Source organism: Cupriavidus taiwanensis (assembly GCF_900249755.1).
Classification (GTDB): domain Bacteria; phylum Pseudomonadota; class Gammaproteobacteria; order Burkholderiales; family Burkholderiaceae; genus Cupriavidus; species Cupriavidus taiwanensis_D.
Genome location: NZ_LT976854.1, coordinates 1,915,431 through 1,971,079, shown reverse-complemented (window position 1 = coordinate 1,971,079; position 55,649 = coordinate 1,915,431). Strand labels below are relative to the sequence as shown.

Annotated in this window: 53 protein-coding genes (2 of these 53 cut by a window edge); 18 read left to right on the top strand and 35 right to left on the bottom strand. The window is 69.9% G+C overall.

Features of this window, described 5'->3' with window-relative positions:
• The 5 genes in view from fliJ to fliF are tightly spaced (each overlapping or abutting the next) and all read right to left on the bottom strand, a layout consistent with a single transcriptional unit that may run on beyond the window.
• Window positions 1–286: the 5' portion of a flagellar export protein FliJ gene (fliJ, locus tag CBM2594_RS24445; protein WP_116359353.1), read on the bottom strand. Its footprint begins 173 nt before the window's first position; 286 of the gene's 459 nt are visible here — the first part of the coding sequence; the start codon lies at window positions 284–286; the stop codon falls past the left edge of the window.
• Window positions 252–1,748, bottom strand: a complete 1,497-nt coding sequence (fliI, locus tag CBM2594_RS24440; protein ID WP_116359352.1) for a flagellar protein export ATPase FliI — start codon at window positions 1,746–1,748, stop codon at window positions 252–254. The genes fliJ and fliI overlap by 35 nt, the downstream gene beginning before the upstream one ends.
• Window positions 1,741–2,565, bottom strand: coding sequence for a flagellar assembly protein FliH (gene fliH, locus CBM2594_RS24435; RefSeq protein ID WP_116359351.1), 825 nt, complete (start codon window positions 2,563–2,565; stop codon window positions 1,741–1,743). The genes fliI and fliH overlap by 8 nt, the downstream gene beginning before the upstream one ends.
• Entirely contained in the window at window positions 2,552–3,562 is a 1,011-nt protein-coding gene (gene fliG, locus CBM2594_RS24430) for a flagellar motor switch protein FliG (protein ID WP_116359350.1), read from the bottom strand. The genes fliH and fliG overlap by 14 nt, the downstream gene beginning before the upstream one ends.
• Window positions 3,549–5,270 carry a flagellar basal-body MS-ring/collar protein FliF gene (fliF, locus tag CBM2594_RS24425; RefSeq protein WP_116359349.1) on the bottom strand — a complete coding sequence of 574 codons (1,722 nt, stop codon included), beginning with the start codon at window positions 5,268–5,270 and terminating at the stop codon, window positions 3,549–3,551. The genes fliG and fliF overlap by 14 nt, the downstream gene beginning before the upstream one ends.
• A gap of 418 nt (window positions 5,271–5,688) precedes the next feature.
• Between fliF and fliE the strand changes: the two genes are divergently transcribed.
• A complete protein-coding gene (gene fliE / locus CBM2594_RS24420) occupies window positions 5,689–6,012 on the top strand; it encodes a flagellar hook-basal body complex protein FliE (protein ID WP_116359348.1) in 324 nt (107 codons plus the stop codon).
• An 84-nt stretch (window positions 6,013–6,096) separates the two neighbouring features.
• On the opposite strand, the gene CBM2594_RS24415 is transcribed toward fliE, so the two are convergent.
• The 17 genes from CBM2594_RS24415 to CBM2594_RS24335 form a co-directional block, all read right to left on the bottom strand.
• Window positions 6,097–6,750: a hypothetical protein gene (locus CBM2594_RS24415; RefSeq protein WP_232346736.1), complete on the bottom strand. Its 654-nt coding sequence runs from the start codon at window positions 6,748–6,750 to the stop codon at window positions 6,097–6,099.
• Window positions 6,741–7,562 carry an NAD-dependent epimerase/dehydratase family protein gene (locus CBM2594_RS24410; protein ID WP_116359346.1) on the bottom strand — a complete coding sequence of 274 codons (822 nt, stop codon included), beginning with the start codon at window positions 7,560–7,562 and terminating at the stop codon, window positions 6,741–6,743. The genes CBM2594_RS24415 and CBM2594_RS24410 overlap by 10 nt, the downstream gene beginning before the upstream one ends.
• Window positions 7,563–7,564: 2 nt before the next feature.
• The gene (locus CBM2594_RS24405; RefSeq protein WP_116359345.1) at window positions 7,565–8,635 is read right to left on the bottom strand and encodes an FkbM family methyltransferase; all 1,071 of its coding nucleotides are present in this window, start codon (window positions 8,633–8,635) and stop codon (window positions 7,565–7,567) included.
• A gap of 46 nt (window positions 8,636–8,681) precedes the next feature.
• On the bottom strand, window positions 8,682–9,236 hold the full coding sequence (gene rfbC / locus CBM2594_RS24400; RefSeq protein ID WP_116359344.1) for a dTDP-4-dehydrorhamnose 3,5-epimerase: 555 nt from the start codon (window positions 9,234–9,236) through the stop codon (window positions 8,682–8,684).
• Window positions 9,233–10,483, bottom strand: a complete 1,251-nt coding sequence (locus CBM2594_RS24395) for a class I SAM-dependent methyltransferase (protein ID WP_116359343.1) — start codon at window positions 10,481–10,483, stop codon at window positions 9,233–9,235. Before CBM2594_RS24395 ends, rfbC begins: the two co-directional genes overlap by 4 nt.
• 27 nt (window positions 10,484–10,510) lie before the next feature.
• Window positions 10,511–11,596 (bottom strand): CDP-glucose 4,6-dehydratase, encoded by a 1,086-nt coding sequence (gene rfbG, locus CBM2594_RS24390; RefSeq protein ID WP_116359342.1) that lies wholly within the window; start codon window positions 11,594–11,596, stop codon window positions 10,511–10,513.
• Window positions 11,590–12,360 carry a glucose-1-phosphate cytidylyltransferase gene (gene rfbF / locus CBM2594_RS24385; RefSeq protein ID WP_116359341.1) on the bottom strand — a complete coding sequence of 257 codons (771 nt, stop codon included), beginning with the start codon at window positions 12,358–12,360 and terminating at the stop codon, window positions 11,590–11,592. The genes rfbG and rfbF overlap by 7 nt, the downstream gene beginning before the upstream one ends.
• A complete protein-coding gene (locus tag CBM2594_RS24380) occupies window positions 12,357–14,516 on the bottom strand; it encodes an O-linked N-acetylglucosamine transferase, SPINDLY family protein (protein WP_232346735.1) in 2,160 nt (719 codons plus the stop codon). Before CBM2594_RS24380 ends, rfbF begins: the two co-directional genes overlap by 4 nt.
• 292 nt (window positions 14,517–14,808) lie before the next feature.
• Window positions 14,809–15,099, bottom strand: a complete 291-nt coding sequence (locus CBM2594_RS24375) for an EscU/YscU/HrcU family type III secretion system export apparatus switch protein (RefSeq protein ID WP_116359339.1) — start codon at window positions 15,097–15,099, stop codon at window positions 14,809–14,811.
• A complete protein-coding gene (gene fliK / locus CBM2594_RS24370) occupies window positions 15,096–16,421 on the bottom strand; it encodes a flagellar hook-length control protein FliK (protein ID WP_116359338.1) in 1,326 nt (441 codons plus the stop codon). The genes CBM2594_RS24375 and fliK overlap by 4 nt, the downstream gene beginning before the upstream one ends.
• A gap of 88 nt (window positions 16,422–16,509) precedes the next feature.
• The gene (locus tag CBM2594_RS24365; RefSeq protein ID WP_116359337.1) at window positions 16,510–16,857 is read right to left on the bottom strand and encodes a flagellar protein FliT; all 348 of its coding nucleotides are present in this window, start codon (window positions 16,855–16,857) and stop codon (window positions 16,510–16,512) included.
• A 1-nt stretch (window position 16,858) separates the two neighbouring features.
• Complete coding sequence (fliS, locus tag CBM2594_RS24360; protein WP_116359336.1) at window positions 16,859–17,284, bottom strand: flagellar export chaperone FliS; 426 nt, start codon at window positions 17,282–17,284, stop codon at window positions 16,859–16,861.
• A gap of 34 nt (window positions 17,285–17,318) precedes the next feature.
• Complete coding sequence (gene fliD / locus CBM2594_RS24355) at window positions 17,319–18,725, bottom strand: flagellar filament capping protein FliD (protein ID WP_116359335.1); 1,407 nt, start codon at window positions 18,723–18,725, stop codon at window positions 17,319–17,321.
• 61 nt (window positions 18,726–18,786) lie between these two features.
• Window positions 18,787–19,167 (bottom strand): flagellar protein FlaG, encoded by a 381-nt coding sequence (locus tag CBM2594_RS24350; RefSeq protein WP_116359334.1) that lies wholly within the window; start codon window positions 19,165–19,167, stop codon window positions 18,787–18,789.
• 172 nt (window positions 19,168–19,339) lie between these two features.
• Window positions 19,340–20,572, bottom strand: a complete 1,233-nt coding sequence (locus tag CBM2594_RS24345; protein WP_116359333.1) for a FliC/FljB family flagellin — start codon at window positions 20,570–20,572, stop codon at window positions 19,340–19,342.
• A 225-nt stretch (window positions 20,573–20,797) separates the two neighbouring features.
• Complete coding sequence (locus CBM2594_RS24340) at window positions 20,798–21,124, bottom strand: RNA chaperone Hfq (RefSeq protein WP_116359332.1); 327 nt, start codon at window positions 21,122–21,124, stop codon at window positions 20,798–20,800.
• Window positions 21,125–21,954: 830 nt separating this feature from the next.
• On the bottom strand, window positions 21,955–22,911 hold the full coding sequence (locus CBM2594_RS24335; protein WP_116359331.1) for an oxygenase MpaB family protein: 957 nt from the start codon (window positions 22,909–22,911) through the stop codon (window positions 21,955–21,957).
• Window positions 22,912–23,146: 235 nt separating this feature from the next.
• On the opposite strand from CBM2594_RS24335, the gene CBM2594_RS24330 reads away from it, so the two are divergent.
• Together CBM2594_RS24330 and CBM2594_RS24325 are read left to right on the top strand one after the other, a co-directional pair.
• Window positions 23,147–23,434 (top strand): hypothetical protein, encoded by a 288-nt coding sequence (locus CBM2594_RS24330; RefSeq protein ID WP_198048205.1) that lies wholly within the window; start codon window positions 23,147–23,149, stop codon window positions 23,432–23,434.
• 282 nt (window positions 23,435–23,716) lie between these two features.
• Window positions 23,717–24,157, top strand: a complete 441-nt coding sequence (locus CBM2594_RS24325; RefSeq protein ID WP_116359330.1) for a BON domain-containing protein — start codon at window positions 23,717–23,719, stop codon at window positions 24,155–24,157.
• Window positions 24,158–24,379: 222 nt separating this feature from the next.
• Here the strand turns inward: CBM2594_RS24325 and ku are convergent, their stop codons facing one another.
• From ku to ligD, 4 genes are all read right to left on the bottom strand, one after another.
• Complete coding sequence (ku, locus tag CBM2594_RS24320) at window positions 24,380–25,432, bottom strand: non-homologous end joining protein Ku (protein WP_116359329.1); 1,053 nt, start codon at window positions 25,430–25,432, stop codon at window positions 24,380–24,382.
• A gap of 229 nt (window positions 25,433–25,661) precedes the next feature.
• A complete protein-coding gene (locus tag CBM2594_RS24315) occupies window positions 25,662–27,746 on the bottom strand; it encodes a hybrid sensor histidine kinase/response regulator (protein ID WP_116359327.1) in 2,085 nt (694 codons plus the stop codon).
• Window positions 27,747–28,071: 325 nt separating this feature from the next.
• Window positions 28,072–28,473, bottom strand: a complete 402-nt coding sequence (locus CBM2594_RS24310; protein ID WP_116359326.1) for a hypothetical protein — start codon at window positions 28,471–28,473, stop codon at window positions 28,072–28,074.
• Between the two features lie 126 nt (window positions 28,474–28,599).
• Window positions 28,600–31,428 (bottom strand): DNA ligase D, encoded by a 2,829-nt coding sequence (ligD, locus tag CBM2594_RS24305; protein WP_116359325.1) that lies wholly within the window; start codon window positions 31,426–31,428, stop codon window positions 28,600–28,602.
• 270 nt (window positions 31,429–31,698) lie between these two features.
• Here ligD and CBM2594_RS24300 point away from each other — a divergent pair, with 270 nt between their 5' ends.
• Together CBM2594_RS24300 and CBM2594_RS24295 are read left to right on the top strand one after the other, a co-directional pair.
• Complete coding sequence (locus CBM2594_RS24300) at window positions 31,699–32,703, top strand: SDR family oxidoreductase (RefSeq protein ID WP_116359324.1); 1,005 nt, start codon at window positions 31,699–31,701, stop codon at window positions 32,701–32,703.
• A 257-nt stretch (window positions 32,704–32,960) separates the two neighbouring features.
• On the top strand, window positions 32,961–34,940 hold the full coding sequence (locus CBM2594_RS24295) for a hybrid sensor histidine kinase/response regulator (RefSeq protein WP_116359323.1): 1,980 nt from the start codon (window positions 32,961–32,963) through the stop codon (window positions 34,938–34,940).
• Here the strand turns inward: CBM2594_RS24295 and CBM2594_RS24290 are convergent.
• The gene (locus tag CBM2594_RS24290) at window positions 34,925–35,971 is read right to left on the bottom strand and encodes a sigma-54 interaction domain-containing protein (protein WP_116359322.1); all 1,047 of its coding nucleotides are present in this window, start codon (window positions 35,969–35,971) and stop codon (window positions 34,925–34,927) included. The two genes, CBM2594_RS24295 and CBM2594_RS24290, sit on opposite strands and share 16 nt — an antisense overlap.
• A 380-nt stretch (window positions 35,972–36,351) precedes the next feature.
• Between CBM2594_RS24290 and CBM2594_RS24285 the strand changes: the two genes are divergently transcribed.
• The 5 genes from CBM2594_RS24285 to CBM2594_RS24265 all read left to right on the top strand — a co-directional run bounded on the left by CBM2594_RS24285 (window position 36,352) and on the right by CBM2594_RS24265 (window position 41,064).
• Window positions 36,352–37,752 carry a sigma-54-dependent transcriptional regulator gene (locus tag CBM2594_RS24285; protein WP_116359321.1) on the top strand — a complete coding sequence of 467 codons (1,401 nt, stop codon included), beginning with the start codon at window positions 36,352–36,354 and terminating at the stop codon, window positions 37,750–37,752.
• A 159-nt stretch (window positions 37,753–37,911) separates the two neighbouring features.
• Entirely contained in the window at window positions 37,912–38,883 is a 972-nt protein-coding gene (locus tag CBM2594_RS24280) for a sensor histidine kinase (protein WP_232346734.1), read from the top strand.
• Window positions 38,884–39,108: 225 nt separating this feature from the next.
• Complete coding sequence (locus CBM2594_RS24275; RefSeq protein WP_198048204.1) at window positions 39,109–39,840, top strand: hypothetical protein; 732 nt, start codon at window positions 39,109–39,111, stop codon at window positions 39,838–39,840.
• A gap of 106 nt (window positions 39,841–39,946) precedes the next feature.
• Window positions 39,947–40,537: a DUF6861 domain-containing protein gene (locus tag CBM2594_RS24270; protein ID WP_116359320.1), complete on the top strand. Its 591-nt coding sequence runs from the start codon at window positions 39,947–39,949 to the stop codon at window positions 40,535–40,537.
• 65 nt (window positions 40,538–40,602) lie between these two features.
• Window positions 40,603–41,064, top strand: coding sequence for a PRC-barrel domain-containing protein (locus CBM2594_RS24265; RefSeq protein WP_018005539.1), 462 nt, complete (start codon window positions 40,603–40,605; stop codon window positions 41,062–41,064).
• Between the two features lie 66 nt (window positions 41,065–41,130).
• Here the strand turns inward: CBM2594_RS24265 and CBM2594_RS24260 are convergent, their stop codons facing one another.
• Window positions 41,131–41,457: a BON domain-containing protein gene (locus CBM2594_RS24260; protein ID WP_116359319.1), complete on the bottom strand. Its 327-nt coding sequence runs from the start codon at window positions 41,455–41,457 to the stop codon at window positions 41,131–41,133.
• A gap of 29 nt (window positions 41,458–41,486) precedes the next feature.
• On the bottom strand, window positions 41,487–41,954 hold the full coding sequence (locus tag CBM2594_RS24255) for a CBS domain-containing protein (protein ID WP_116359318.1): 468 nt from the start codon (window positions 41,952–41,954) through the stop codon (window positions 41,487–41,489).
• A 384-nt stretch (window positions 41,955–42,338) separates the two neighbouring features.
• On the opposite strand from CBM2594_RS24255, the gene CBM2594_RS24250 reads away from it, so the two are divergent.
• The 4 genes from CBM2594_RS24250 (at window position 42,339) to CBM2594_RS24235 (ending at window position 46,155) form a co-directional block, all read left to right on the top strand.
• Window positions 42,339–42,923: a low affinity iron permease family protein gene (locus CBM2594_RS24250; RefSeq protein ID WP_116359317.1), complete on the top strand. Its 585-nt coding sequence runs from the start codon at window positions 42,339–42,341 to the stop codon at window positions 42,921–42,923.
• 61 nt (window positions 42,924–42,984) lie between these two features.
• Entirely contained in the window at window positions 42,985–44,190 is a 1,206-nt protein-coding gene (locus tag CBM2594_RS24245) for a DUF3182 family protein (RefSeq protein ID WP_232346733.1), read from the top strand.
• Window positions 44,177–45,058, top strand: coding sequence for an alpha/beta hydrolase family protein (locus CBM2594_RS24240; protein WP_116359316.1), 882 nt, complete (start codon window positions 44,177–44,179; stop codon window positions 45,056–45,058). The genes CBM2594_RS24245 and CBM2594_RS24240 overlap by 14 nt, the downstream gene beginning before the upstream one ends.
• A gap of 11 nt (window positions 45,059–45,069) precedes the next feature.
• Window positions 45,070–46,155, top strand: coding sequence for a DNA topoisomerase IB (locus CBM2594_RS24235; protein ID WP_116359315.1), 1,086 nt, complete (start codon window positions 45,070–45,072; stop codon window positions 46,153–46,155).
• A gap of 13 nt (window positions 46,156–46,168) precedes the next feature.
• Here the strand turns inward: CBM2594_RS24235 and CBM2594_RS24230 are convergent, their stop codons facing one another.
• A complete protein-coding gene (locus CBM2594_RS24230) occupies window positions 46,169–46,762 on the bottom strand; it encodes a ParB-like protein (protein WP_116359760.1) in 594 nt (197 codons plus the stop codon).
• 84 nt (window positions 46,763–46,846) lie between these two features.
• Window positions 46,847–48,061, bottom strand: coding sequence for a BON domain-containing protein (locus tag CBM2594_RS24225; RefSeq protein WP_116359314.1), 1,215 nt, complete (start codon window positions 48,059–48,061; stop codon window positions 46,847–46,849).
• A 349-nt stretch (window positions 48,062–48,410) separates the two neighbouring features.
• Here CBM2594_RS24225 and CBM2594_RS24220 point away from each other — a divergent pair, with 349 nt between their 5' ends.
• The 3 genes from CBM2594_RS24220 to CBM2594_RS24210 all read left to right on the top strand — a co-directional run bounded on the left by CBM2594_RS24220 (window position 48,411) and on the right by CBM2594_RS24210 (window position 50,633).
• Window positions 48,411–49,268 (top strand): SDR family oxidoreductase, encoded by an 858-nt coding sequence (locus CBM2594_RS24220; protein ID WP_116359313.1) that lies wholly within the window; start codon window positions 48,411–48,413, stop codon window positions 49,266–49,268.
• Between the two features lie 167 nt (window positions 49,269–49,435).
• On the top strand, window positions 49,436–49,888 hold the full coding sequence (locus CBM2594_RS24215) for a hypothetical protein (protein WP_116359312.1): 453 nt from the start codon (window positions 49,436–49,438) through the stop codon (window positions 49,886–49,888).
• On the top strand, window positions 49,872–50,633 hold the full coding sequence (locus CBM2594_RS24210; protein WP_116359311.1) for a ParB-like protein: 762 nt from the start codon (window positions 49,872–49,874) through the stop codon (window positions 50,631–50,633). The genes CBM2594_RS24215 and CBM2594_RS24210 overlap by 17 nt, the downstream gene beginning before the upstream one ends.
• Before the next feature lie 82 nt (window positions 50,634–50,715).
• Here CBM2594_RS24210 and CBM2594_RS24205 read toward each other — a convergent pair whose 3' ends face one another.
• From CBM2594_RS24205 to CBM2594_RS24190, 4 genes are all read right to left on the bottom strand, one after another.
• The gene (locus CBM2594_RS24205) at window positions 50,716–50,904 is read right to left on the bottom strand and encodes a DUF3008 family protein (protein WP_012356890.1); all 189 of its coding nucleotides are present in this window, start codon (window positions 50,902–50,904) and stop codon (window positions 50,716–50,718) included.
• A gap of 160 nt (window positions 50,905–51,064) precedes the next feature.
• Window positions 51,065–51,223, bottom strand: a complete 159-nt coding sequence (locus CBM2594_RS24200) for a DUF3309 family protein (protein WP_012356889.1) — start codon at window positions 51,221–51,223, stop codon at window positions 51,065–51,067.
• Between the two features lie 182 nt (window positions 51,224–51,405).
• Entirely contained in the window at window positions 51,406–52,059 is a 654-nt protein-coding gene (locus tag CBM2594_RS24195) for a response regulator (RefSeq protein WP_116359310.1), read from the bottom strand.
• Window positions 52,056–54,062 (bottom strand): type IV pili methyl-accepting chemotaxis transducer N-terminal domain-containing protein, encoded by a 2,007-nt coding sequence (locus CBM2594_RS24190; protein WP_116359309.1) that lies wholly within the window; start codon window positions 54,060–54,062, stop codon window positions 52,056–52,058. Before CBM2594_RS24190 ends, CBM2594_RS24195 begins: the two co-directional genes overlap by 4 nt.
• Window positions 54,063–54,450: 388 nt before the next feature.
• Here CBM2594_RS24190 and CBM2594_RS24185 point away from each other — a divergent pair, with 388 nt between their 5' ends.
• Window positions 54,451–55,649: the 5' portion of a hypothetical protein gene (locus CBM2594_RS24185; RefSeq protein ID WP_232346732.1), read on the top strand. It continues 172 nt past the right edge of the window; 1,199 of the gene's 1,371 nt are visible here — the first part of the coding sequence; its start codon is at window positions 54,451–54,453; the stop codon falls past the right edge of the window.

Sequence of the window (55,649 nt, the reverse complement as noted above, 5' to 3'; positions counted from 1 at the left end):
CCAGCAGGTCGGCCTCGGCCTTGGCCAGCGCCGCGCCCTGCTGGCGGATGGCATGGTCCAGCGAATCCAGGAAGCGCGAGAAATCCTGCCAGCGGCTGGAGGTCATGCCCTGCGCTGCCACCACCTGCATGCGCTCGCGGTATTCCTGGCGGTACTGCGTCAGCTGGTTGAGCTGCTGCTCCGCCTGCGTGCGCAGGCCCTGCAGCCGGCCCAGCTCGCGCGCGGCGGTGTCGGTATCGGTCTGGGCCAGGTCAGCCAGCGTGTTGAGCGGTGAATGCTTGAGCATGTTCACTCCTGTCGAAGAGGCTGTGCAACGCGGCGATCGCGTCGGCGTAGCCGGCGCGCTCGTGGATGTCTTGCTGCAGGAAGGCTTCCATGCGCGGATGCAGCTGGATCGCCAGGTCCAGCTCCGGATCGTTGCCGGGCACGTAGGCGCCCACGCTGATCAGATCGCGGTTGCGCTGGTAGCGCGACATCAGCTGCTTGAAGCGGCGCACCGAGCCGAACTGTTCGTGCGGGATCAGCGCGGTCATGGCGCGGCTGATCGAAGCCTCGACGTCGATCGCCGGATAGTGGCCGGCCTCGGCCAGGCTGCGCGACAGCACGATATGGCCATCCAGGATGGCGCGCGCGGAATCGGCGATCGGGTCCTGCTGGTCGTCGCCTTCGGTCAGCACGGTGTAGAACGCGGTGATCGAGCCGCCGCCCTCGGGGCCGTTGCCGGTGCGCTCGACCAGCGTCGGCAGCTTGGCGAAGACCGATGGCGGATAGCCCTTGGTGGCGGGCGGCTCGCCGATCGCCAGCGCAATCTCGCGCTGCGCCATGGCGTAGCGTGTCAGCGAATCCATGATCAGCAGCACGTGCTGGCCCTGGTCGCGGAAGTACTCGGCCAGCCGCGTGGCATAGGCGGCGCCCTGCATGCGCAGCAGCGGCGAGCAGTCGGCCGGCGCGGCCACCACCACCGAGCGGCGGCGGCCCTCCGGCCCCAGGATGTTCTCGATGAACTCCTTCACCTCGCGGCCGCGTTCGCCGATCAGGCCGACCACGATCACGTCGGCGCTGGTGTAGCGCGCCATCATGCCGAGCAGCACGCTCTTGCCCACGCCGGAGCCCGCGAACAGGCCCATGCGCTGGCCGCGGCCGACCGTCAGCATGCCGTTGATGGCGCGCACGCCGGTGTCGAGCACGGTGTCGATCGGGGCGCGCATCAGCGGGTTGATCTGCTCGCCGGCCAGCGGCACTTCCATCGCGGCGGTGATCGGGCCGAGCCCGTCGAGCGGGCGGCCCGCTGCATCGAGCACGCGCCCTAGCAGGCCGGCGCCGACCGGCAGGCGCTTGGAGCCCGGCTCGCGCGGCGCGCTGGCGCCGGCCGGTTGCGGCGACGGCTCCAGCGGATAGACGCGCGCGCCCGGCAGCAGGCCCACCACGTCGGACTGCGGCATCAGGTAGAGGCGGTCGGCGCCAAAGCCGACCACTTCGGCCTCGGCGGTGCGCGGGGCGTTGCTGTCGGTGGTGAACTGTCCGGCCGGCAGCTCGATCAGGCAATCGCTGCCCACCGGCAGGCGCAGGCCCACGGCTTCCAGCACCAGCCCCGCGGCGCGCGTCAGGCGGCCGCAACTGCGCTTGCTGTCGAGCCCGGCGATGCCGGCCGCGGCGCCGTTCAGCGCGCCGATCCAGCGTTGCGTGTGGGCTTGCGCCGCATCCGTCGCGGGCGTGCCGGCGTGGGTGTGCTGCGCGGTGTCAGGCATGCGGCGGCTCCCACGGGTCGTCGCGGCCCAGCGCGCGCACCACCCGGGTCCAGCGCGTGGGCAGCGTGGCGTCGCGCTCGCCGCTGGCGGCGCTGGCGATGCAGCCGCCGCGCGCCACTGACGGGTCAGCGCGCACGGTCCAGCCGGCCGCGGCCAGTTCGCCGTGCAGGTGCGTTTCCACCAGCGCCACGTCGTCGGGGTGCAGCAGCAGGCTGGGCGATCCCGACAGCGCGGGTTCGCTGGTCAGCAGCTCGCGCACCGCCGGCAGCAGCGCCGCGGGATCTTGCGCCAGCGTCGAGCGCACCAGCTGGCGCGCCACGTCCAGCGCCAGCGACACCAGCGCCCGCGCGACCGCGTCGTCCACCTGGCTCAGCGCGCTGCGGAAATTGCCGGCCAGCGCCTGCAGCTGCGCGGCCTCGTTGCGGGCGGCTTCCAGGCCGCGCGCATAGCCTTCGCGATGGCCGTCGCCGTAGCCCTGGGTCTGGCCCTGGGTGTAGCCCTGGGCATAGCCTTCCTTGCGCGCGCCCTCGCGCATCGCGTCGAGCGCGGCGAAGTCGATCGGCGGCGGCGCGGGTTCGGCGGGCACGGCGGCCAGCGTTTCCAGCGGCGCGGCATGCCGCGTATCGAGCGAGCCCATCTGCCAGCGCTGCCAGCCGGCGGCGCCGCCACGCGCGCGGCGCGGCGGCTCGAACGGCGCAAAGCCGCCCGTACCGCCGGCCGCGCCCGCCGCGCGGTGCCCGGCCAGGGACGGCGGCGGCTCCGCGCCCAACGCGCGGCGCGCGCTGCCGCGCTCGGGGTCGGCTTCAGACATAGGCATCGTCGCCTCCGCCGATCTGCACTTCGCCCGCATCCGCCAGGCGCCTTACCACCTGCAGGATGGCCTTCTGCTCGGCCTCGACCTGCGACACGCGCACCGGGCCCAGCGCGTCCAGGTCCTCGCGCAGCATCTCGCCGGCGCGCGTGGACATGTTGCGGATAAACTTGTCGCGCAGCTCCTGCGGCGCGCCCTTGAGCGCGACGATCAGCGACTCGGTGGCGATTTCCTTGAGCACGCGCTGGATGCCGCGGTCATCGACCTCGAGCAGGTTCTCGAACAGGAACATCTCGTCGATGATCTTCTGCGCCAGGTCGCCGTCGTGCAGGCGCACGCCGTCGATCACCGCTTCCTCGTGCGCGGTGCTCATCAGGTTGATGATCTCCGCCGCCGTGCGCACGCCGCCCATGCGGCTGCGCTTCAGGCTCTGGCCCGCCAGCAGCTTGGTCAGCACGTCGGTCAGCTCCTGCAGCGCGCCCGGCTGCACGCCGCCGAAGGTGGCGATGCGCAGGATCACGTCGTTGCGCAGGCGGTCGGTGAACAGCCCCAGCACTTCCGACGACTTCTGGCGGTCCAGGTGGATCAGGATGGTGGCGATGATCTGCGGATGCTCGTCGCGGATCAGCTCGGCGATGGCCGTGGCATCCATCCAGTTGAGCGAGTCGATGCCGCCGCCCGGGTCGCGCGATTCCAGGATGTCCTCGATCACCGACTGCGCGCGCTCCTCGCCCAGCGCCTTGTTCAGCACGCTGCGGATAAACGCGCCGGAGTCGACGTTCAGCGCCAGGTACTGCTCGGTCTCGGTGCGGAACTCGCCCAGCACCTCGGCCATTTCCTCGCGGGTGACCGAGCTGAGCGTGGCCATGGCCGAGCCCAGCTCCTGCACTTCGCGCTGCGACAGGTGCTTGAACACCTCGGCCGCGGCGTCCTCGCCGATCGCCATCATCAGGATGGCGCTCTTCTGCAGGCCGGATTCTGAGATGCCTTTAGCGGTTGTCATTGGAAATCCAGTTCTTGATCACGCTGGCGACCAGGCGCGGGTCGCGCTGGGCGGCGTCGCGCACCAGCGCGAGATCGCTTTCGTACTTGGCGGCAAGCCGCAGCACTTCCGGATTGGCCGGCTCTTCCGGCGGCAGCAGCACCGCCTCGGTCTCGTCCTTGGGCTCCGGCGCCGGCAGCGGCGGCGTGGTGTAGCGGCGCAGGATCGGGCGCGCCACCTTGAACCACGCGAACAGCGCCAGCAGTGCCAGCAGCAGGTAGCCGGCCAGGGTCTTGCCCAGTGCAATCATGTCGGGCTGCTTCCACAGCGGCAGTTCGGGCTCGGCCTTCTCGCGCTCGGCGGTGAAGGGGCTGTTGACCACGTTGATGGAGTCGCCGCGGTCGGCCGAGAACCCCATCGCTTCCTTGGTCAGGTTCTGGATCTGCGCGAGCAGCGCCGGCGGCAGCGGCTCGGCCACGAGCTTGCCCTTGGCATCGGCCTGCTGGCGGTAGTTGACCACCACCGCCACCGACAGCCGGCGCACGCCGCCCGGGGCCTGCTGCACGTGGCGCACCGAGCGGTCCAGCTCGTAGTTGACGGTGGAGTCGCGGCGGTTGCTGCTCGGGCCGCCGGACGCGGCGGTGGTGGCGCCCTGCGCGGCCTGGCCGGGCTGGCCCGCCTGGCCGGGTTGGGCAGCAGCCGGCGCGCCGGCCTGGCCCGGCGCCTGGCCCGCGCGCGGGGTCTGTGGCGTGGTCACCGGCGCGGCGGCGGCAGCGGGCGGCTGGTTCGACAGCGCGCCGGGCACGCCGCCCGGGGGCGTTGCGCCCTGCTGGGTCGATTCGCTGGTCTGCTGGCTGCGGATCGCCGTGCGGGTCGGGTCCTGGTTGGGCTTGTAGCTCTCGTCGGTGTGCTCGACGATGGAGAAATCGACGTCGGCGGTGACCTGCGCGCGCACGTTGTCCTTGCCGACGATCGGCGTCAGGATCGCCTCGATGCGCTTCAGGTAGTTCTGCTCCAGCGCCTGCACATACTTGAGCTGGGTGGCGTCGAGCATGCGCTCGTTGCCGGTGTTCGACAGCAGGTTGCCGTGCTGGTCGACGATCGAGATCGACTTGGGCGTCAGTTCCGGCACGCTCGACGACACCAAATGGCTGATCGCCGCGACCTGCCCTTCATCGATGGCGCGGCCCGGGAACAGCTGCAGCACGATCGACGCGGTCGGCTTCTGGCGCTCGCGCACGAACAGCGTGGGCTTGGGGATGGCCAGGTGCACGCGCGCCGACTGCACCGCGGCGATCGACTCGATCGAGCGCGCCAGCTCGCCCTCCAGCCCGCGCTGGTAGTTGACCTGCTCGGCAAACTGGCTGATGCCGAACTTCTGGTTGTCCATCAGCTCCATGCCGGCGGTGCCGCTCTTGGGCAGGCCTTGCGAGGCCAGCCGCAGGCGCGTCTCGTGCACCTTCTCGGCCGGCACCATCACGGCGCCGCCGCCTTCGGCGAACTTGTACGGCACGTTCATCTGCTGCAGCGACTGCAGCACCGCGCCGCCGTCGCGCTCGGACAGGTTGCTGTACAGCACCTTGTAGTCCGGCCCGCGCGACCACAGCACGCCCACCGCGATCGCCGCGGCCAGCGCCGCGCCGCCCAGCATCAGCGGCAGCTTCGGGTTGGCCTTCAGGCGCTCCAGCATTTCGGCCGGACGCCCGGGCAGTGCCACTGCCGCGGTCATGCGCGTGCTCCGGATCCGGCGCGGCGGTGCGCGCGACGGCACGGGCGATGCTGACCGCCCTGGTCGTCGGCCCGGCTCACGGCACGGCTCACCGCATTGCTCACGTTGCGCTGCAGAGAAAACACGCGTACTCCCGAATGGATGGTTGTCTGGTGATTGCCGGCATTAGCACGGGCCCTGGCCCGCGCTCTTCCGGCACGGTGGCAATGATCGGCCAGACTTGAGCCCGACAATCCGGCGAATAGACCCGGTTTTTTGTCCGATTTCGGCCCATGGACCGGCGCGGCGGACGGGTACTCTGCGGGGGCTGAAACTGGGTGCGAACCGCCCGAGGCCTGCCTGCCGGCAGGCCGGCGCGTGATGCAAGGGGCGCGCCACAAGACCAACCGAGCCGGTACGCCGGCCTACGACCAGCCAAATGACCACTATCTCTTCCATCGAGGGCATGCTGCAGCAACTGCGCGGGCTGTCCCAGCTTGCCTCGGGCAACAGTGCCAGTCAGTCCGCCGCGCCGGTCGGCGGCGGCTTTGCCGGCGAACTGCAGCGCTCGCTCGGCCGCATCAACGCCGCGCAGGAACGCGCCTACGGCCAGGCCGAGGCGTTCGAGCTGGGCAAGCCCGGCGTGGCGCTCAATGACGTGATGATCGACCTGCAGAAGGCCAATGTGTCGTTCCAGACGGGGGTGCAGGTGCGCAACCGGCTGGTGGCGGCGTATCAGGAGATGATGAATATGCCGGTGTGATCGCCCGGCAGACTGGAAAAACACCCCTGCACCGCGCGAGCGGGCAGGGGTGATGGCTGGCGAGCGCGCCTGACGGCCGGCTTGTCAGACGCGGAAGTACTCCTCCAGCGCAGGTTGCGTCGCCGGCTTGCAAACCAGGTCGCCGCCCTGCCCGGCAAAGACCAGGCAGTCGCCCGGCGTGTCCCGGTTGATCACCCCGACCCCTTGCGCGATCACCGAGCCGGCACCCACGCGGCTGCGCCCAATGATGGCCGAGTTGGGGTACATCACCACCCCGTCGCCGATGACCGGCGCCGCGCCATGGTTCTTGCCGACGGTGGAATTCTGGTAAAGCACCAGATAGTTGCCGTAGGTCGCCTTGGCGAGCACGATGCCGACGGAGTGGCCGATGAAGAAGATCTCCGGCATCTCGATCTCGTAGAACAGGTCGATGCCGTTGAGCGCCTTGTTCAGCAGGAACAGCCGCGTGCAGTTCTGCGCGTCCCGTTCATTGCGCCAGATCGTATTGGCGAGGTAATAGAGATACTGGCAGTACTGGCTGGAGTGCAGGTAGTTGAAGGCTCCTGGCTTCCACATCTTCACGGCGTCGATGCAGCGGACCGTGCGCGCCAGTGCTTCGTCAAGGTTGCGTTCGATCACCGGGCGCATGGCCCGGGCTTGACCGTCCGGTATCAGCCTGTCGACCTGCTCACAGGTATAGGTGGCCAGGCTCGCGCCGGTTTGACCAATCAGTTCCATGCAGCGATCTCCGCGAGCCGGGCGTCGACGATATCGCGCGCATCGCGCGGCACGACGCCCAGTGCATGCAGCCGTTGCACACGGCACTGCGGCGCAAGCTGCGGTGCCGTGGCGCGAGCCAGCGCGACCTGCCAGCCGCGTCGCCTGAATACCCCGGCCAGCTCGCCGTTGGAGACGTTGGTGCCGCTGGCGACATTGAAGATGCCGGTATCCGGCGCCTCCGCCAGTGCGACCAGTGCCGTGACCACGTCGTCGAGGTGGATATAGTCACGCACCACGGCAGCGTCGGTGTCCAGCCGGAGCTCGCGCTGGATTGCCGCCCGCTGCAGCCATCCGGACAGGAAGCCGGGGGCGCCATCCTCCCAGTCGAACACGCACGAGAGCCTGGCCACCGTTGCCCGCCCCGGTGCCAGCGTCAGGCAAAGGTTCTCGCCGAGCGCCTTGGACAAATCGTAGAGCGCACGCGGGTTGGCTGGCGCGAGCGTCAATGGCGCTGCTTCGTCTGCCGGCATCTGAGGCGCACTGTCGTAGAGACGGGTGGACGACAGGTAGACAAGGCGGGAGAAGCGGCCCGCGCGCAGCACGTCGGCGAGCAGGCCCACGTGGGCTTGCACCGTGTCGTACGGGCGGGCAGCGTAGTCGGCGGTCAGCCCGGCGCAATAGTAGACCTGGCCCAGGTCGCGCGACAGCAGCTCGGGGTCATCACGTCGCGGCACGCTGACCTCGCATCCGGCGGCGCGCAGCCTCGCGGCAAGCCGTCTTCCGACGAAGCCCGCGCCGCCAATGACGGTACAAGGCATGGTCATTGCCATGTTCAATGGAGCGGGTGGTGCAGCGCCGGATCGCGGTGCCAGAGCAGCTTGGGGCTGACACCGGGGCACAGTGCGAAATCGGCCGCACGCAGCAGCGCGGGATCCTTGACCGCGACCATGTTGAAGCCATGGGGGGGGCCGTCGAGGTAAATGTCGTCGACCGGCACAAGCTCGACCGGGCGTCCGCGCATATCGACGTTCGAATTGAAGTCACGTACCGCGTAGACATGGTAGCCATAGTCCGCGAGTTCGCGGACGATCTCGGCATTCTGCAGGCCATGGCTCCAGTCGACGTAATGGCGATGCACCTCGAACACCAGATTGGGCGCGGCACCGGCCGGACGTGACAGCTGCTTTGCCGCGCCCCTGAACACGTTGAGTTCGGCGCCTTCGATATCCAGCATGATCAGGCTGAGCCGATCGATGTCCTGCTGCGCGCAGTAGTCGTCAACGGTAATGGTGGCGAAGCTGGCCGCACCATCGGCGGCGTCGGCGCGTTCCGCATGGGCAAACGAATCGTGGCCCACCAGGCGCAGGTGCGAAGTGCTGTCCGACCACAGGCCCAGGCGCCAGCTGCGGATATTGCCGACGGCATTGAGCTCGGCATTGCGCCGCAGCATGGCCAGCTGGTCCGCGTTCGGCTCGAAGGCGTGGCAGGTGCCTCCGGCCAGCGCCAGCCGGCGTGCCATCAGGACGACCTGGTCCCCGAAATAGGCCCCTCCGACCAGCGCATGGCCGCCAGCCGCGCACAGCCGCAGCAGCAGCTTGGTGGTTTGCGGCTCCCAGACGTGGTCCGGTTGCTCCGGCGTGCTCATGAGGAAATCGCGGGCGATCTTGGTGCGGTACAGGAACTCGAATACGGTCCCGTCGGAGAGCGTCTTGCGCAGGCGGGTGGTTTCATCGTGCAGCGCATCGATGATCGGTCCGGTGATATCATCGCGCACGCTGCCGGCATAGCTGGCCAGGTCCTGTTCGATCGACCTGCACATGGCGAGGACCTTGTCGCGGGCAGCGGGGCTTGCGGCCACGGTCCGCAGTGCCGCAGACAGTTTCTGAAGGGCTTCGGTATTCATGGGGTATCGGATTTGGCTGCGGTAATGAGTCGGGGAAACGGAGCGATCAACGCGGTGCGGCACCAGCCGATTCGGCCAGTGTCGGCAGCGCGAGATCCCTCGCCGAGATAAGCCGGTCTTCACAATCCGGCCAGGCGATGCCGATGTCGGGGTCGTCCCAGCGCACCCCCTGGCTGTGCCGGGGGCTGTAGGGAACGGTCATCTGGTAGAACACCTCAGACAACGCCGTAAGCGTCTGGAAACCGTGCGCCACCCCTTTCGGGATATAGACCGCCCGTTGCGACTGCGCGGAGAGTTCGAATGCCTGCCATTGAAGGTAGGTTGCGGAATCGCTGCGCAGGTCCAGGATCACGTCGTAGACCGCGCCGGTGGTGGTGCGCACCAGCTTGTCTTCTGCGGCGTCGCCTGCCTGGAAATGCATGCCGCGCAGGATCCCGGCGCGCGTGTTGCGCGATACGCTTTGCTGCACGAACCGTGCATTGAGCCCATGGCGCTCGAACGTGTCCTGGCAGACGACGCGGGCGAAATGGCCGCGCTCGTCGTGCAGCGGCTCGGGATCGATCAGCCATGCGCCGGCGATGCGGGTCGGCGTGAAAATCATGGATGCACCACGGTATGGGGGATGGCGGTGACAAAGCGGCCGCCCCAGGCGCGGATGTGTGCCATTTGCTGCTGGATCTCGTCAAGCAGGTTCCATGGGAGCACCAGCAGATAGTCGGGGCGATGCGTGGTGACGGCCTCTGGAGCCAGCACCGGGATGCGCGTACCTGGCAGCAAGCGGCCCTGCTTGGCCGGATTGCGGTCGACCACGAACTCGACCAGATCGGCGCGTGCGCCGCAGTAGTTCAGCAGCGTATTTCCCTTGGCGGCGGCCCCGTAGGCCGCCACGCGTTTGCCGGCACGCCTGGCCTCCACCAGAAACACCAGCAGCTCCTGCCTGGCGCGCTGCACGCGCTGCGCGAACGCTGCGTAGCCGGCGGCCGAGGTCAGTCCGGCGGCGCCTTCCGCATCCAGGCACGCCTGCACGGCGGGCGAGCCGGCATGGCGTGCCGCGGCGTGGCAGGCATACAGCCGCAAGCTGCCGCCGTGCGTGGGCAGATGCTCGACGTCGAAGGCGCGCAGGCCTGCGCGCGCCAGCACCGGCATCAGCGCGGTCAGCGACAGGTAGGAATAGTGCTCGTGGTAGAGCGTGTCGAACTGGTTCTCTTCCAGCAGCCGCAGCAGATGGGGAAACTCCAGCGTAATCACGCCCTCCGGCTTGAGCACCACCGGCATGCCGGCGACGAAGTCGTTGATGTCCGGCACGTGGGCCAGCACGTTATTGCCCAGCAACAGGTCGACCTGCCAGCCTTGCGCGGCGAGCGAGCGCGCGCTCTGCGCATCGAAGAAGACCTCGCGCGTTTCTACGTGCTTGTCGCGTGCCGCCGCGGCGGTGTTGGCGGTGGGCTCGATGCCGAGGCAAGGCACGCCGGCCTGCACAAAGTACTGCAGCAGGTAGCCGTCGTTGCTGGCGATCTCCATGACGCGGCTTTGCGTGCCGATCCCGAAGCGCTGGCGCATCGCTTCCACGTAGCTGCGTGCATGCGCCAGCCACGACGACGAGTAGGAAGAGAAGTAGACGTAGTCGTCATGAAAGTGCACGTTGGCCGGGGTCGCGTCGCGCAGCTGCACCAGCCAGCAGCTCGTGCAGACCATGGCATGCAGCGGATAGAACATTTCTCCGCGATCGGCATGCTCTGGACGGATGAAGGCATTGGAAATCGGCGACAGGCCGAGATCCACTACCGTTTGTTCCAGCGGCGCAGCGCAGGCGCGGCAGGCCGGAGGCGTGACAGTCGAAGCATTCATGGGTGGGCGCAGGTTCGGCAGAAGCGTTCAGGCAAAGTACGCCTCGATCTGTTGTTCGCACATGGCCCGGGCAAGGCCGGGCTCGCGCTGGACGCGGCGATACCACTCGGCGGTGCGGGCCAGCGCCTGTTCAAGGGGCCAGCGCGGACGCCACGCCAGCATGTGGCCGGCGCGGGCGCAATCGAGCATCAGCAGGCCGGCTTCATGCGGCGCACCGGCTTGCGGGTGGTGCGCCCATTGCAGTTCCGGCCAATGCCGTTGCAGGCCGCTCAGTACCGTGCCGACCGAAACGTTGTCAGTGTTGGCCGGACCAAAATTGAACGCGGTGGCAACGTCGCGCTCCCCGGCGAGCAGCCGCGATGCGAGCTGCAGATACCCGTAAAGGGCCTCCAGCACATGTTGCCAGGGGCGGGTCGCATGCGGATGGCGGATGGACAGCGTGGCGCCGGCTGCGGCCGCGCGCGCGGCATCCGGAATCAGCCGGTCGGCGGACCAGTCGCCGCCGCCGATCACGTTGCCGGCGCGCGCCGTGGCCAGCAATACACCGGCGCGGTCCAGGAACGAATGCCGGTAGCTGGCCGCGACCAGTTCGCTGGCAGCCTTGCTGGCGCTATAGGGGTCATGTCCGCCGAGCGCATCGGTTTCGCGATAACCCCACGGCCACTCCTTGTTCTCGTAGCACTTGTCGGTGGTGACGACCACGGCAGCGCGCACGGTGTCGCAAGCGCGTATGGCGTCGAGTACGTTCGCGGTGCCGGTCACGTTGGTGGACCAGGTCGCGAGCGGGTCGCGGTAGCTCTCGCGTACCAGCGGCTGGGCCGCCAGGTGCAACACCAGCTCGGGCCTGGCGGCGCGCATCGCCGTGCGCAGCGTGCCCGCGTCACGGATATCCCCCACCGTATGGCTGACCATGGTGTCCTCGATCCCGGCCAGCCCAAACAGGTTGGGAACGGTCGCCGGCGCGAGCGCATAACCGCTGACCCTGGCGCCCAGCTGCGACAGCAGCAAGGTCAGCCAGGCGCCCTTGAAGCCGGTATGGCCGGTGATGAAGACGCTGAGCCCGCGCAAGCCGTCCAGGCTGCCGGGCCTGCCGCAGCGGGGGAGCCTCACCATGTTTTCCACGGCGCCGCCCCGGATTGCCACAGCTCTTCCAGCTGGTTCTTCTCGCGCAGCGTGTCCATCGGCTGCCAGAAGCCGCGGTGCTCGAACGCCACCATTTGTCCGCTGTGCGCCAGCGCCCGCATCGGCGCTTCTTCCCAGCTGACATGATCGCCCTCGATCAGGTCGATCACTTGCGGGTTCAGCACGAAGAATCCGCCGTTGATCCAGGCGCCGTCCCCACGCGGCTTCTCGGCGAAGCCGACCACCTTGTCGTTGTCGCGCTGGAGGGCGCCGTAGCGGCCGGGCGGTTGCACCGCGGCCACGGTCGCGCGCTTGCCATGCGCGCGATGAAAGGCAATCTCAGCGGAGATGTCGATGTCGGAGACGCCGTCGCCATAGGTGAAGCAGAAGGGCTCGTCCGGCGAAAGATAGCTGCGCACGCGTCGCAGGCGGCCGCCGGTCATGGAGTCTTCACCGGTATCGACCAGCGTGACGCGCCACGGTTCGGCCTTGCGCTGGTGCACGGTGATGCCGTTCTCGCGCATGTCGAAGGTGACGTCCGACATGTGCAGGAAGTAGTTGGCAAAGTACTCCTTGATGACGTAGCCCTTGTAGCCAAGGCAGACCACGAATTCGTTCACGCCATGCGCCGAGTACATCTTCATGATGTGCCACAGGATCGGCTTGCCGCCGATTTCGATCATCGGCTTCGGGCGCAGGTGCGATTCCTCGGAAATGCGCGTGCCGAGTCCGCCGGCAAGAATGACAGCCTTCATGCTGCGGCAACCTCCGCTTGCACGGGCGTTGCCGCTTGCACGGCGATGCCGAGCACGTCGAACACCGTCGGCACCGGAGAGGCCTCGAGGGTTTCGAGCGTCAGCCCGAACTGATCCTGCAACAGCTGGGCCAGTGAACCCCGGTCCAGTCCGTCCTGCTCCAGCCAGTGCGCCAGCAGCCGGTACAGCGGCAGCGCATAGGGGCGCATGCCGATGCTCTCGATCAGCAGTTCGATGGCGAAGGCAGCATCGCCGCCATCGCGTTCGATCACGGCAAGCGCGTAGGCGACCAGCCAGTGGCGATACCACGACGAGGTCAGGTTCTCCAGCAGGTTGCGCAGCGGCTCGTACTCGCGCCGGTGCAGGTGGGCCGCGACCGACAGCACGATCTCGTTGTAGCCATGCCATTTGCCGCCGAAATGCACACCGCTGGGCGCATCCTGCGGCGCAGCGGCCGGCACCGGCCTGCGTTGACCGACCAGTTCCGCAAGCTGGCCCTCGAACCAGCGGGCGAAGCCGGCAGCGTCGCACATCGCACTGCTTTCGACGCGCTGGCGCAGCGACTGCCGCAGCGCGTTGAGCTGGCCGACGTCGGCGGCGAGCGCGCTGGCCACTTCGACATAGCGCTGCGGCGTGTCGCAGATCAGGTCGTCGAGACCGGTCGCGTGCAGGAAGGGGGCGGAGACGCGCTGGTGGAACATGCTGCCGGCCAGGGAAACCACGGGCACGCCCATCCACAGCGTGTCGCAGGTCGTGGTGCCGCCGGTGACCGGCGTGGTATCCAGGGCGATGTCGATGCGATGGTAGGTCACGTACTGGTTGGCACTGTTGCGGGCCACCAGGTCGACGCGCGCGGTATCGATGCCGTTTGCCTCGAGTCGTGCCAGCGTGCGCCCGCGCAGGCTGTCCTGGTCGAGTCCGCTGGCCTCGATCAGCAAGCGGCTTCCCGGACAGGCGGCCAGCACCGCCGCCCACAGCTGCAGCGTCGGCGCCGTCAGCTTGGCCATGCTGTGGCATGCGCCGAACGTGATATAGCCGTTGGCGAGCGCCGGCGTGTCGTTCACGCGGTAGCGCCGCGCGTAGATGCCGAGCGGATTGGTCACCAGAGGGTGGTATGCGCAGAACACGTCGGCGCGGAGCAGGGTCTCGGTGTAGTGCTTGTCGCTGCCCTCCGGGTCGCCGATGCCGTCGGTGATGCGGTAGCCGATCTGCCGCATGCCGGTCGTGCCGGGATAGCCCAGCCAGGTCAGCTGTACCGGAGCGAGCTGGTGCACCATGTAAGTCAGCGGCGACGCGCCGGCGTAGCCGCCCAGGTCGACCAGCGCGTCCAGCCCTGCCGCGCGTACCATGGCCACGACGTCTTCCTCGCGCATGCGCGACACATCCAGGAACTCGTCGGCGTACTGGCGGATCTTCTCGGTGATGTGGTCCAGGGCCGGGCTCAGCGACACCAGGACGACTTCGAAGCGGTTGCGGTCCAGGTTGGCAAGCAGCGGGATCAGGAAGTATGCGCAGGCGTGCAGCCGCAGGTCATTCGAGAAGACCCCGAGACGCACCCGGCCCTGGCGCGTCGGCCAGGCTGGCGGCGCAACGGCCGTGAGGGCGGCCAGCGTTTGCGCCCACGACTGCGTCTCGTGCAGGATCTGCGCGGCATCGGTCTTGTCGTCGTACAGGCAGGCGAACAGCAGGTTGGTGCGGTTGTGGCGATGGGCGGGATCCACCGCGCATGCCTTGCGGAAATAGGTGATCGCCTCGACCGATTCGCCCGTCTCGCGCAGCGCGGACGCATAGTTGCCGAGCGCCGCCGAGTCATTGGGCGCCACGCGCAAGGCCTGGAGACCGGCGAGGCGTGACCCTTCGTAGTCCATCAGGCGGTACAGCACCGCCGCGTACTCCTGCCATACGCCGTGCCCCCTGGGATCGATGTCCAGGCTGCGTTTCAGCAGTTCGGCCGCGCGCTGGTAGCGCGCGCGTTGTACTTCGATCGCCCCGGCCAGCGCCAGCACCCGCGCGTGTTTCGGATAGCACTCCAGCGCCGTTTCCACGGCGGCCAGCGCTTCATCGTGGCGGTCCAGCTTGTACAGGCTCGCCGCCTTCAGGAAATGCTTGTCGACCGTACGCACGCCGATGCGCTCGGCCTGGCCGAGGGTTTTCAAGGCGCCCGCGTAGTCATCTGCCTGGAATTGGGCACGAGCCTTGTCTAGCAGACGTTGCGGCGTGGCGGCTGCAGGAATATGGCGAGGCATTGCGGCGGGTCTCCGGGTGGCGATAGGTGGCCCCGCCGTACATTGCCAGGCAAGGCCGGGTCAATGTAACAAAGGGATCTTCGCCACGCCGGGCCGAACACAGGGCCAAATCGCGCCTATTTCTCCGGTCGGGACGCGGATGGCGGGCACGGCGGGCACGGCTGGCACGATACGCCGCGCCACCGCTGGGAACGGGCGGCCGTCAGGGCTGCGGCAGCTCGGCAATGGTGCCGGCGTCGAGCTGGTACAGCCACGCCAGCAACTCGGCCACCGCCACATACAGCTGTGGCGGGATCTGGCTGTCAAGGTCGACCTGCATCAGCAGGTTGACCAGCGTGGGCGAGTCGTGCACATAGACGCCCGCCTCCCTGGCGCGGGCGATGATCGCCTCCGCCACCACGCCGTAGCCCTTGGCGACGATCCGGGGCGCCTTGTCGCTGTGCTGGTACGAGAGCGCGACCGCCGCGCCGCGGTCGTGGCCGGGATCGCTCATGGCTCGCCGCCGTTGTGCTGCGCGCCCGGCTGCAGCGTGTCGCGGGTCTGCACGTCAAGGCGCTGCAGCGCAATGCCCTGGGCTTCGAGCCGGCTGCGCAACAGCGGGCGCGCCGCGATAAAGCGGGCCGCGATGTCGCTTTCGGTAGTCGCCACGCGGGCCTCGAGGCCGGCGGGACCCAGCGTCAGCAGTGCCTCGACGGCGCCGAGGCCGGGTAATTGCAGCAACATGCGGCTGGTCCAGGGGCGCGCGCCGCCATCGTGTGCATCGGCGCTGCCATCGGCGTCGCTGCGCCGGAGGTCCCATTCGAGCGGCACCCCGGGCCAGGCTTCGCCGGCAAGGCGGAACTGCTGGGAGGCAAGCAGTTCCAGTTGCTGGCGTACCAGGCCTTCGGTGGCCGGGTGGATAGCCGGGCCGGCCGGCGTGGTCTGGCGCGCTGCATCGGCCGGCGCCTGCTCCGGCAGGTCGGCGCCGTGCGGGCCCGCAGACGGCATATCGGCGGCGCGGGCTGCATCGGCCGTGGTCTGGTATGCCTGGGTAGCCAGCGACGCCGCGGAAGGCCGCGGCAGGGGCAGGTCGCCGGCCGCTGCGTGGCGGTAAGCCGTGGTCGAGCCGGCGCCGTCGCGCAGCGCGCGTTCGGCTGCCGCGTGGCTGCGGCCCACGCGCGGGTTGCGCGGCGATGCGAGCGCTTCGGCCAATACCTGCGAAGCCGGAATCAGCGCCGGTGTAGCGGACCGGGGCGGCTCGCCGGCCGTTGCCGCGCCGCCATACGTCAGCAATGCGGCCGCCGGCGTACCGTTGGCCGAGGGCGCCGGCCCGGTCGAGGCAGCAGCTCCGTGGGCGCGCGGGACGGTGGCCTGCGGCTCCTGCAGGATGCCGGGCAAGGCACGGGCGCCGGCGAACCACTGGGCGAGATGTGATTCGTAGAACAGCCCGCTCTGGCTGACGGCGTTCGACAGTGCCGCTGCAGCCGCCGGCACTGACGCCGGTGACGGTGCGGTGCCCAGCAGCGGGGACGCGCGTTGTACCGGTCCGTTCTCGGTGCCGTCCATCACGGCCAGGATGGCGCGCGCGGCGGCGCTCAGTGATTCGCGCGTGGAGGTGCCAGCCAGCACTGCGCTCGGGCCTGCGGCACCGGCAGGGCCGGACGCATGCTGGCTGTTGCGGACCGCCTGCCCGGTCGAATTCTGTACGCCGGACTCGGTGGTCTCCGGTACCGGAAGCAGCGCGGCCAGTTTGTCGATGGCCAGCGCGGGGCGCAGTGCTTGCGCATCTGGTGCCTGACCGGCAGCCAGGCCTGGCAGCAGGAGGATGCCGGTCATGAGCGGTGATGGGCCGTTATGGGCGGTTGTGGGCGGTTGCGGGCGGTTATGGGCCGTTATGCGGGCGCGCGTGGTGGCTCGGCTGGGGTCAGGCCGTGGCACCGTACGCCGCCGACAGCTCGATCTGGCGGCGCGAGCTGGTCAGCAGGTTGCCGAGCCGTTGCAGTTGCGGCATGGCCAGGTCGCGGATGCACGCATCGTAGGTCAGGATGCGGTCCAGCAGCTGGTAGCGCCGCATACGTTCGGCATCGGAGAACGATGCGTCGTGGTCCAGCTGCCGCAGGTGCTCGATTTCCGCCAGATAGCTTTGCTGCAATGCGGCCACGGCATCCCAGTCCGAGGCCTGGGCGGCTTCCAGCATGCGGACCGACAGCGCAAGAATGCGCTCGTAGCACGAGACGATTGGCGAGAACGCGGGAGCGGAGGGGGTACGCATTTCAGTTGTCCTGTAGAGCGGGCTTGTGCTCGGCGGCCTGACCGGTCTCGTCGATCTGGGCCCACGCCGACGCGAGGCTTTCCAGCAGGCCATCGACCTCGCCGAGCAATGCGGCGTCGCTGCGCAGGTTGGCCAGCATCAGCCGGCGCACCATGTATTCGTACAGGGCCTCGAGGTTGGCGGAGATCTCGCCGCCGGCATCATGGTCCAGCACGGCGCGCAGCCCGTTGTCGATGATGTCGATGGCCTTGGAGATGGCGTTGCCGCGCGCGGCAATGTCGCCTCCTTCAAGGTGGAACCTGGCCCGCGCGATCGCCGCGCGGGCACCGTCGTACAGCATGGCAATCAGCTTGTGCGGGCTGGCGCTCATGGCGCCGGTCTGTACGCCGACCTGGGCGTAGGCATTTGCGGCTTGGCGGGCGAACATTGGCTTGGCTTCCTCTGGCTCTGGCGGGCGCGGCTTACTTTTTGCCGGTGTTGTTCAGCGCGGAGAACTGCTGCGTCAGGTAGCTGCTGGTACGGTTCATCTGGGCGACGAGCAGGTCGAGCTGGGTGAACTGGGCCTTGTAGCGCTCGACGGTGGCATTGACGCGTGCCTCGACGCGATCGTAGTCGTCCTCCAGATCCTTGAGCGAGTCGGTGATGCCGTCCTGTGCCACTTTCAGGGCCCCGTCGGTCTTGGACAGGCCTTCGACATAGTCGCTGGCCTGCTTGCCCAGTCCCGCGGCGCCGCCGACGCCCGAGAACATTGCCGTGACGCCGTTCAGGTTCTCGTTCAGCGCCTTGTTCAGCTTGGTGTCGTCGAGCTTCATCGTGCCGTCCTTGTCGAACGTGATGCCGATGCCCATCAGCGTGATCTTGCCGCCGTTGCCGTCATCCATGGCCACACCCAGCATCGAGCGCAGGCTGGAGCGGATCGAGCGCAGCGTATTGTCGCCGGTCAGCGCCGCCGAGGTGCCCGCCGTGGTGTCGAACGCGGTGAGCGACTTGGCCGTGCTCTGGATGTTGTTGTAGGCGGTGACGAAGCCCTGGATCGCCGCCTTGACGGCCTCGTTGTCGCGCGTGACGACCAGCGTCGTGGTGCCGGTCCTGGACAGGTTCATGGTCACGCCCTGGGCCGCGTCGGCGACGGCATTGCTCTGGCTGACCACGTCGATGCCGTTGATCTTCAGCGTGGCATTGGCCGGCGGCACCTTCTGTTCCATCTTGTTCACGCCGGCGCCGGCCGCGGGATCGAAGGCCACCACGTTGTTGAGTGCCGCATCGGTCGAGGACACGCGCATGGTGGCCGCGGTACCGGTCTTGTCCGAGGTCAGCACCAGGCGGTAGGGGCTTGCCGAGCCGTCGTTGATGATGCTGGCGGTTACGCCGATGCCCGCCTTGTTGATGGCATCGCGCATGCCTTCGAGCGACGAGCCGGCGGGGATCGTGACGGTCTTCGTGGTGGTCGCGGCGCCGCCGGTCGCGACGGCCTCGCCGAAGTCGAAGACGATGTCGCCGCCGCCGATGACAGCCTTCTGGTCGGCAACGTTGCCGCTCACCAGCGACTGCGCGGTGGCGAGCGTATTCACGGTGATGTTGTAATTGCCCGGCACGGCATTCGATGCGGTGGTGACGGACATCACGTCGGCCGAGCCGACGCTGGCCTTGACCGCGCCGAAGGTGGCAGCCTCGGACAGCTTCTTGGCCGCGGCCTGGTAGGCGGATAGCACGCTCTGGACCTGGCTGAACGCCGACAGCTTGGTCTGGTAGCTCTTGGCCTGGTTATTGATCACCGTCAGCGGGGCACGCTCGGCCGTTTCCAGGTTCTGCAGCAGGGTGTTCAGGTCCAGGTTGGAGCCGATACCGAGGGAGGAGATCGTTGCCATGATTGTCGTGCCTTTTTTCTTCCACTGATGTTCGGATGGCGGACTGCGATGCGGCGAGTCGTCAGGCTGTCTGGCTGATGAACAGCCCCTGCAGCTTGTCGATCGCGCGGGCGATGCGCATGACCTCCTCGGTCGGCACCTGCCGGATCAGTTCGCCGGTTTCCTTGTCGATGACCTTGGTGACAACGCGGTGGGTGTCTTCGTCGATCTCGAAGCGCAGTCCGATCGACGTGGCCTTCAGCGTCTCTCCCAACTCCCGCAAGGCTGCATCGGTGTCTGCGCCATGCGTGCCCGGCAGTGCCCGTGCAGGGGTTGCCGCCACCGGGGCGGCGTCTCTTTCGCCGGCGGCGACACTGGACGCGGTGGCCGGCACCGAGGCGCCGGAAAACACATCGCGCGGCAGGCGCACCGTGCCTGGATTCACTGTCGGGGAAGGCGCCATCTGCTGCTCCGTCCGGTTGGGCGAGGTTGACTGCTGGGTTGAAACGCTTTGCAGGCAGGCAGGGAGACTGTCTGCCTGCCTGCCTGCAAAGCGTTCCGGCAACGCTGGCTGCGTGCCGTGGCAAAAAGGCCGGGCCTTGCGGCCCAGCCTTCTGCACCAGGCGCTGGCGCGATTAACGCAGCAGCGACAGCACGTTCTGCGTGGTCTGGTTGGCTTGCGCCAGGACCGAGGTGCCAGCCTGTTGCAGGATCTGCGCGCGGGTCATGTTCGACACTTCCGTGGCGTAGTCCGCGTCCTGGATGCGCGAGCGCGAAGCCGACAGGTTGGTCACGGTGGTGCCCAGGTTGGCGATCACCGAGTCAAAGCGGTTCTGCACCGCACCCAGCGAGCTGCGCAGGTCGTCCACCTTTTGCAGGGCGGCATCGATGGCGGCCAGCGGGTTGCTGGTGGCGCCGCGCTGCAGGGCCGACACGTCGATCTTCGAGGTGTCGATGCTGTAGGTGGCGGTCGTGCCCGAGGTCGAGGTCGGATTGGCGGCGTCGACGCCGACATAGAACGTCTGGCTGGAGCCGTTGGCGATGTCGAAGCCGCTGGCCTTCAGCGCGGTCGATTCGGCGGCGCTGGCCGGGCTGATCGTGACTTCAGCGAACCAGTTGCCGTTGCCATCGACGATGGCGCGGTTGGTGAAGGCAACGCTGCCCGACGCCACGCCCAGCTTGGTAGCCAGCGTGCCGGCGGTGGTTTCGGTCACCGACGAGGTGGTCAGCGCGGTGCTGGAACCGAACACTGCCTGGAAGTCAGCCGCAGCGGCGTGGGCAGCCGAGGTGGCCACGGCAGCGCCGTCGAAGGCGTTGGCGCCGCGGGCCTTCGGGCCATTGACGTTGAAGCTGGTCAGGTTCAGCGTCGTCGAGCTGATTTCTTCCAGGTCGATGGTGATCGTTTCCGAATCGTTGGCGCCGACCTGGATGGTCAGGTCCTTGGCCGCCGACGACAGCACCTTCACGCCGTTGAAGTCGGTCTGGGCGGAGGTGCGGTCGATTTCCTGCAGGCGCTGCTTGATTTCGTCCTGGATCGACTTCAGGTCCGAAGCCGAGTTCGAGCCGTTGGCGGCCTGCACGCTCAGTTCACGGATACGCTGCAGGTTGTTGTTGACTTCGGTCAGCGCGCCTTCGGTGGTCTGCGCCAGCGAGATGCCGTCGTTGGCGTTGCGCTGGGCTTGCGTCAGGCCCTTGATGTTGGCGGTGAAGCGGTTCGCAATCGCCTGGCCCGCGGCGTCGTCCTTGGCGCTGTTGATGCGCAGGCCCGACGACAGGCGCTGGATCGCCGTATTCAGCGACGATTGCGAAGCGTTCATGTTGTTCTGAGTCATCAGAGACAACGAATTGGTGTTAATGACTTGCGCCATGGTACGACTCCTATATGCAAAGTTTTGGGCATTCCGGCTAGTGCCGTAACGTTGGCGGCCTGCTTTGCAGGGCGTAGAGTGCCTCCGTTGCTTGGGTTATCGACCGGGCAAGGCAAAGGTTTAGAGTGATCTCCGCGATAGTTTCGCGGGATGCCGGCAGGGCGGGGGAGGCGCCGTGCGACGACGGGCGACGAAGGCGGGAGCGGGTCGGGGCCGAAGGCCGGCTTACCGGCGCTTGCGCGTGCGCGGGATATAGAGCGGCACGAAATCCGGCGCGGCCGCCGTTTCCGGCGCGACCGCGACCGGCTCGGGCGCATCGGCCGGCGTGACCAGGCAGATGGCGCGCTTGTAGACCGCGGTGGGCTGGATGTCGTCGGGCCGCCGGCCGAGCAGCAGCACGAAATCGTCCGCGGCCAGCACCAGCCCGTGCAGCCGGGCGCCGTTGGACAGGTGCACGATCACCGGGGTCTGGCTGATGTGGTATGCGGCGAATTGCTGGGACTGCAGTTGCCGTCGGCTCGGTTGCCTGGGCCGGATTTCCTTCTTCTTCACAACGACTCCGGAAGAGCCCGCATGGGTTCTGGCGGCTGATAACGGTCCGTTGGCCGGCGGCTTGGGGTGCGGCACGGCCTGGGCGGCAGGGGAAACATCCGCTCTCGGTAACGGCGACCGGGCTGGCCGCCCGGGCTACGCCGGGGCCCGGCCTTGCGTGCCGGCCCCGGGATGTCGCGCAATGGCCGGCGGTTGGTGCTGCCAGAAGAGAAGGGGAATACTTCAGGGGCGAGAGTAACAAAGTTTTACAGGGGTTGACGGACGGCACGCCTCCGATGATCTAGAGGAAATGCTCTACTCATGTTGTTGCTTTTGTTTTGTGTTCTGGAGTAGCAAGCCGTGCCCGGACGGGCGAACGAAAGCCCGCCTGGGACCGGCAAGGCCAGGCGGGCGCTGGGTTGGCGGGAATCTGCCAGCCTCTGCAAGAAGTGGCCCGAAAATGATTTCCGGGGCAGAAATGCCAGAAATACAAAAATGCGTGCGCTTTGCGCTAGGGTATCCCCTGATAGAAACAGGATTTACACCTCATGTAAGCGCGTTTATATTCACGACAAGAGCTGTTTGGCTCGAGCAGTCCTGGAAAGCCTACGAGCACCCCGCGCGTGGGCTTCTTTTTTGCCCGCGTCGTTTGAATCGCGCTCTGCGGCGCTGTGGCCTGGCGGTCGCATAACCTGACCGGCCGTTCGGAATGCCGAGCGACATTTAACGCCACTTCACGCGCGCCTGATTCCCCGAAATGCGGGGAATATTGGCGCTAATTCCGCCTTGCCTTCGGCAATGTTCGCTATTCGCCCAAATGGCGGCGCGCGCGGTATGTGGGCAGGCTGGCCTCAACCCGGCTGAGCGTCGAAGCCGCGCGCCACCCGCCGCCGCGCACGCGCGGCCAGGCCGGCACCCAGCGCCCAGCGCAGTGCCGGCGCCAGCACGCGCATGCCGGCCAGCGCCGCGGGCCGGCGGATCGACGGGCCGTCCAGATCCAGCTGGCGGCGCGCCCATGGCGGCAACAGCGCGATGCCCGCATCGGTCATGATGCTGACCGCCGGCTGCAGCAACGGATTGGCCACCGGCATCTTGCGCACCAGCCGCACCACTTCGCGGGTGCGCTCGCTGGCCAGCAGCGCGGGCCGCATCGACTCCAGGTAGGCCGCTACTTCTGCGCGCGAGCGCGGCACGTCGGCCGCGCCCAGCAACTGCGCGATGCGGGCCACCTCGGCGTAATAGCGGTCCTGCTCGGCAGCGCCGAGCGGGCCGACATAGCGCAGGTAACCCGCCAGGAAGCTCGAGACCTCGGCCACGTGCACCCAGGTCAGCAGCGCCGGGTCTGACGCCGCGTAGGGCCGGCCGTCCGGCGCGATGCCGGACACGCCGGTATGAATGCGCCGCACGCGTTCGATCAGCGCCATGGCGTCGGCGCGGCTGCCATAGGTGGTGCCGGCGATGAATTGCGCGGTACGCCCCAGGCGCCCCTGCATGTCGGTGCGAAAGCTGGAATGGTCCCAGACCCCGGCCAATGCCAGCGGATGCAGGGTCTGCAGCAGCAACGCGCTGACCCCGCCGGCGAGCATCGCCGGAAAATCCGCATGCACGCGCCAGCAGACCGCTTCCGGGCCGAACAGGCCCGGGTCGCCCGGCGGGTTGTCATAGTCCAGGCTCAGGCCGGAGTTGCTGCGAGTCAGCGCGCGTACGTGCGCGCCGGCCTGTTCGCGCAGTCTCGTGGAGAGCTGATGCAACCGGCCGCGGCGCTGCGGCGTGGCGCTGCCCGGTGCGGGGTCGGTGACGCTGGACAAAGCTGGGGCTGCCTGGAAAGCAAAGGAATTGGGTCAGGGCCAGCATACACGGTGTGGCGGCAAGCTGCGCGCAACGCGCCGGCCCTGGCCGTAAAAAGGGCCGGAGCCCCGTTCAGGGTCCCGGCCTGCCAATCTCCGGCGTATGCCCCTGCGTCAGCACCGCATGTTGCTCACGCACATACCCGGATAGCTGCCTGTTGTGGTGGCTAGGGGGTTATTGCTGGCGTTGTCCGCCTTGTCCGCCCTGCTGGCCACCTTGCTGCCCGCCCTGGCCGCTCTGCTGGCCACTGCGCTGGCCGCTTTGCTGGCCAGGCTGCGAGCTGCCGCGGTCTTGCTGCTGCTGTTGGTCCTGCATGCGGTCCTTGTCACCCATTTGCCCGCCGCCTTGTTGTCCCGGTTGCTGCTGGCTGCCGCGTTGGCCAGTTTGCGATTGTTCCTGCTGCTTCTGGCCCGATTGCGATTGTTCCTGCTGCTTCTGGCCCGACTGCGATTGACCCGGCTGTTGCTGCTGTCCCATTGCTAGCTCCTTGACGCGGCGAACTGCCGCAGACCCTTCTTCGCAATCGCCATGCCAAGCACGACAGCGCCCGCACACCGCCATGGCCCGGCGCCATGCGCGCGATGCGGCACGCGTGCGCCGCGGCGCTTTTACAACGCGTGGCCCGTTTTACACAGCAACCCGCCGCTGCCGCAGGCCTCGCAATGCCCGCCATGGCGGGAATGGAGCTTGCTGGAAAATGCCTTGCCAGTGGCGCTGCCTGCCAGCCCGGCAGCGGCGTGCGCTGGACCGTCAAGGAGGGAAGCCATGCGATTTTCCCCAACCACCGCGCGCATCGTGCGCATGGCCGGCGCTGCGGCGGCGCTGGCTGCGGCTGCCGGCAGCGCGCTCGCGCTCGACAAGAGCGGCCTGATATTCGCCGCGACGGACAATGCGCCGGTGGCACCGGTCAACTCGGCGCCGGGCATGCCGGGCCGGCCCGACCCGGACAGCAGCGCGGTGACGGGGATCGACCAGGCCAAGCAATCCGTCGAGGACAGCGCCATCACCACCAGGATCAAGACCAGGCTGCTCGGCACCAAGGACCTCAAGTCCACCGGCATCCACGTGACCACGCTGCGAGGCGCGGTCGACGTCAGCGGCACGGTGCCGACGCAGCAGCAGCATGACATCGCGTTGAAGACGATACGCAGCGTCGAGGGGGTGGTTTCGGTCAATGACAATCTGAAGGTGTCGGCGGCGCGGTGAGGGGGAGTGGGTCGGCTGCAAGAGCGACGGGCGTCGGTTAGTGCCACCGAAAAATCAAAGGGGCCACCGTCATTCCCGCGAAAGCGGGAACCCAGCGACTTTGAGGAGCGCTAGCGCTTCAAAGACACTGGGTCCCCGCCTGCGCGGGGACGACGTGTCGGTTGCTGGGAGCACGCAAGCGGGAGTTCTGGTGCGGTGGTGTTGGTGCGTCTCGCGGGGCGTTCAGGCCGCGCGTTTCCTGGTCGTGCCCGTGCTCTTGCGCGCGGCGGGCGCGTGCGATTCGCGTTTGGCGGGCGCGCGCTTGGTGGCGGCGGTCTTGGTGCTGCCCGTACCGCCCGCGCGCTTGGCCGGCGTGGCGCTGGTGCGCTTGGCGGCGGGCTGCTTGCGCGCCGCGGCGTGCCGTGCCGGGGTCTTGCGGCGCGCGGGTTCGGCTTCGGCTTCGGCGTCGGTCTCGTCTTCCTGCTTGTCCTTGCCGCGCTTGCCCAGGCTCTGGCGCAGCAGTGCCACCATGTCGATGACCTTGGCGCCCTGGCGCGGGGCTTCTTCCTCTTCGGCCGGCGGGGTCAGCTGGTGGGTCTTGCCGGATTCGATCTTTTCCTCGATGCGCGCCATCAGGTCTTCGCGGTAGGTGTCGCGGTATTGCTCCGGCGCCCAGTCCTCGGTCATGTCGTCGACCAGCTTGGTCGCCATCTCGATCTCGCGCGCGTGCGCACCGGTGGGCTTGCCGCTGGCGGCCTTGGGCAGGCGCAATTCCGAGATCGGCAGCACCTCGTCGGCGAAGCGCATGGTGTTGAGCACCAGCGCATCGTCGTGCACCAGCATCGCCGCGAGGTGCTGGCGCGCGCGCAGCACCACCAGCGCCAGCGCGGCCTTGCCGGTGCGGCGCATGGTTTCGTGCAGCAGCGCATAGCCGCGTTCGCCGCGCTTGTCGGGCTCGAGGTAGTACGGGGTGTCGAAGTAGTACGGCGGAATGCTCTCGGCATCGACAAAGCTGACGATGTCCACGGTCTGCGTGGCCTCGACATTGGCCCGGCGGAAATCTTCGTCGTTGAGCAGCACGTACTCGTCCTTGGCGTACTGGTAGCCCTTGACGATATGCTCCTTGTCGACCGGCTTGCCGGTGCTCTTGTTGATGCGCTGGTAGCCCACCGGGGCCATGTCGCGCACGTCTAGCAGGTCCAGGTCCAGCGACTGGCTGCGCGACGCGGGTCGCAGGACGACGGGGATGTTGACGAGGCCGAAGGCAATGGCGCCTTTCCAGATGATGCGGGACACTTGATCGCTCCTTTGCCACGGGCGCCGGCGCGTTGCGGCGGCGGTGGCGGCATGTCGCCCGGAGGCGGGTCTTCCACGGGTTGGGGCGGGCCCGGCGGGGGCTCCGGCGGCGGGACTTCGGGCTCGCGGGGCGGGATGTCGGGATCGGGCGTGGTATGCACGGATAGCTCCTGGTTGATGGCTCGGGCGTAAGTAAGGGCGAAAGCTCCGGCTGGCGCGGGCATGCGCGCTAGGCGCGCTCCGTGTCCAGTTCATCCAGCAGCCGCGTCAGCGCGTCCAGGTCGGCGGGCTTGACCAGGTGCTGGTCGAACCCAGCTGCTAGCGCGCGGCGCCTATCCTCGGGCTGGCCGAAACCCGTCAGCGCGACCAGCCTGGCGCCGCGCAGTTCAGGCAGCGCGCGCAGCCGGCGCACGGTTTCAAAGCCGTCCATGGCCGGCATGCCGAGGTCCAGCAGCACCACCTCCGGGCGCGCCTCGGTGGCGTGCGCCAGCGCGCTCGGGCCGTCAGGCGCGGTCACCACCGTGTGCCCCATGGCCTGCAGCGCCATCGTCATCGCCTCGAGCGCGTCGACGTTGTCGTCCACCACCAGGATGCGGCGCGGCACGCTGCGCCGCGGGCCGGCCTTGCCGGAACCGGGGTGCCAGTTCTGCCACGGCTCCACCGGCAGCGTCACGGTGAAGGTGCTGCCCTGGCCGGGGCCGGCGCTGAAGGCACGGATGGTGCCGCCGTGCAGCTGCACCAGCTTCTGCACCAGCGTCAGGCCGATGCCGGGCCCGTCGTGCGGGAAAGCGCTGCGCGGGGCTGGCAGGGCGAGGTCGCGCTCGCCGCCGGTTTGGGTGGTCGGTTTGGTCGAGGTGGCCGAGTTGGCCGGGGCGGCCGGGTCCGGCGGCGCCAGCGGATCGAACAGTTGCCGCTGCAGCGCTTCGGACAGGCCGGTGCCGTTGTCGCGCACGCGCACCGTGACCTGCCCGCCCGAGACGGCGTCCGGAATGGTTTCCGGCGCGCTGTCATCGAAGCCGGCTTCGACCGAGATCACCCCGCCGGCCGGGGTGTACGCGGCCGCGTTCTGCAGCAGGTTGCTGAAGATCTGCGTCAGGCGCACCAGGTCGCCGCGCACCGGCAGCGGCTGCTCGGGCAGCGACAGCCGCAGCGTGTGGCGGTAGGCGTCGAGCACCGGACGCACCGCTTCCACTGCGGTATTGAGCGCGGTGCGCAACTCCACCAGGTCTTGCCGCAGCGTGATGCGGCCCTGGTTGAAGCGCGAGATGTCGAGCAGTTCGTCGACCAGGCGGGTCAGGTGATGCACTTGCCGGCCGATGATGTCGCGCGCGCGGAACATGTCCTCGCGCGTCGGCGCGAGCTGCTGCAGCAGGTCGGCGGCACTGCGCAGCGGCGCCAGCGGATTGCGCAGCTCGTGCGCCAGCATCGCCAGGAACTGATCCTTGCGCCGTTCCTCGTCGTGCAGCGCGCGCCCGGCGCGGTTCTGCAGCGTCACGTCCTGGCAGATGCCGGCGATGCGCAGCGGCGGACTGCCCTCGGCCGCCTGCGCGCGGCCGGTGTCGTCGGCGCCGCCAAGGCTGCGCACGGGGAAGGCGCGCGCGCGGATTTCACGCGGCTCGCCGCTGGGCAGCGTCAGGGCGAACTCGATATCCATGCTGCCGTCGCCTAGCATGCGTTCCACCGCGGCTTCGACGCGCGCGCGGTCCGCCGGTGCCACGCGTTCCAGGCACAGGCGCGGGTGTTCCATCAGCTCTTCGGCGGAGTGGCCGCACAGCGTTGCCAGCGACGAACTGGCAAACAGCAGCTGGCGGGTTGCGGGATCCAGGATCCACACCACGTCGGCCAGCGATTCGGCGAGCTGGCGGAACATATCCTCATGCTCGTGCAGCGCGCGCGAGGTGCGGTGGTAGGCGTCCTCGGCACCGCGCAGGCGCAGCAGCGCCTGGATGCTCGACAGCACTTCCTCGGGTTCGGCCGGCTCGACCAGGTAGCCGTCGGCGCCGCAGTTCAGCGCCTCCACCCGCTGCCGCGATTGGGCCAGCCCGGGCGAGGTCAGCAGCACCAGCGTGCGCGCGGTCTGCGGATCCTCTTTCAGCAGGCGGCACACTTCCAGGCCGCTGATGTCGGGCAGCCTTGCCGACAACAGCACCAGCGCGGGCGCGTGCTGTCGCACCAGCGACAACGCCGAGTGGCCGGTCACGGCCTCGATCACCGAAAAGCCGCCGCGATGCAGGATGCGGCTCTTGACGTAACGCGGCCCCTCGCGGTCCTCGACATTCAGGATCAGCGGCGCACGGTTGGCTTGCGGCTTCATGGCTGCACACCCAGCGGCGCAGCAGGGCGCGCGCCAAAGCCGTGGCAGGCCGGCTCAACCACGCAATGTAAAAGCGCGCCGGCCCGCGCCGCGCGCGTGTAAAGATTGCCACGGTACCGCGCACTGCCTTTGAAAATCTTGCAATGCCCCATCCCCCAGATCATCGCCGTCCCCCTTGTGGATCAACATGGCCGCGTTGCGTTGCGAAGGCCGTTCTGCTTCGCCGTGGCAAGACGCGTGCCGGGTGGGCAACGTCGCGGGCAGCGTGGGGCAGGCGGTCCTGGCGCCGCGCGGGCATGCCGGTGTCCTGGCCGGCGTGCGGCGCTTAGCGGCGCGCGGCCTCGCCGCTGTGGGCCTCGGCACTGGGCGAGGTACCGCCCTGCGGGCCGGTGGAGCGCGGCGCTTCGGCGGCCTTTTGCGGGATCTTGCCCGGCTCGGTCCAGCCCTTGTAATCCGTGCCCTTGCCAAAGCGCGCGGCAATACGGTCCTGCACCACGGCCAGCGCATCGGCTTGCTGCTTGGCGGTTTCGGCCTCCTTGGCCTTCTTGGCCTCGGCGGCCTGCTGCTGCTCGGGAGTCGGCGGGGGCAGCTTGGCCTGCACCGGCGCCGCCGCGCAGCTCAGCATGGCGCACGACACCAGCAGGCGCCGCAGGCCGCGGCGGTTGCGCGGCGCCGCGCCGGTGGTGCCGGCGGCGCGCAGGTTGGCGAGGATCTTGAGTGGGGGCATGGTCGGTCTCCATAGGGTGTTGCCGCCCTGGCGCGATGCGGGTGGAAAACGCCGGGGCACGCTCGCCACCAAGGGGCAAGAAATGTGCCGCCGGCCAGGGGCCCGCGAGCGTTGCCGGCGCTGCGGCTAGCGGGCCCGCGCCAGGCGTGCCGCGGCGCGCGTGATGGCCTGCCGGGTGCCGGCGTAGTCGGCCCACGGGTCGGCCGCTTCCAGCGCGTCCAGCCGCGCTTCGACGTTGGCGACGGTCCATTGCGCGGCGCTGGTCAGTCCGTCAAGTTCGTCCCATGCCACCGGAATCGACACCCCCAGCCCGGGCCGCGCGCGTGCCGAGAACGCCGCCACGGTGGTGGCACCCATGCCGCTGCGCAGGTAATCGATGAAAATCTTGCCGACCCGGTTGCGCGCCCCGCTCTTGGCGACGAAGCGCTGCGGCAGCGTGGCGGCCATGTGCAGCACCACGTCGCGCGCGAAATCCTTCAACTCGTCCCAGCCGGCGCGCGGCGTCACCGGCACTACCACGTGCAGGCCCTTGCCGCCGCTGGTCTTCAGGAAGCTCGCCAGCCCCAGCTCGTCCAGCAGCGCCTTCGTCAGCGCGGCGGATTCCTGCACCTGCTCCCACGGTACGCCCTCGCCGGGGTCGAGGTCGAAGATGATGCGGTTGGGCCGGTCGATGCTGCGCTTGCTGGCATTCCAGGTGTGGAACTCGACCACGTTGAGCTGCGCGGCGGCGACCAGCGCCTCGGCCGAGGCAATCTCCAGCAGCGCGGGATGGCCCGGCCACAGGCCGGGGTCCAGCACGTTGAGGCCGTCCACGCGCAGCGTGTCGCTGTGCCGCTGGAAGAACTGCTCGCCGGCCACGCCGGAAGGCGCGCGCACCATCGCGATCGGGCGACCGCGCAGGTGCGGCAGCATCAGCGGCGCGGCGCGTTCGTAGTAGCGCACCAGTTCGCCCTTGGTCAGGCCCGACTCGGCATCGATCACGCGTTCGGCGTGGCTGATCGAGACCTTGCCGCCCACCGCGGTGGGGCGCTTCGCTTTGGCGCCTGCTTTCGGCGGGGGCTCGGTTTCGGCAGCGGGCTGGCGGCGCGTGGTGGCCGCCGCCTTGCCTTTGCCCGCAGGGTCCGCCGGCCGCTCCACCGAGACCGCGCCGGCAGGCTTGTCGGTGCGCAGGCCATGGAATACCGCATGGCGCACGCGGCCTTCGCGGGTCCAGCTGCCGAACGAGACTTCGGCGACCAGCCTGGGCCTGACCCAATGCCCGCGCACGCCGGCAGGCACCGTATGGAACGGCGCCGCATCGGCGCGCAAGGCGTCGAGCTGCGCGCGCAGGTCATCGAGCGTGCGGGTGTCGAAGCCGGTGCCGACATTGCCCGCGTAGCGCAGGCGTCCGCCGCTGTCGTGCACGCCCAGCAGCAGCGAGCCGATGCCATTGCGGCTGCCCTTGGGATCGGTGAAGCCCGCCACCACGAATTCCTGGCGCAAGGTGCATTTCAGCTTGATCCACGTATTGCTGCGCGCGCTGACGTAGCCGGAGTCCACGCGCTTGCCGATCACGCCTTCCAGCTTCATGCGGCACGCCGCATCCAGCATGTCGCCCGCGCTGGCTTCAAAGTCCTCGCTGAACTGCAGGCGCGGCGAGGCGTTGTGTTCGAAGATCCGGCGCAGCAGCGCGCGCCGCTCCAGCAGCGGCACCTTGCGCAGGTCATGGCCGGCGAAGTAGGGCAGGTCGAAGGCGAAGTACCGGATCGCCTCGACGCGCGCGGTATCGAAGGCATTCTGCAGGGCCTGGAAGTCGGTCTCGCCATGCTTGCCCAGCACCACGATCTCGCCGTCGAGCCAGCCGTCGGGCAGCCCCAGCGCGCCGACATCGCGGGCCAGCGCGCGCAGCTTGCTGGTCCAGTCATGGCCCTGCCGGGTGAACAGCCGCACATCGGTGCCGTCGACGCGGGCCAGCAGCCGGTAGCCGTCGAACTTGATCTCGTAGCGCCAGGCCGCGGCGTCGTGCGGCGGTTTCTCGACCAGCGTCGCCAGTTGCGGCGCCAGCGCCAGCGGCAGCGCCGCGCGCGTCGCGCCGGCCGGCGGCTTCAGCGCCGCGATGGCGCCGTGCGCCGCCGGGGTGGCCGCATCCGACGCCTTGCTTGTCTCCTTGCTTGTCTCCTTGCTTGTCTCCTTGAGCGCCGCCTTGCCGGCGCTGGCGCGCCTTGCCGCGGGCTTGCGCTGCGTGCCGCCCAGCACGCTGTCCGGCAGGGCCTCGACCACGTCGAATTCCGACGCCGGCACCGCGGCGTCGTCGCGTTCCTTGATCAGCAGCCACGCGTCCTGCTCTTTCTGCCGGCTGCCGTGCATGCGTACCAGGGTCCAGTGCCCGTGCAGCTTTTCGCCGCGCAGCTCGAACTTGAGCTTGCCGCTGCGGTAGCCTGCCTCCGGGTCGCCCACCGGAATCCAGGTGCCGCGGTCCCACACGATCACCGTGCCGGCGCCATAGTGCCCTTCCGGAATCACCCCCTCGAAGCCGGCGTAGTCGATCGGATGGTCTTCGACATGGACCGCCATGCGCTTGTCGGCGGGGTCCAGGCTGGGGCCCTTGGGCACGGCCCAGCTCTTCAGCGTGCCGCCCAGCTCCAGCCGGAAATCGTAGTGCAGCCGACGCGCCGCATGCTTCTGGATCACGAACGACAACGCCGCGGCGCGCTTGCGCGGCGCGGCGCGGGCGCCGCCGCTGGGCTCGGGCGTGGCGCCGAAGTCGCGCATGCGGCGGTATTTCTCGAGCGCCTCCGGCGTGCCCTTCGCGGCCGGCCTGGCCGCCGTCTTGCCGGGCCTGGCGCTGGTACCGGCTCGTGTGCTGGTTCCGGTGGTCTTTGTGCCGGGTTTGCTGCCCGTCCGGGCGGCGGGCTTTGCCGCGCCCTTGCCGGCGGGGCGCCGTGCGCGCGAGTCCTGCGGAGTGGTCTTGGCCATGGCGGTCGCCGGTTGCGTGGATGCATCCAGCTTAGGCAGCACATGGGCGCGCTGAAATCGGCGCCCGTCCTACAGGCGCCGGCCGGCAGTCTCGACCCGCGGGCGGCATGCGCCGCCCGGGCCATGTGGTTCTTACCGGGCGTTGTAAATCTGCCGCGGGCATCATGCCCCGGCGCCGCGGTCAGCGCTGCCCGGCGACGGGAACGCTCCTTGCGACTTGCCACCGGCATGCCCGGCGCCGGGCCGGGCCTCCCGTGGAGGAAGCGGCAGATGAAACCCACCTTGAAGAGAATCAGCTCGCAGGTCATTGTGCTGACCGGTGCCAGCAGCGGCGTAGGGCTGGTCACCGCGCGCAAGGCGGCACAGCAGGGCGCACGCCTGGTGCTGGTGGCGCGCAGCGAGGGGTCGCTGCACCAGCTGGCGGAAGAACTGCGCGAGCAGGGCACCGAAGTGATCACGGTGGTGGCGGACGTCGGCCGGCACGATGAGGTCGGCCAGGTGGCGCATGCCGCGATCGAGCGCTTCGGCGGCTTCGATACCTGGATCAACAACGCCGGCGTGACCATCTTCGGGCGCCATTGCGACGTGCCGCTGGAAGACCAGCGGCGGCTGTTCGACACCAACTACTGGGGCACGGTGCATGGCTCGCTGGCGGCCGCGGCGCACTTGCGCGAGCACGGCGGTGCCATCATCAACATGGGCAGCGAGGCCGCCGACGGCCCGATGCCGCTGCAAAGCGCCTACTCGGCATCGCAGCATGCGATCAAGGGCTTCACCGATTCGCTGCGGCTGGAGCTGGAGCAGGAGCAGGCGCCGGTCAGCGTGACGCTGATCAAGCCCGCCGGCCTGGAAACCCCGCTGGCGATGCACGCCAAGAACTTCCTCGACGTCGAACCGCGCCTGCCGCCGCCGCTGTATGACCCGGCGCTGGCCGCCGACGCGATCCTGTTCGCCGCGGAAAACCCGCGCCGCGAGCTGTTCGTGGGCGCCGCGGCCAAGGCTTTCTCGGCGGCCGCGTACCATGCGCCGCACACCTTCGACCGCTTCATGCGCCGCTTCATGGGCCGCGCGCAGCAGACCCGCCATCCGGCCGGCCCGCTCGAGGACAACACGCTCTACGGCAGCAGCAGCGGCCTGCAGGAACGCACCGGCGCCCACACCGCGCTGCATTCCTGCCCGTACACCACCACCGCGCGCTACCCCATGCTGACCACCGCGCTGGTGGTCGGGGCCTCGGCCGCGGTTGCCGCGATGGTCCAGCGGCGGCGCCGCTAGCGCCCCACTGGGTCCGGCCTGCGCCGTGCGTCGCCGCGCACGGCGCGCGTGCGGCCGACCACCATCTCTCGCCCTCCGGAACGGGCCTGCGACCCTTGCGCCGCCATATCGGGTGGCGCATGGGCCGCGAGCGCCTATCATTGACTGGAATGCCCGCGTCCGCGGGCATTCGGCGCTGTGCTGCGGTATGGGCCCGTGGGCCCGTGGGCCGCATGCCAGGCGTGCCAGCCGTCAACCCAATCTACCGAAGGGTGATCATGTCCGGGCTGCAAGCGGCAACCGAAGTTCGCTCGACCCACGTGGATCCCTCCGCCGGCCTGGCGCCGGAGGGTGATGCCCTGCAACTGGCGCAACGCTATCGCCGCCTGCTCGATGCGGTGGAAGATTGCGCGGTGTTCGAACTCGACGCGCACGGCGTGATCGTGGCCTGGCCCGAACCCGCGCGCCGGTTGTTCGGCTACAGCGCCGCGGAGATTGCCGGCAGCCCCCTGTCGCGGCTGCACCGTGCCGATGACGTGGCCGCAGGCCTGCCGCAGCAATGGCTGGAGGCGGCCGCGCACAGCGGCCATGCGCGCGACGAAGGCTGGCGCGTGCGCCGCGATGGCAGCCTGCTGCGCGCCAGCTGCGAGATGCGGCGCATCGATGCCGCCGGCCTTGCCGATGGCGCCGCGGGCGCGGGCTTTATCGTGTCGTGCCGCGACATCACCGTGCAGCAGGCCGCCGCCGACCATGCGCGCCTGGCCGACGACAAGCTGCGGCTGCTGGCCGAGAACCTGCCCTGCACCGCGGTCTGCGAACTCGCGCTGGACGGCACCATCCGCAGCTGGAACGCGGGCGCCCGCGCGCTTGCCGGCCACACCGCGGACGAGGCGGCAGGCCAGCCGCTGGCCTGGCTCTATGCCCGCCAGGATGCCGCCGCGGGCCGCCCGCAGGCGGCGCTCGAGGCGGCGCGCGCCTGCGGCCAATGGGCCGGCGAAGAACGCCTGGCGCGCAAGGACGGCTCGCTGGTGCGCTGCGCCACGCGCATGGTGCTGGTGCGCGATGCGGCGGGGTGCCCCGAGAGCCTGCTGTGGACCGCGCGCGACCTCAGCGATGCGCTGCGGCTGGAGATGCTCGATGCCGGCAACCGCCGGCTGCAGTCCTTCCTGGCCATCCTCGCGCACGAACTGCGCAACCCGCTGGCGCCGGTGCGCAATGCCGTCGAAGTCATCGTGCTGACGCCTGACACCGGGCCGCGCGTGCGCCGCTGCGCCGAGATCATCGACCGCCAGCTGCGCCAGGTGGAGCGGCTGGTCAACGACCTGCTCGACGTGGGCCGCGTGACCGCCGGCAAGATGAAGATGGAACTGACCCCGACGTCCTACAACGACGTGGTGAGCACCAGCCTGGAAGCGATCCGCCCCACGCTGGAGGCGTCAGGCCAGCAACTGGTGGTGTCCCTGCCCGAGGTCTCGCCCTACGTGCGCGCCGATGCCGCGCGGCTGGGCCAGGTGCTGCTGAACCTGCTCAGCAACGCGACCAAGTACACGCCGCGCGGGGGTACCGTCAGCGTGCAGGTCAGCGTCGAGCCTGCGCGCGTGATCACCACGGTGAGCGATACCGGCCGGGGGCTGGAGCCCGCGGCGCTGGACCGCATCTTCAACCTGTTCGCGCAGGAGAGCGACGCCGGCAGCCGCAGCGGGCTGGGCATCGGCCTGGCGCTGGCCAGGGCCATACTGGAAGCGCATGGCGGCGCGATCCAGGCCGACAGCGCGGGCGCGGGCAAGGGCAGCACCTTCACCGTGATCCTGCCGCGCGCCAGCGCGCGCCCGGCCGAGCCCGCCACGGCGGCGCCGGGCAAGGCGCCGCGCCGGCGCGTGCTGGTGGTCGACGACAACGCCGACTCGGCCGACAGCATGGCCGAGCTGCTGACCCTGCTCGGCCACGAGGCCGAGGCCGTGCACAACGGCCAGCAGGCGCTCGGCGTGGCGGCGGCGTTCCGGCCCGACTGCGTGCTGCTGGACCTGCAGATGCCCGACATGTCGGGCTATGAAGTCCTGGCGGCGCTGCGCGAGGCCTTGCGCGGCCGCGCGGTGCAGTTCCTGGCGCTGTCGGGCCGCGGCACCGCCGAAGACCAGCGCCGCAGCAGCCAGGCGGGCTTCCATGCGCACCTGACCAAGCCGTTGTCGATCGAGACCTTGTCGCGGGCGCTGGCCGAGCCGGTGCCGGCAGACCCCGGGCCTTACAAGGAGCGGTAGGCGTCGAGCCGGTTGTAGAGCGTCTTCAGGCTGATGCCGAGCGCGCGCGCGGCCTGGCGCTTGTCGCCGTCGAAGCGCGCCAGCGTCGCCATGATGATCTCGCGCTGGGTATCGGCCAGCGTGGTGCCGACGCGCACGTTCACCACGCCGTCGACGGTGGTCGGGCGCGGCGCCTGCGTGGCCAGGTTGGGATTGCCGATCTCCACCACCTTGTCGGCGAGGATGAAGGCGCGGTAGACCGCGTTCTTCAGCTCGCGCACATTGCCCGGCCAGTCGTAGCGCACCAGGCGGTCCAGCGAACCCGCCGAAAAGCTCTTGTCGGTGCGTTCCATGGCGTTGTACTCGGCCAGGAAGTGGCGTGCCAGCGGCACGATGTCGTCGGGCCGCTCGCGCAGCGGCGGGATATGCAAGGGGAAGACCGCCAGCCGGTACAGCAGGTCTTCGCGCAGCTGGCCGCCGCGCACGGCCTCGACCGGGTCGCGGTTGGTGGCCGCCAGGATGCGCACGTCGGTGGCGATCAGCGTATCGCCGCCGACGCGGTGGAAGGTGCGGCCTTCCAGCACCCGCAGCAGCTTGATCTGCATCTCCAGCGGCATCTCGGTGACTTCGTCGAGAAACAGCGTGCCGCCCTGCGCCTGCTCGAAGTAGCCCGCCTTCTGCTCGATCGCGCCGGTGAAGCCGCCTTTTTCATGGCCGAACAGCTCGGACTCGATCAGCGTGGGCTGGATCGCGCCGCAGTTGACGGCAATGAAGGGGCCGTTGCGGCGGGCGCTGCGTTCGTGCACCGCGCGCGCCACCACCTCCTTGCCCGAGCCGCTTTCCCCCACCGCCAGCATGGTGACATCGGTCGGCGCCACGCGCTCGATCTGCGCCAGCAGGCGCTGCATCGCGGGCGAGGTGCTTTCCCACAGCAGCGACACCTGCGACGGCACGGCGCGGCGCGGCGCGGGTTCACTGGCCGGCGCGGTGCCGGCGTGGCTGGAAGCGGGGGCGGCGTTGCTGCGCCGCGAAGTACTGGCGGTCACTGGCACAGGTTGCTGGCCTGGAATCGGCCGGTCGAGGGTTGCAGGTAGCGGGTTGCCGCGGGAAGTTCCTATGCTAGCCTTTGGCGTGGGGGCTTGCCATAGCGGCGCGCGCCCGCGCGGAAACTTCCGACAGCTGTGTCAGACGGACACCGGCAACGACCGTGCCTGCCCGCGCTTAGACTGGCATTACGCAGTGTGGACGCGCCCCGCGGACCAGATTCCGCGCTCCAGGCAGTGCCCGCCTGTGCCTGTCGTTACGTCGTGCGCGCCACGCATGGAGCGCGCCGATGGATCTCCCGGGCCCCCGCCAGCGGCGGTGCGGTGCGGAGGCAGGTGCCGGGACGGTGGTTGCCTCGAGTTCCCATTAGGTCTCACTGACGGATCGTATGCCCCACATCCTGATTGTCGATGACGACGAAAACGCATGCGCTGCCCTGGCCGAGATCGTAGCCATGGAGGGCTTCACCTCCGCCACCGCCGGCACGCTGCGTGAAGCGCGGCTGCAGATCGGCTGGCGCATGCCCGAGGCCATCGTGGCCGACCTGCGCCTGCCCGACGGCAACGGCATGGAGCTGTTCGAGGAGGTCGGCGCCTCCGGTGTCGAGGTGATCCTGACCACCGGCTACGCCAGCGTCGAAAGCGCGGTGGAAGCGCTGCGCGCCGGCGCCACCGACTACCTGGTCAAGCCCATCAACGTTGCGCGCCTGCAGACCGTGCTCAAGCGCCTGGCCACCACCGGCGAGCTGCGCGCCGAAATCCATTCGCTGCGCGGCGAATTGCGCCGCTATGGCCGCTTCGGCCGCCTGATGGGCAGCTCCGAGGTGATGCAGGCGGTCTACGACCAGCTCGCGCGCGTGGCGCCGACCGAGGCCACCGTGCTGCTGATCGGCGAAAGCGGCACCGGCAAGGAGCTGGCCGCGCAGACCGTGCACGAGCTGTCGGCGCGGCGGCGCCAGCCTTTCCTGGCGGTCAACTGCGGGGCGATCTCGCCCACGCTGATCGAAAGCGAGATGTTCGGCCACGAGCGCGGCAGCTTTACCGGCGCCGACCGCCAGCACAAGGGCTATTTCGAGCGCGCCGACGGCGGCACGCTGTTTCTCGACGAGATCACCGAGATGCCCGCCGAGCTGCAGGTCAAGCTGCTGCGGGTGCTCGAGACCGGCACGTTCATGCGCGTGGGCACGAACCGCGAATGCCATGCCGACGTGCGCGTGCTGGCGGCGACCAACCGCAATCCCGAGGAAGCGGTCGCCGACGGCAAGCTGCGCGCCGACCTGTTCCATCGCCTCAATGTCTTTCCGGTGGAGTTGCCGCCGCTGCGCGCGCGCGGCGACGACGTGATCCAGATCGCCAACATGATGCTGGACCAGCTCAATGCCGAGCAGGGCGTGCAGCGCCGCTTCGCGCCCAATGTGCTCGACAGCCTGCGCCTGCACGCATGGCCCGGCAACGTGCGCGAGCTGCGCAACTTCGTGCAGCGCGCCTTCATCATGGCCGACGACGACCTCATCACCGAAGCGCAGGTGCCGCTGCAGGTCGCGGCCACGCAGTCGCCGGGCGCGGCGGTGGTGTCGGTGCCGGTGGGCATGTCGCTGGCCGACGCCGACCGCCAGCTGATCTTTGCCACGCTCGAGCAGTGCGCGGGGGTCAAGAAGCACGCGGCGGAAATCCTCGGCATCAGCCTGAAGACTTTGTACAACCGGCTGGAAGATTATGCCGCCCGTGGCGAATTGCCAGAGTGGTTGCGCGCGTCGCGCAACGACTCGGGCCCGTCCGCAACCGGATGACGGCGCGCGCCATCGCTTGGGACGGCGGGGGTGGCGGGCAGGCGCCGCGGCGCCGGTGCAGCCTGAGTCCCGCGCAGCACGCTTCTTGCTTTTCAGCAGGGCGATGTTCCCGGCCGATACGGCCTGCCATGTTCACTGGCCGTTGCGGCCGCTCCGCACATGACGCAGCAATTTCCGCCGTCCGGCGAGCCGGACACTCCTGAGCCACGCCCGGCGCTGTCGCTGGACCCTTCCGGGACCCAGGCGACCCGTGCGCCGAACGCGGCGAGCGCGCCGAATGCAGCGAACGCGCAGGCGGCCGCCGGCAATGGCAGCGCCGAGCCGGTACGCAGCGTGCAGGAGGTCAGCACCCTGATCGAGCAATCGGCGCACGACCTGCGCTCGTCGCTCAACGCCATCCAGAGCTGGGCCTATGTGCTGGACCGCGCCTTCGATACCACGCCGGCGCCGGCGCAGCGCGCGCTCGACGGCATCCGCTCGGGCATGCAGCAGCAACTGGCGCTGATCGAGGAAATGGAAGAAGCGGTGCGGCTGCTGGCCGACGAGAGCGCGCCGCGCTGGCAGCAGCTGGACCTGCGCGTGCTGGCGCTGCAGGCCATTACGGACCGCCGCCACGCGGCCGAGGCGCGCGGCGTGCTGCTGTCGCCGCTGAGCACGGACGGGTCGGTCTGGCCTGCCCCGCTGACCGGCGCCACCGGCGCCACCGCGGGGGCAGCCCCGGCCGAAGCGCCCGAGGCCGCGGCCGCCTACTGCGTCGACGGCGATGCCATGCGGCTGGCGCCGTTGCTGCGGCACCTGCTGGTGCACTGCATCTGGCGCGCGCCGACCGGCGGCGCGGTGCACGTGCACCTGTTCAGCGAGCCCGACTACGTCAAGCTGCGCATCACCGAAAGCCCGCCGCTGGATTCCCAGCGCAGCGCCAGCCGGCTGGCTGCGCTGACCGATTTCTTCGGCCGCCGGGCGCCGCAGGGCGGCGAGCCGCCATCCCGGCAAAGCAGTGCGCTGCTGCTGACGCGCCGCATGGTGGAAATGCACGGCGCCGTGCTGAGCGCGGAGAGCGACAACTGCGACAGCGACAAGGTCAGCGTCTGCATCGCGGTCCGGTTCCCGCGCCATATGCCCCGCGCCTGAACGCGCCGCGCCGGACATAGGGCCTGCGCCGATGTAGTTTTTACCAGACCGGCCCCAACGCTACGCGTACCACTTGCCCGGCACGCCATGGCCGGGCCGTCGCAGGCCGCAGTACGGCAGTGTTCACACCGGTCGTGGCAGGGCTGACCGCCCGGCCCGTTGCTGACGAGATTCTGGCCCGTCCCTTGCATGGATGAAACACCCCAAACCAAGGAGGGAACAACCATGCCCAACGCCAGCCGCAAGTCCGCCCAGGCCGAGCAGGTTGCACAGAAGCCGTCCCGGGCAAAGTCCGCGGCCGCGACGCGGTCCGCGCAGTCCACCAGGGCCACGCCATCCGCGCGCGCCGGCACCGCGCCGCAGGCCCGCGGCAGCGGCCCGTCCGCGGGCAAGGGCGCAGCCGCCAAGCCGGCCGCGGGCGCCAAGGCCCGCGGCAAGGAAGCCAAGACCTACCAGGCTGCGGTCGACGACTCGCTCGAGATGACCTTCCCCGCGAGCGATCCGATCTCGCCCAGCGCTGCCATGCACGCCGAGAAGAAGACGCACACCGCGCGCGACGACGTCGACTGGAAGCTCACGCAGGGCAGCCAGGAACAGCCCGTAGGCGCGAAGCCGGCCGGCCAGCGCAAGGGCGCGGCGGCGGAATCGGGCCGCCCGGCGAAGCCCGCTGCCAGCATGGGGGCGAAGACGGCAGGCATGTCAGCGAAGCCGGCCGCGAAGACAGCGACCAGGACCGCCACGAAGTCGGCCGGGTCCGGTATGGCCAGGCCAGCCGCCAAGCCTGCGGCCAAGACCGTCCCCAAGTCCGCCTCCAAGGCCGCCCCCAAGGCCGCCCCCAAGGCCGCCGCCAAGCGCGCGGCCAAGCCTGCCGCGAAGACCGGGGCATCGAGCGGGGCCAGGGCCGCAACCAAAACCGCGGCCAGGTCCGCCAAGCCGGGCAAGCCGGCCAAGCGCTGAGGTATGTGCCTGCCCCCTTTAGTCCACCTTGCGTCCTAGCGCCGCGGCGCGGTTGCCACCAGCCCGCCGCGGCTCCGAACACGTCGATGAACGAAAAGGAGCCACCATGTCCGCCATCATCGCTGGCCGTTTTGACAGCTTCTCCACCGCCGAAACCGCGGCGAGCCGGCTGCGTGCGCAGGGGTTTGCCGACCAGGACCTGAACCTGTTCTACGTGAACCCGCCCGGGCAGCATGCCGCCTATGCCATCGGCGGCGACCACGCCGCCGATGCCGGTGCGCGCAAGTCCGGCGTGGGCGCCATCAGCGGCGTGCTGATCGGCGCTGCCGTCGGCGCCGCGGTGGGCGCGGCGCTGGTCGCCGCGCTGGGCGAGACGCCGCCGATGTCGATCCTGGTGCTGGTGTTCGCGATCGGGCTGGGTGCCTACCTGGGCTCGCTGGCGGGAGCGCTGGCGCTGGCGCGCAACGCCGGGCGCAACCCGCGCACCGGCCAGCCCCCGGTGCGCAATGCCGGGGTCGTGCTGGCGGCGCACCTGACCAGCACCGACACCGCCACGGCGGACACGGTCGCCACCGTGTTGCGCCAGGGCGGCGCCAGGGATGTCGAGCGCGCCGAAGGCCAATGGGTCGACGGGCGCTGGGCCGACTTCGATCCGCTGGTGCCGCCGGTGCCGGCCGACACGCGCCAACGCAGCTAGCGCGCCGCACGGCGCGGTTCGCATTCCGCCCGACTCCCCACCCGAGCAGCCAAACGGAGGTATCCATGAACCCTGTCCAACCTGAAACACCGGGCGCCGAACACCCGCACGGCGCATCGATCGTCGGCGGCATCGACCGCAATTCCCCGGGTCCCGGCCCGTTCGTGATGGCCGCCGACACGCTCGAGGGCAACAAGGTGGTCGACCCGGCCGGCGACGACATCGGCACCATCGACCACATCATGATCGACGTGCTCGGCGGCCGCGTGGCCTATGCCGTGCTGGCCATGGGCGGTTTCCTCGGCATCGGCGAAAAGCTGTTCGCGCTGCCGTGGTCGGCGCTGACGCTGGATACGCGGCGCAAGTGCTTCGTGCTCGGCGTCGAGAAGGACCGGCTCAAGGCCGCGCCGGGCTTCGACAAGGACCATTGGCCCACCATGGCCGACTCGCAATGGGCCACCAGCATCCACCAGTACTACGGCATCTCGCCGTACTGGGAAGCGGACCGCTATGACCCCTGGGGCTGAGCGCAGCCGTGAACGACAAAGGCGCCGGAGCCACGCTCCGGCGCCTTTGTCGTCTGGCGTTGGCGTTCAGACCTTGTGGTTGACCTGTCCGGCGGGCTTGTCGGCCGGGTCGGCATGCTTGCCGCTGCCGGCGGGCTGGCCCTGCGGTTCGGGCGCGGGCGGCTGGCGCGTCGACAGCGCGTTATGCACGCCCAGCACGCCGGGGCTGACCGCCGCGGCCTTTTCCACGCGCTGCGCGGTGCCGACGTCTTCCACGCAGCCGCGCACGGTCACGCGCCGGTCTGCCACCTCGAGCGTGACGCCGTCGGGAAAGCGGCCGTCGAAGGCCGCGGCAATCTGGGCGCGCACGGCTACGCGCAGGGCTTCGTCATCGGAAGAAGGACTTGCGCTCATTGTGGCTCCTGGGTTGGATGCTGGGGTGTTCAGCGCGCCGGCGCCGAAGGCGTGGAGATCGATGCCAGCGCCTCGCCGGAATCGCGCGTATCGGCGCCCTTGCTGGCGAGGTCGCCGAGCGACACGATGCCCACCAGGGTGTGGTCGTGGTCGAGCACCGGCAGGCGCCGCACCTGCGCGGCTTCCATCTTGTGCTGCACGTCTTCGAGCGATTCGTCTTCGAGGCACCATTGCACTTGCGGCGACATCGCGTCGGCCACGCGCGTGGCCTGCGGCGGCCGGCCGCTGGCGATGGCGCGCACGGTGATGTCGCGGTCGGTCAGCATGCCGACCAGGCGCCGGCCGTCGCATACCGGCAGCGAGCCGACATGCAGGTCCGCCATCAGCTGCGCGGCATGCTGGATGGTTTCATCGGGCGTGATATAGGCCGGCTGGCGCGTCATGATGTCGACCACGCGCTGCGGCGCGCGGGGTTGGGTGGCAGGGGATTGGAACATGTCTGGCTCCGGTTCGCTGCGGCACCGGTCCCGCGGGCGGGGTCGGGCCTGGTCAACAGGGCAGTCGACTGCCACCGGCGCACCGGGGAGTCGCCGCTTCGTCATGGCATGCGGCGCAAGAAGCGTTCCTGTCGCAGGCGCGCGCAGGCTGTCTGCAAAGCGGACGTGCCGCCGGCAAGATTTATCACCCGATGTAGAAACGAAAGCGGCGCGCACGGCAAAACGCGGCAAGTGCTGCGCCCGTTGTAGGACTGCGCCCGCTGCACATTGGCCATGCGCTCCATACAATGAAATCAGCGTGCCGCCCGGCAGCGGCGTACCTGGCGGCTCAGCTGGCGGCTCACCTGGCGGCCAATCCGGCGATCTCTCCGTGGGAGTGCAACGATGCCCAAATCCAGCCCTATCCTGCCCGGCGTTGGCCATCGGCCCGGCGCCGGCAAACGTGCCACCGTGCTGCACCTGTTCGACCGCTTTGCCGGCGGCGCGACGCGCCATGCCGGCTCGCCGACCGCCTTCGTGCTGGCCGTCGGCGTGGTGGTGGCGTGGGCCCTGACCGGGCCGATGTTCGGGTATTCCGAAACCTGGCAGCTGGTCATCAATACCGGCACCACCATCGTCACCTTCCTGATGGTGTTCCTGATCCAGCAGAGCCAGAACAAGGATGCCGTAGCGGTGCACCTGAAGCTCAACGAGCTGCTGGCCTCGCACCGCGAAGCCAGCAACATGCTAGTGTCGATCGAAGACCTGGACGAAGAGGAGCTGCGCCAGCTGGTGAGCTTCTACCGCCAGCTCGCCGAGCTGGCCGACCAGGAAGACGGCATCAAGACCAGCCATTCGCTCGACGAGGCGCGCGAGAACCACGCCGCCAAGCGCCACGCGCGGGCCTCGCGCGGGCGCCAGCACGAAGCGCCCGCCGGCAGCGCGCCCACGCCCGCCAGCCCCGCTACCCCCGCCTCGGCGGCCTCGTAGCCTGCCGGCCGCGGCCCCCCTTGCGCAACACCCATGCGACAGACCCAGACAGGAGCCGGCCGTGACCACATCCAGCATTGCAAGCAAGCGAAAACCCTCGCTGCCGGCTGCAGGCCCGGCAGCCGCGCAGCAGCGCGGCCGGACCGTGGTGGCCTACGGCTGCGAGAGCCTGGGCCAGGCCGACAGCCACCATGGCATGACCCTTGCCAATATCGCCCGCAAGGTGGCCGAGATCGCCGGCCTGCCGTTCGCGGGCGGCTACGCGGCGTCTTCGGCAACAGGCCCGGCGCCATACCTGGTGCCGGCGCAGACCCTGGTCGGCGGCGAACTGGCGGCGGACCTGGGCGTGCGCAGCGAGGACGATCTCTTCGGCGGCGTGGTGCCGTACGCGTTCGTCGCCACCAAGGCGATCACGCATGGGCTGGTCGACCCCGGTGCCGCGGCGCCGCGGGGCTGGTCCGAAGCCTTCGTGCGGCGCGTGGTAGGGGCCACGCTGCCGGGCTTCACCGCGTTCAGCATCGGCGATGCGCGCATCGCGGCGCAGCGGCTGCTGACGCTGGGGCCGGTGCGGCTGAAGGATACGGGCGGTGTCGGCGGGCTGGGCCAGCGCGTGGTCGACAACGAGGCTGCGCTGGAGCAGGCACTGGCCGCGCTTGCCCCCGAAGTCGTGGAACGCGACGGCCTGGTGTTGGAGCGCGACCTGCGTGCGCCGCAGACCTACAGCGTCGGCAAGGTCATGCTGGCGGGGCTGGAGGCCAGCTATTGCGGCACCCAGGGGCTGACCGGGAACAACCGCGGACAGAAGGTCTACGGCGGTTCCACGCTGACGGTGGTGCGCGGCGGTTTTGACGCGCTGCTGCAGCACCCGTTCGATGCCCGCATCCTCGCCGCGGTGCGCGCGGCGATGGTGTACCACGAGGCCGCGCTGGCCTGCTATGGCGAGGGCGGCGGCATGGTGCTGTCGCGCTGCAACTACGACGTCGCCTTCGGCGCGCCGGCCGGCAGCGACGCGGGTGGGCAGATGCTCGGCGGCGTGCTGGAACAGTCCTGGCGCGTGGGCGGCGCGACCGGCGCCGAACTGGTGGCGCTGGCCGCGCTGCGCGACGATCCGGCCCGCACGCGCGTGGTCGCGTCCACGCGCGAAGTCTACGGCGACGACGTGCGCGTGCCGGATGACGCCGAGATCTATTACCAGGGTGAAGACCGCCATGTCGGTCCCCTGACCAAGTACGCACGACTGGAGCCTGAATCCGATGGCAACGCATGAAGAACTGCTGCAGATCGAAAGCGAGGGCGGCACCATCGCCGGTACCCTGATCAGCCCGGAAACCAAGTTGCCGGGCGTGTTGTTCGTGCATGGCTGGGGCGGCAGCCAGCAGCAATACCTGGCGCGCGCGCGCAAGGTGGCGGGGCTGGGCTGCGTGTGCCTGACCTTCGACCTGACCGGCCACGCCGGCACGCGCGCGCAGTACGAGACCGTCAGCCGCACGCGCAACCTCGCCGACGTGGTGGCGGCCTACGACGTGCTGGTGCGCCAGCCCGAGGTGGACCGCAACGCGATCGCGGTGGTGGGCAGCAGCTACGGCGGTTATCTGGCCGCGCTGCTCAGCGGCCTGCGCCAGGTGCGCTGGCTGGCGTTCCGCGCGCCGGCGCTGTACATGGACTCGGGCTGGGACCTGCCCAAGCGCCAGCTGCACCGCGAGCAGGACCTGGTCACCTACCGGCGCAGCATGGTGCCGCCGGCGAGCAACCGCGCGCTGCGCGCGTGCACCGCGTTTACCGGCGACGTGCTGGTGATCGAATCCGAGCACGACCAGATCGTGCCCCATGCCGCGGTGATGAGCTATGTCGATTCCTGCGTCCACGCCAACTCGCTGACCTACCGCGTGATCAAGGGCGCCGACCACGGCCTGAGCGACGAGGAATGCCAGCGCACCTACAGCAGCATGCTGGTCAACTGGCTGCGCGAAATGGTCACCGTGGCCCGCGCCGGCCCGGTCACCGTCGAGCGCGCGGCGCCGCCCACGCCGAAGCCCGCGCCCGCGCCCCCCGCGCCCGACGCCGGGCTCGAACCGGAGCACGAATCGCAGCACGCACCGCAGCACGAGTCGGCCAGCGCGCCGGGCGCGGCCTAGCGCGCGCGCCCATGGACAGCACGCTGCCCGGCACCGAAGCCCCCGCCGCGTTCGACGCGGTGCTGCGCGACGCGGGGCTGCGCTATGTCGACGACAGCAGCCCGGGCATCACGCGCCGGCGCCATGGCAGCGGCTTCAGCTATACCGGCCCGGACGGCAAGCGCGTGACCGATGCCGCCACGCTGGCGCGCATCGCCACGCTGGCGATTCCGCCGGCCTACGAGTCAGTGTGGATCTGCCCTGACCCGCGCGGCCACCTGCAGGCCACCGGGCGCGATGCGCGCGGGCGCAAGCAATACGTCTATCACCCGCAATGGGCGACGCTGCGCGATTCGGACAAGTACGCGCGGCTGGCGGCCTTTGGCGCCGCGCTGCCGCGGCTGCGCGCGCGCGTGGCGCGCGACCTGCGCCGCAACGGCATGCCGCGCGAGAAGGTGGTGGGGGCGGTGGTGCTGCTGCTCGACGCCACGCTGGTGCGCGTGGGCTCGCCGCGCTACGCGCGCCAGAACCGCACCTACGGCCTGACCACGCTGCGGCGCCGCCATGTGACCGTGCGCGGCAGCCGGCTGCGCTTCCAGTTCACCGGCAAGAGCGGCATCACGCACGATGTCTCGGTCAACGACCCGCGCCTCGCGCGCATCGTGCGCAACTGCGCCGACCTGCCGGGCCAGTGCCTGTTCAAGTACCGCGACGGCGACGGCGAGATCCGCGAGATCGGCTCGGCCGACGTCAACGCGTACCTGCAGGAAGTGACCGGCGGCGACTTTACCGCCAAGGACTTCCGCACCTGGGCCGGCAGCGTGCATGCGCTGGCGATCCTGCGCAGGCTGCCGGAAGCGGCCAGCGACACCGCCCGCCGCAAGGCGGTGACCGACGCCATCCGCGAGGTCGCAAGCCAGCTGCGCAATACCGTCGCGGTGTGCCGCAAATGCTATGTGCATCCCGACGTCATCGATGCCTACCTCGCCGGCGTGCTGCAGGCGGACGGCCGCGCGCCGGCCATGACGCGGCTGCGCGCGGACGAGGCGCGGCTGCTGCAGCTGCTTTCCGAAGGGCAGTCCCCGCCGGGCAACGGCAAGAAGGGCAACAACGGGTAGGCGCCGGCGGCGCTCAGCATCCCAGCGCGCCGATATAGCCGGGCAAGTCCTTGGCTTCGCGCGAGTGCGCCAGCCGGAAGGCCGTCGCCAGCGCGAAGGCGAAGTGATGCGGCGTATCGAAGGGCCCCGGCACGTGGCGGCGGAAGAAGTCCGCCCAGCGGAAGTCCAGGTAGGCGGTCTTGACCTTGCGATAGCCGCCGGCCAGCTGCACGAAGGCCTCCAGGCTGCGGTACGGGTCGTCGCGCATGTCGTGGATGGCTTCGGGCAATTCGGTCAGCGGACGCCGGCGGCCGTGTTCGTCGTAGGGATGGACCATGTGGTTGGCGACCATATGGCGCCAGAACGCGGGCACGTCCATGTCGCTCAGGTCGGCGCGGACGATGCCGGGCACGTGCGTGAGTCCCAGGTCATGCCAGGCCCGCACCCAGTGGTGGTGATCGACCACGTAGAGCGCCTGGGCCGGCCCGATCACCAGGTGCACGCGGTGCCGGTCCAGGAAGGCCGCGCGCGCTTCGGGCGCAACGCGGCGCGTCGCGTGCACCTTCTGCGCCACGTGGTAGCCGCCCACGGTGATCTGGGTGGGACGCAGCGCGTCCAGCGGCACCATCAGCTTGCTGTCGGCCGCGAGCTTGCGCGGCGCCCGCCGCGGGGCGGGCGCCGTGCGTGCCGGGTCCCGGGCCGGTGCCAAGGCTCAGCTCTTGTTGAGCGTGCGGTCCGGCGAAGTCCCGCCGGCCGACGCCGTGCCGGTGCTGTCCGACGAAGCGTCGCCGCCCACCTCGGAGCCGGCCGCCCAGGAACTGCCCTGCTGGCGCTGCACGCGCAGGCGGTTGTCGACTTCGGTAACGCCGAACACCGCGTCGGCGATTTCCTCGACCACGTATTTCTCGCGGCGCTCGTTGACGGTGCCGTCCAGCGTGACGACGCCGTTTGCCACTTCCACGGTGACCTCGCCGACGTCGATATACGGGTTCATCGCCAGGCGCTCGCACACATCCTCGCGCACGCGCTCGTCAGAGCGGCGATAGCCCTTGGGACCGGTCGCGCGGCGGCCGGCATGCTGCCCGCCCTGCGCCCCGGAGGCGCTGGCCTGGCCGGCGAAGGGCGTGCGGCGCCGGTAGCCCGGATCGTCCGGATAGACGCGCTGCCCGCCGCTGTACGACTGGCCGCCGCGGCCCGGATCGCCGAAGTAGCCGCCGCCATAGCTGGGCTGCCCGCCGCGCTGGGCGCGGTCGCGTTCGCTGCCTTCCTGCCAGTGCATGGCGCGGCCGCCTTCGCTGCGGCCCTGCTCGGAAGCCCAGCCGCCCTGGCCGCGCTGAGCGCGTTCGCTGCGTTCGTCGCGCTCGTTGCGCTCATTGCGTTCCCCGCGCCAGGCGGATTCACTGCGGCGCCCGCGCGGGCCGAAGCGGTCTTCGTCGCGGTAACCGTAGCCCGACTCGCGTTCCTGGCTGCGGTAGCCGCTGTCCTGCGGCGAGGGGCGGTAGCCGCCGTAGCCGCTGCTGTACGGATGGCCGCTGCCGCCGACATCGGCGGCGCCATAGCCTTGCTCGCCCCAGCTGCCGCGGCGCTGCCCGGCGGGCGTGTCCTGCTGGTACCACGGGCCGCCGTGGCGCGAGGTTTCACGCTCGCTGCCGAGGCTGCGGCCCTGGCCGCGGGCTTCGTTGCGACCTTCGTTTCGATCCTCGTCGCGGCGGCTTTCCTCCCAGCGCTGGCGGCTTTCATAGCCATGGCCGCCATACTCGCCACGGCGCTGGCTGCTCTCGCCGCGCCAGTCTTCGCCCCATTCCTGACCCCAGTCCTCCGAGCCGCGGCCCTCGCTTTCGTCGCGCATCCTCTGCTCGGGACCGCGGTCGCGGCGTTGCGCTTCAGGCCGGCCGCGGCTGCCGCGGTCATTGCGGAAGTTGAACATATCTGCCTCCTGGGTGTGAGGCTCCCGCGCGCTGGCCCTGCCCGCAGGCAAGTGCGGCAGGCGCCGGAAGCCGTTGACGTTTCAGATATGGAGAGGGCCGCAAAATCCGTGCCCCGGCACGTAGACGAAGCGGCGCAGCGTAGTACTGCGGCGCGCTGTAAGGATTGCCGTGCGATGTAAGGGTTACGGGCAGCGCGGCCGGGCCGGTAGCGCAGCGCGCGCCGGCATGCGGGGTCCGGCCTTGCGCTTTGCGGCATGGAACTTGCGCGCCACCCTGGCATCTTGCATGGCCGCGGCGTGCCGTCACGCCGGCGTCGCATGGCGCGGCCGCCCCCGACAGGAGACTGCCATGTCCACACCCAAGAGCGTCCCGCCCCAGCACCAGTCGCGCCAGCCCGGCCTGGAAGCGCCGATGCGCCCGCAGCCGGACAGCGGCGCGGACGATTACGTCGGCAGCGGCCGGCTGGAAGGCCGCGTCGCGCTGGTCACCGGCGGCGACAGCGGCATCGGCCGCGCCATCGCGGTGGCGTTTGCGCGCGAAGGCGCCGACGTCGCCATCGCCTACCTGAACGAGCATGCCGACGCGCGCGAGACCGTCGACCTGGTCGAGCAGGCCGGCCGCAAATGCCTGGCCATTGCCGGCGACCTGGCCGACTGCGACCACGCCGAGGCGGTCGCGCGGCAGACGCTGCAGCAGTACGGCAAGCTCGACATCCTGGTCAACAATGCCGCCGAGCAGCACCCGAAGGAATCGCTGGAGGAAGTCGACGCCAGCCAGGTCGAGGCCACCTTCCGCACCAACGTGTTTGCGATGTTCCACCTGACGCGCGCGGTGCTGCCGCACCTGAAGGCCGGTGCGTCGATCCTGAATACGACCTCGGTCACCGCCTATCGCGGCAGCAAGCACCTGCTGGACTATTCCGCGACCAAGGGCGCGATCGTGTCGTTCACGCGCTCGCTGGCGTTGCAGGTGGTCGAGCGCGGCATCCGCGTCAACGGCGTGGCGCCGGGCCCGATCTGGACCCCGCTGATCCCGTCCACCTTCAGCCCGGAGGAAGTCGCGGAATTCGGCAAGAAGACACCCATGGGCCGCCCCGGGCAGCCGCTCGAGGTTGCCGGCGGCTATGTGTTCCTGGCCTCCGATGCGGCCAGCTATATCACCGGGCAGATCCTGCACATCAATGGCGGCGAGGTCGTGAACGGCTGAGCGACCGCTTGCGCCATGCCCGCGCATGTAGTTCCGGGGCCGCGTTTGCAAATATTGCACGCAGCGCTTCCGCCGCCTGCCGCGCCGTGCAGATCCTGCGCGCGGGCGTGGCTCTTGCAATACGGATGAGATCAGCCGACCGCCATTGCCAAACACTGGGAGGCATCATGTCATCGATTATCGCGGGTCGTTTCGACTCGATCGCCAGCGCCGAGGACGCCGCGCGCACGCTGTTCGCGCGCGGGTTCTCGGTCTGGGACGTATCCATCGTGTCAGTGCGGGACCCGTCCGCTGACCAGCAAGACGCCGGCGCCGGGGAGGCGCCCGCCGACAACGTCATGCTGGCCGCGTGCGTCAACAACGGGCTGGGCTCGGTGGTCATCGACGTGCTGCGCGAAAGCGGCGCCAGCCGGCTGGAGCGCACGCAGGGCACCTGGGAGTGCGGGCAGTGGACCGATTTCGATCCTGACCGGCGCGGCGAGCCGATCCGCGAGGGCGAAGGCGAGTACTGGCCGCGTCCGCTGGCGAGCGACGCCACCGCCGAGGAAAGCACCGGGAATGAAGACCCCGGCAGCGAGCTAGAGCATTTCGTCAACCAGAAACGTGTCGAGCACGACTGAACGCCGCGCCGGGCCGGCCGACCCGGCCACCGAAGCCGCGCCCCTCGACACGCCGCACCGCGCGCGCGGCAAGGCCGTCGCCGAACTGGCAAGGCTGCGGCCGACCCAGCTGACGCTCGGCTACATCCACGTCCACCACAAGATGGAAGTCACGCAGCGCCACGCCGACCCGGAAGACGGCGAGGCGCTGCAGCGCTTCATGCGCCGGCATCGCATCAAGACGGTGGTGGGGCCGGGCGGCGCGCTCTATATCGTCGACCACCACCATTGGGCACGCGCGTGGCTGGACCTGGGCTACCAGCTCGCACCGGTGCAGGTGCTGGAAGACCTGAGCGACCTGGACCCGGCGGCGTTCTGGAAGCGCATGCACCAGCTGGGCCATGTCCATCCCTACGATGAACACGGCAAGCGCCTCGGGCCCAGGGCCTTGCCCCCGACCGTGCGCAGCATGCGCGACGACCCGTACCGCAGCCTGGCCGCGTTCGCGCGCGAAGCGGGCGCGTACCGCAAGCCGGGCAGCGCCTACGGCGACTTCTGCTGGGCCGGCTTCCTGCGCAAGCGCGTGGAGCAGGACCTGCACAGCATTGCCGGCTTCGGGCTGGCGCTGGCGGAAGCGATCAAGCTGGCCCGCAGTTCGCGCGCCAGGCGCCTGCCCGGCTATTGCGGCGGGCCGCTGGAGGGCAAGACCGGCAAGCCGGCGAAGGCGCTGAAGCCGGGCAACGGCGACAACGGCGGAGCCGGGTAGCACCTGATAGCGCCGGATAGCGCCGGAAAGCAACAGGGCAGGCGCATGCGCCTGCCCTGTGCTGGTATCGGTCAAGGTTCGGTCAGCGTTCCGACTTGTGCTTCGGCATGCCCTTGGTCTTGGTCGAAGCCATCTTGTCGAGTTCCTTCTCGCTCATCGACTTGTACATCGAGCGGGAAGGTCCCTTGAGCGAACCGGCCTTCTTTTCGCCGCGCTTTGCGGAGAGCGCCGCTCCGGCGGCCTGCTGTTGCGCCTTGGATTTTGCTGGCATCTCGGTCTCCTTGCGAAAAGGTGGAAAGGTTGAAAAAGGACCGGGCACACGCTGGCGCGCATGCCCGCGCTTCGTTATAGGTGCCAGGCGCGGCCGGGACAAGCGCGGCCGGCACGCACTGCCTGCGCGCCCGCGACCGCGGCCTGTTGCCGGCCGGACGCTAGATCCGGCCCAGCACCACCAGCAGCACCACGATCAGGACAATCAGTCCCAGGCCGCCGCTGGGCCAGTAGCCCCAGCCGGAACTGTATGGCCAGGCCGGCAGGGCGCCGATCAGCAGCAAGACGAGAATGATCAGAAGGATGGTGCCGATTCCCATGGCGTGCTCCTTGTTCGTGGATCGGGGAAGCCGCGCGGCTTCCGGTCCGAGGCGGCTCCGCAGAGCCGTCCGCTTACCGTTCAGCGTAGATCAAGGGGTGCGGGCATCCCTCCGGGCAAGGGCTGATATCGGTGTAGGAATCGGACGACGCCCGGGTGCGCGCAAGTCGACCCGCAATGCGCTCAGGCCGTGTTCAGCCCGTGTTCCACGGCATAGACCGCCACCTGCACGCGGCTGGCCAGGTTCAGCTTCTTCAGGATGTTCTGCACGTGGATCTTGACCGTGCTTTCGGCCACGCCCAGGTCGCGCGCGATCTCCTTGTTGCTTTCGCCGCGCGCCAGGCCCTGCACGATCTCGCGCTCGCGCGCGGTCAGCCGCGGCGCTTCGTCCTGGCGTGGCGCGGCCACGGGCGCGGGCGCGCGGAACTGGGCCACCAGCTTGGCGGTCATGCTGTCGGAGATCACCGGCTCGCCGGCCGCGGCGCGGCGGATGCCGGCGATCAGCGCCTCGGTCTCGATGTTCTTGATCAGGTAGCCGCGCGCGCCGCCGCGCAGCGCGGCGGCCAGTTCCTCGGCTTCCTCGGACACCGTCAGCACGATCACCGCGGTCTGGGGCAGATCTTCCACCAGCAGTTGCAGGGCCTCGAGCCCGGACAGGCCCGGCATGTTCAGGTCCAGCAGGATCACGTCGGGGCGGTGCTGCTTGGCGCGCTTGATGCCTTCCACGCCGTCGGCGGCTTCGTCGACGATCTCGAAGTCGGCCTGGCGCTGCAAGAGCGCGCGGATGCCCGAGCGGAACAGGGTGTGGTCGTCGATCAGCAGGATGCGGATGGTCATGGCTGGGCCTCGCTCAGGCGGGTCAGGGTGTTGAGGGGGTGGGCGGCGCGCTCGCGCCGGGCGGCGCCCTGGCTGCCGGCGGGCAGCACCAGTTCGATGCGCACGCCGCTGCCGGGGCTGGCCTGCACGTGCAGCTGCGCGCCCAGCCGCGCGGCGCGCTCGCGCATGATGCTCAGGCCGATATGGGCGTCGGCGCGGGTGGCCAGTTCGTCGGGGTCGAAGCCCTCGCCGTCGTCCTGCACCACCAGGCGGAAGTCGCGGCCATGGCTGAGCGCCACCGCCACGTGCGCCGCCATGGCGTGCTTGCGCACGTTGGACAGCGCCTCCTGCAGGATGAACAGCACCTGCAGCTGCTGCTCGGGCGACAGCGGCCAGGCGCCGCCGCCTTCGTCGATGGCCAGCGCGGCCTCGGTGCGGCATTGGCGGCGAAAGCGCTCGACGGTCTCTTCCACCGCGGGCCGCAGCTCGCCGGTGCCCAGCCGCGAGCGGAAGTTGTTGAGCAGCTCGCGCACGTCCTGGTAGCTCTCTTCCACGCCATGGCGCAGCATCGGCACCAGCTCGCGGGTCTCGGCGAGGTCATCGCGCGCGACCGCGTCGTCCAGCAGCTGCACCTGCAGGTTCAGGTAGTTCAGCCCCTGCGCGATGCTGTCGTGCAGGCCCTGCGCGACCAGGTTGCGCTCTTCCACCACCGCCAGCTGGCGCGCGGTGGCGGACAGGCGCAGGTGTTCCAGCGCCGTGCCCAGGTGCTGCGCCAGCGTCTGCAGCAGCTGCCGGTCCGACTGCGGAAGCTTGCGCGGCGCGCGGAAATGCAGCGCGAACATGCCGGTGGCGCCGCGCTGGCTTTCGATGCGGAACGCCGCCAGCGACTGGAAGCCATCGCGGCCGCACGGCGTTTCGTCGGCCGTGCCGGCACGCACCGCCCCGCGCAGGTCGACAATGGCGACCACGGCCTCGCGCGTGGCATCGCCGCAATGGCAGCCGCTGGCCGACGCGCACGAGTCGGCCTCGGCCAGCGCGGCGGGCAGGCCGGCGGCGGCCAGCAGGTGCATCCGGCCGTGGCGGCTGTCGAGCACGCGCACGCTGCCGCCGTCGGCATCGAACTGCCGCATCACCCGGGCCAGGAAGCCGTGCGCCATGGTTTCGGCGTCGGCGGCCTGGTTCAGGAAGGCGGCCATCTCGTACAGCGTTTCCAGGTCGCGGTTGTGGCGCTCCAGCTCGGCGGTCTTCTGCGCCACGCGCGACTCGAGATCGTGGTACAGGTCCTGCAGCTCGCCCGCCATGCGGTTGAAGCCCTCGCTGAGCGTGCCGAACTCGTCGCGGCTTTCCACCGGCAGGCGCAGCGAGAATTCCCGCGCCGCCATGCGCCGCAAGCCGTCCTGCAGGCGCAGCACCGGCAGGATGATCCACAGGTAGAGCAGGTAGATCACGGCGACCGTGCCGATGCAGGCCATCAGCGCCAGCGCGGTCTGCGACAGGCGCAGCAGGTCGGTCTTGCGCGCGCTGTCGTGTTCGATCATGCCGACCAGGCGGTCGGCCTGGGCGACAAAGCCCGGCAGCGCGCCGACGTAGGCGGCAGGCGCCGCGCCGGCCACGGCCAGCGGGCGCAGCTGCTGTTGCCAGTCAAGGGTGACGCGGGCCAGCTGCGCGTGGATGGCGGGCTCGTCCGGCAGGAACAGCGGCCGCGCCGCGTCGCCCTTCTGCAGCAGCGCCAGGGTGGCGTCCAGCGCCTGCACCTGCGCGGGCAGGTCATTGGCGCGGCCCGCGTGCGCCAGCGTCAGCTCGATCGCCACGCGGTTGGCGCGCATGCGCAGGCTGCCGGCGTCGTTGATCGCGGCGCCGGCGCCTTCCAGCTTCCACGACAACCACAGCGTGCCGGAGATCATGCCCAGCACCACCAGCAGCACGGCCAGCGAGAGCGAGATGATGCGCGTGGAAAGACGATGGCGCAGCGCCGGCAACGCGGATGCCGCCGTGGCTGGGGCAGGAGGATTGGTATCAGGCATGGCGGTATCGGGGGCTACCAGGGGAAGCTGTCGTGGCCTGTCGAGGGAGCCGGGCAGCGGGCCGACGGCCAGGGCAACAGGGACACGCAGGAGTCGGAAGCGATTTTCCCCGCGCGAATGGGTGGGCCACCTGCGCAAGATCAAGGAAACCCGGCTTTGGCGCGCGTATGTGCGGGTAGCGGCGCATCGCGCGCATGGCGTGTGACGCCAGGGCGGGGTCCATCACATCGTGATATTTCATGCCGCCGGACTTGGCCCTGGTCAAATCCCTGCGCGGCGCGGCGGCCTAGCATCGGCCCTTTTGTCAGGACTGGCGAGAAGGATCGATGGCCGTATCCACTTCAAAGGGCGCACGAATGCGTCACGGCCGCCATGCCGCGGGGCGCGCATGAAAGGCGCGGACCTCGACTATGCGCGCGCGCCGCGGCCGGCGCTGGTGTTCGGCTGCCTGCTGCCGGCGCCGTGGCTGGGCGCGGCCGCGGGGCTGCTGCTGGCAGCGGGTCCGGCCGCGGGGCTGCCTGACCGCTTTGCGCCGCTCGCGCTGGCGGCGGTGCATGCGCTGGCGCTGGGCATGCTGCTGCCGGTGATGGTCGGGGCGCTGTTCCAGATGATGCCGGTGGTGGCACGCGTGGACGTCCCCGGCGCGGGCCGGCTGGCGCCGTTCATCGCCGCCACCGGCGCGGCGCTGGCGTGCGCGCTCGGCTCCGGTCTGCTGGGCGGTGCGACGGCGGCGATGCGGGTTGCCGCCGCGCTTGGCGCGGTGCTGCTGCTGGCGGGCGCGGTGCTGCTGGCCGCGGGCCGGCGCGTGGCCGCGGCGGACGCCACCACGCGCACGCTGGCCGGCATCGGCGCGCCGCTGATGGTGGCGGCGCTGGCCGGCATCGCGCTGGCGGGCACGTTCGGCGGGCTGTGGCGCGTGCCGGTGGCGCAGGCGCTTGGCCTGCATATGGCCTGGGCGCTGGGCGGGTGGCTGGCGGCGCTGGTCAGCGGAGTCGCGGCCACGGTGCTGCCGATGTTCTGGCAGACGCCGCGCCTGCCCGCGGCGCTGGCGCGCAGGCTGCCGCTGGGGCACTGGGGGCCGCTCGCGGTGTTCAGCGCCGTGCTGCTGCTGTGGCCCGATCAGCCGGTGCTGGCGCAGGCCGCGCTGGTGGTGTGGCTGTCGTTCGTGGCGGTGCTGGCGGCATGCGCGCTGGCCGGCACGCTGCGCGCGCGGCGGCGCCATGATCCGCTGTGGCTGCTGTGGCCGGTCGCATGCGCCAGCATGCTCGGCGCGGCTGTGCTGGGCGCGGCGGCGGTGGTGCTGCCCGCGGTGGCGCTGCCGCTGGCGTGGTGGGCCGGCACCATGGCGCTGGTCGGCGCGGGCGTGCTGCCGGTCACGGCGATGCTGGGCAAGATCGTGCCGTTCCTGGTCTGGCTGCACCTGCGCCGGCTGCTGCCGCGACGGGCTCGCGTGCCGGCCATGCAGGCCATCATCCGGCCGGGCCGGCAGCGCGCTCAGGCGTGGCTGTTGCTGGCGGCTTACGCGCTGCTGCTGGCGCTGCCGCTGGCACCGGCGCCGCTGGCGCGCGCGGGTGGGCTGCTGCTGGC

Bases quoted from the DNA above. Each gene is read 5' to 3' on its own strand.
- CBM2594_RS24405 (WP_116359345.1), bottom strand. From the start codon at position 8,635: ATGAATACCGAAGCCCTTCAGAAACTGTCTGCGGCACTGCGGACCGTG.
- CBM2594_RS24275 (WP_198048204.1), top strand. From the start codon at position 39,109: ATGCCCAACGCCAGCCGCAAGTCCGCCCAGGCCGAGCAGGTTGCACAG.
- CBM2594_RS24195 (WP_116359310.1), bottom strand. From the start codon at position 52,059: ATGACCATCCGCATCCTGCTGATCGACGACCACACCCTGTTCCGCTCG.
- CBM2594_RS24285 (WP_116359321.1), top strand. From the start codon at position 36,352: ATGCCCCACATCCTGATTGTCGATGACGACGAAAACGCATGCGCTGCC.
- CBM2594_RS24240 (WP_116359316.1), top strand. From the start codon at position 44,177: ATGGCAACGCATGAAGAACTGCTGCAGATCGAAAGCGAGGGCGGCACC.
- CBM2594_RS24235 (WP_116359315.1), top strand. From the start codon at position 45,070: ATGGACAGCACGCTGCCCGGCACCGAAGCCCCCGCCGCGTTCGACGCG.
- fliH (WP_116359351.1), bottom strand. From the start codon at position 2,565: ATGCCTATGTCTGAAGCCGACCCCGAGCGCGGCAGCGCGCGCCGCGCG.
- CBM2594_RS24230 (WP_116359760.1), bottom strand. From the start codon at position 46,762: ATGGTGCCGCTGGACGCGCTGCGTCCCACCCAGATCACCGTGGGCGGC.
- rfbC (WP_116359344.1), bottom strand. From the start codon at position 9,236: ATGATTTTCACGCCGACCCGCATCGCCGGCGCATGGCTGATCGATCCC.
- CBM2594_RS24345 (WP_116359333.1), bottom strand. From the start codon at position 20,572: ATGGCGCAAGTCATTAACACCAATTCGTTGTCTCTGATGACTCAGAAC.
- fliF (WP_116359349.1), bottom strand. From the start codon at position 5,270: ATGACCGCGGCAGTGGCACTGCCCGGGCGTCCGGCCGAAATGCTGGAG.
- CBM2594_RS24295 (WP_116359323.1), top strand. From the start codon at position 32,961: ATGTCCGGGCTGCAAGCGGCAACCGAAGTTCGCTCGACCCACGTGGAT.
- fliD (WP_116359335.1), bottom strand. From the start codon at position 18,725: ATGGCAACGATCTCCTCCCTCGGTATCGGCTCCAACCTGGACCTGAAC.
- fliK (WP_116359338.1), bottom strand. From the start codon at position 16,421: ATGACCGGCATCCTCCTGCTGCCAGGCCTGGCTGCCGGTCAGGCACCA.
- CBM2594_RS24310 (WP_116359326.1), bottom strand. From the start codon at position 28,473: ATGCCCCCACTCAAGATCCTCGCCAACCTGCGCGCCGCCGGCACCACC.
- rfbG (WP_116359342.1), bottom strand. From the start codon at position 11,596: ATGGTGAGGCTCCCCCGCTGCGGCAGGCCCGGCAGCCTGGACGGCTTG.
- ligD (WP_116359325.1), bottom strand. From the start codon at position 31,428: ATGGCCAAGACCACTCCGCAGGACTCGCGCGCACGGCGCCCCGCCGGC.
- CBM2594_RS24205 (WP_012356890.1), bottom strand. From the start codon at position 50,904: ATGCCAGCAAAATCCAAGGCGCAACAGCAGGCCGCCGGAGCGGCGCTC.
- CBM2594_RS24250 (WP_116359317.1), top strand. From the start codon at position 42,339: ATGCCCAAATCCAGCCCTATCCTGCCCGGCGTTGGCCATCGGCCCGGC.
- fliG (WP_116359350.1), bottom strand. From the start codon at position 3,562: ATGACAACCGCTAAAGGCATCTCAGAATCCGGCCTGCAGAAGAGCGCC.
- rfbF (WP_116359341.1), bottom strand. From the start codon at position 12,360: ATGAAGGCTGTCATTCTTGCCGGCGGACTCGGCACGCGCATTTCCGAG.
- CBM2594_RS24325 (WP_116359330.1), top strand. From the start codon at position 23,717: ATGCGATTTTCCCCAACCACCGCGCGCATCGTGCGCATGGCCGGCGCT.
- CBM2594_RS24190 (WP_116359309.1), bottom strand. From the start codon at position 54,062: ATGCCTGATACCAATCCTCCTGCCCCAGCCACGGCGGCATCCGCGTTG.
- CBM2594_RS24220 (WP_116359313.1), top strand. From the start codon at position 48,411: ATGTCCACACCCAAGAGCGTCCCGCCCCAGCACCAGTCGCGCCAGCCC.
- CBM2594_RS24215 (WP_116359312.1), top strand. From the start codon at position 49,436: ATGTCATCGATTATCGCGGGTCGTTTCGACTCGATCGCCAGCGCCGAG.
- CBM2594_RS24225 (WP_116359314.1), bottom strand. From the start codon at position 48,061: ATGTTCAACTTCCGCAATGACCGCGGCAGCCGCGGCCGGCCTGAAGCG.
- CBM2594_RS24350 (WP_116359334.1), bottom strand. From the start codon at position 19,167: ATGGCGCCTTCCCCGACAGTGAATCCAGGCACGGTGCGCCTGCCGCGC.
- CBM2594_RS24255 (WP_116359318.1), bottom strand. From the start codon at position 41,954: ATGTTCCAATCCCCTGCCACCCAACCCCGCGCGCCGCAGCGCGTGGTC.
- fliS (WP_116359336.1), bottom strand. From the start codon at position 17,284: ATGTTCGCCCGCCAAGCCGCAAATGCCTACGCCCAGGTCGGCGTACAG.
- CBM2594_RS24265 (WP_018005539.1), top strand. From the start codon at position 40,603: ATGAACCCTGTCCAACCTGAAACACCGGGCGCCGAACACCCGCACGGC.
- CBM2594_RS24375 (WP_116359339.1), bottom strand. From the start codon at position 15,099: ATGAGCGATCCCGGCCACGACCGCGGCGCGGCGGTCGCGCTCTCGTAC.
- CBM2594_RS24200 (WP_012356889.1), bottom strand. From the start codon at position 51,223: ATGGGAATCGGCACCATCCTTCTGATCATTCTCGTCTTGCTGCTGATC.
- CBM2594_RS24260 (WP_116359319.1), bottom strand. From the start codon at position 41,457: ATGAGCGCAAGTCCTTCTTCCGATGACGAAGCCCTGCGCGTAGCCGTG.
- CBM2594_RS24315 (WP_116359327.1), bottom strand. From the start codon at position 27,746: ATGAAGCCGCAAGCCAACCGTGCGCCGCTGATCCTGAATGTCGAGGAC.
- CBM2594_RS24365 (WP_116359337.1), bottom strand. From the start codon at position 16,857: ATGCGTACCCCCTCCGCTCCCGCGTTCTCGCCAATCGTCTCGTGCTAC.
- fliI (WP_116359352.1), bottom strand. From the start codon at position 1,748: ATGCCTGACACCGCGCAGCACACCCACGCCGGCACGCCCGCGACGGAT.
- CBM2594_RS24410 (WP_116359346.1), bottom strand. From the start codon at position 7,562: ATGGCAATGACCATGCCTTGTACCGTCATTGGCGGCGCGGGCTTCGTC.
- CBM2594_RS24395 (WP_116359343.1), bottom strand. From the start codon at position 10,483: ATGAATGCTTCGACTGTCACGCCTCCGGCCTGCCGCGCCTGCGCTGCG.
- CBM2594_RS24270 (WP_116359320.1), top strand. From the start codon at position 39,947: ATGTCCGCCATCATCGCTGGCCGTTTTGACAGCTTCTCCACCGCCGAA.
- CBM2594_RS24280 (WP_232346734.1), top strand. From the start codon at position 37,912: ATGACGCAGCAATTTCCGCCGTCCGGCGAGCCGGACACTCCTGAGCCA.
- CBM2594_RS24300 (WP_116359324.1), top strand. From the start codon at position 31,699: ATGAAACCCACCTTGAAGAGAATCAGCTCGCAGGTCATTGTGCTGACC.
- fliE (WP_116359348.1), top strand. From the start codon at position 5,689: ATGACCACTATCTCTTCCATCGAGGGCATGCTGCAGCAACTGCGCGGG.
- CBM2594_RS24415 (WP_232346736.1), bottom strand. From the start codon at position 6,750: ATGGAACTGATTGGTCAAACCGGCGCGAGCCTGGCCACCTATACCTGT.